At 68.0% G+C, this 52670-nt stretch carries 44 protein-coding genes and 1 pseudogene; 16 read left to right on the plus strand and 29 right to left on the minus strand.

What is annotated here, in order from left to right; all coding sequences use genetic code 11:
• Positions 1-189 precede the first annotated feature (189 nt).
• Positions 190-1572 (plus strand): PP2C family protein-serine/threonine phosphatase, encoded by a 1383-nt coding sequence (locus CRP29_RS21840; protein ID WP_245853181.1) that lies wholly within the window; start codon positions 190-192, stop codon positions 1570-1572.
• Between the two features lie 95 nt (positions 1573-1667).
• Here the strand turns inward: CRP29_RS21840 and glgX are convergent, their stop codons facing one another.
• Both glgX and CRP29_RS21850 read right to left on the minus strand, forming a co-directional pair.
• Positions 1668-3794, minus strand: a complete 2127-nt coding sequence (gene glgX / locus CRP29_RS21845) for a glycogen debranching protein GlgX (protein WP_097197191.1) — start codon at positions 3792-3794, stop codon at positions 1668-1670.
• Between the two features lie 152 nt (positions 3795-3946).
• Positions 3947-4531, minus strand: coding sequence for a DoxX family protein (locus CRP29_RS21850; RefSeq protein WP_097197192.1), 585 nt, complete (start codon positions 4529-4531; stop codon positions 3947-3949).
• Positions 4532-4817: 286 nt separating this feature from the next.
• Here CRP29_RS21850 and CRP29_RS21855 point away from each other — a divergent pair, with 286 nt between their 5' ends.
• Complete coding sequence (locus tag CRP29_RS21855) at positions 4818-5528, plus strand: HAD family hydrolase (RefSeq protein WP_281256832.1); 711 nt, start codon at positions 4818-4820, stop codon at positions 5526-5528.
• A gap of 301 nt (positions 5529-5829) precedes the next feature.
• On the opposite strand, the gene CRP29_RS21860 is transcribed toward CRP29_RS21855, so the two are convergent.
• The 7 genes from CRP29_RS21860 to ftsH form a co-directional block, all read right to left on the minus strand.
• The gene (locus tag CRP29_RS21860; protein WP_097197194.1) at positions 5830-6303 is read right to left on the minus strand and encodes a Dps family protein; all 474 of its coding nucleotides are present in this window, start codon (positions 6301-6303) and stop codon (positions 5830-5832) included.
• A 142-nt stretch (positions 6304-6445) separates the two neighbouring features.
• A complete protein-coding gene (locus tag CRP29_RS21865) occupies positions 6446-6829 on the minus strand; it encodes a DUF2267 domain-containing protein (RefSeq protein ID WP_097197195.1) in 384 nt (127 codons plus the stop codon).
• Between the two features lie 83 nt (positions 6830-6912).
• On the minus strand, positions 6913-7197 hold the full coding sequence (locus CRP29_RS21870; RefSeq protein ID WP_097197196.1) for a glutaredoxin family protein: 285 nt from the start codon (positions 7195-7197) through the stop codon (positions 6913-6915).
• A gap of 44 nt (positions 7198-7241) precedes the next feature.
• On the minus strand, positions 7242-7976 hold the full coding sequence (locus tag CRP29_RS21875; RefSeq protein WP_217991712.1) for a peroxiredoxin: 735 nt from the start codon (positions 7974-7976) through the stop codon (positions 7242-7244).
• Positions 7977-8124: 148 nt separating this feature from the next.
• Positions 8125-8568, minus strand: coding sequence for an Hsp20/alpha crystallin family protein (locus tag CRP29_RS21880; protein WP_097197197.1), 444 nt, complete (start codon positions 8566-8568; stop codon positions 8125-8127).
• Between the two features lie 191 nt (positions 8569-8759).
• Positions 8760-10136 carry an NAD(P)/FAD-dependent oxidoreductase gene (locus tag CRP29_RS21885; protein ID WP_097197198.1) on the minus strand — a complete coding sequence of 459 codons (1377 nt, stop codon included), beginning with the start codon at positions 10134-10136 and terminating at the stop codon, positions 8760-8762.
• A gap of 187 nt (positions 10137-10323) precedes the next feature.
• A complete protein-coding gene (gene ftsH, locus CRP29_RS21890; RefSeq protein ID WP_217991713.1) occupies positions 10324-12354 on the minus strand; it encodes an ATP-dependent zinc metalloprotease FtsH in 2031 nt (676 codons plus the stop codon).
• A 1185-nt stretch (positions 12355-13539) separates the two neighbouring features.
• Between ftsH and CRP29_RS21900 the strand changes: the two genes are divergently transcribed.
• On the plus strand, positions 13540-14445 hold the full coding sequence (locus CRP29_RS21900) for an ABC transporter substrate-binding protein (protein ID WP_176523088.1): 906 nt from the start codon (positions 13540-13542) through the stop codon (positions 14443-14445).
• 339 nt (positions 14446-14784) lie between these two features.
• On the opposite strand, the gene CRP29_RS21905 is transcribed toward CRP29_RS21900, so the two are convergent.
• Positions 14785-15234, minus strand: a complete 450-nt coding sequence (locus CRP29_RS21905; RefSeq protein ID WP_097197202.1) for a TetR/AcrR family transcriptional regulator — start codon at positions 15232-15234, stop codon at positions 14785-14787.
• Positions 15234-15734 carry a DMT family transporter gene (locus tag CRP29_RS23455; protein WP_245853183.1) on the minus strand — a complete coding sequence of 167 codons (501 nt, stop codon included), beginning with the start codon at positions 15732-15734 and terminating at the stop codon, positions 15234-15236. Before CRP29_RS23455 ends, CRP29_RS21905 begins: the two co-directional genes overlap by 1 nt.
• Positions 15735-16117: 383 nt before the next feature.
• Here CRP29_RS23455 and CRP29_RS21915 point away from each other — a divergent pair, with 383 nt between their 5' ends.
• Both CRP29_RS21915 and CRP29_RS21920 read left to right on the plus strand, forming a co-directional pair.
• Positions 16118-16714, plus strand: coding sequence for a biotin transporter BioY (locus CRP29_RS21915; RefSeq protein ID WP_217991714.1), 597 nt, complete (start codon positions 16118-16120; stop codon positions 16712-16714).
• A 147-nt stretch (positions 16715-16861) separates the two neighbouring features.
• The gene (locus CRP29_RS21920) at positions 16862-17236 is read left to right on the plus strand and encodes an EAL domain-containing protein (RefSeq protein WP_245853184.1); all 375 of its coding nucleotides are present in this window, start codon (positions 16862-16864) and stop codon (positions 17234-17236) included.
• Positions 17237-17312: 76 nt separating this feature from the next.
• On the opposite strand, the gene CRP29_RS21925 is transcribed toward CRP29_RS21920, so the two are convergent.
• The 3 genes from CRP29_RS21925 to CRP29_RS21935 form a co-directional block, all read right to left on the minus strand.
• A complete protein-coding gene (locus CRP29_RS21925) occupies positions 17313-17810 on the minus strand; it encodes a DDE-type integrase/transposase/recombinase (protein WP_281256830.1) in 498 nt (165 codons plus the stop codon).
• The gene (locus CRP29_RS23860) at positions 17726-18106 is read right to left on the minus strand and encodes an IS3 family transposase (RefSeq protein WP_097197205.1); all 381 of its coding nucleotides are present in this window, start codon (positions 18104-18106) and stop codon (positions 17726-17728) included. Before CRP29_RS23860 ends, CRP29_RS21925 begins: the two co-directional genes overlap by 85 nt.
• Positions 18107-18196: 90 nt before the next feature.
• Positions 18197-18544, minus strand: a complete 348-nt coding sequence (locus tag CRP29_RS21935; protein ID WP_097197206.1) for a transposase — start codon at positions 18542-18544, stop codon at positions 18197-18199.
• A gap of 380 nt (positions 18545-18924) precedes the next feature.
• Between CRP29_RS21935 and CRP29_RS21940 the strand changes: the two genes are divergently transcribed.
• Positions 18925-20682 (plus strand): S8 family serine peptidase, encoded by a 1758-nt coding sequence (locus CRP29_RS21940; protein WP_176523089.1) that lies wholly within the window; start codon positions 18925-18927, stop codon positions 20680-20682.
• 16 nt (positions 20683-20698) lie between these two features.
• Positions 20699-23314: a putative bifunctional diguanylate cyclase/phosphodiesterase gene (locus tag CRP29_RS21945; RefSeq protein ID WP_176523090.1), complete on the plus strand. Its 2616-nt coding sequence runs from the start codon at positions 20699-20701 to the stop codon at positions 23312-23314.
• Positions 23315-23383: 69 nt separating this feature from the next.
• On the opposite strand, the gene CRP29_RS21950 is transcribed toward CRP29_RS21945, so the two are convergent.
• From CRP29_RS21950 to CRP29_RS21960, 3 genes are all read right to left on the minus strand, one after another.
• Positions 23384-24658: a two-component system sensor histidine kinase NtrB gene (locus tag CRP29_RS21950; RefSeq protein ID WP_097197209.1), complete on the minus strand. Its 1275-nt coding sequence runs from the start codon at positions 24656-24658 to the stop codon at positions 23384-23386.
• A gap of 136 nt (positions 24659-24794) precedes the next feature.
• On the minus strand, positions 24795-25907 hold the full coding sequence (locus CRP29_RS21955; RefSeq protein WP_141437198.1) for an HD domain-containing phosphohydrolase: 1113 nt from the start codon (positions 25905-25907) through the stop codon (positions 24795-24797).
• Positions 25908-26676: 769 nt separating this feature from the next.
• Positions 26677-29517 carry an EAL domain-containing protein gene (locus tag CRP29_RS21960; RefSeq protein WP_245853187.1) on the minus strand — a complete coding sequence of 947 codons (2841 nt, stop codon included), beginning with the start codon at positions 29515-29517 and terminating at the stop codon, positions 26677-26679.
• Here CRP29_RS21960 and CRP29_RS23460 point away from each other — a divergent pair.
• The gene (locus tag CRP29_RS23460; protein WP_245853188.1) at positions 29419-29622 is read left to right on the plus strand and encodes a hypothetical protein; all 204 of its coding nucleotides are present in this window, start codon (positions 29419-29421) and stop codon (positions 29620-29622) included. The two genes, CRP29_RS21960 and CRP29_RS23460, sit on opposite strands and share 99 nt — an antisense overlap.
• Positions 29623-30107: 485 nt before the next feature.
• Positions 30108-30491, plus strand: a complete 384-nt coding sequence (locus CRP29_RS21965; protein ID WP_281256833.1) for a TetR/AcrR family transcriptional regulator — start codon at positions 30108-30110, stop codon at positions 30489-30491.
• 279 nt (positions 30492-30770) lie between these two features.
• Here the strand turns inward: CRP29_RS21965 and CRP29_RS23865 are convergent.
• Positions 30771-31007, minus strand: a pseudogene (locus CRP29_RS23865) (SDR family NAD(P)-dependent oxidoreductase); the annotation flags it as partial.
• Between the two features lies 1 nt (position 31008).
• Complete coding sequence (locus tag CRP29_RS23685) at positions 31009-31287, minus strand: SDR family NAD(P)-dependent oxidoreductase (protein WP_217991716.1); 279 nt, start codon at positions 31285-31287, stop codon at positions 31009-31011.
• Between the two features lie 957 nt (positions 31288-32244).
• On the opposite strand from CRP29_RS23685, the gene CRP29_RS21975 reads away from it, so the two are divergent.
• The 3 genes from CRP29_RS21975 to CRP29_RS23690 all read left to right on the plus strand — a co-directional run bounded on the left by CRP29_RS21975 (position 32245) and on the right by CRP29_RS23690 (position 34194).
• Complete coding sequence (locus CRP29_RS21975) at positions 32245-33201, plus strand: hypothetical protein (RefSeq protein ID WP_097197213.1); 957 nt, start codon at positions 32245-32247, stop codon at positions 33199-33201.
• A 3-nt stretch (positions 33202-33204) separates the two neighbouring features.
• Complete coding sequence (locus CRP29_RS21980) at positions 33205-33726, plus strand: hypothetical protein (protein ID WP_097197214.1); 522 nt, start codon at positions 33205-33207, stop codon at positions 33724-33726.
• Between the two features lie 336 nt (positions 33727-34062).
• Complete coding sequence (locus tag CRP29_RS23690; RefSeq protein ID WP_281256831.1) at positions 34063-34194, plus strand: hypothetical protein; 132 nt, start codon at positions 34063-34065, stop codon at positions 34192-34194.
• A 610-nt stretch (positions 34195-34804) separates the two neighbouring features.
• On the opposite strand, the gene CRP29_RS22480 is transcribed toward CRP29_RS23690, so the two are convergent.
• From CRP29_RS22480 to CRP29_RS22000, 4 genes are all read right to left on the minus strand, one after another.
• Positions 34805-35110, minus strand: coding sequence for a hypothetical protein (locus tag CRP29_RS22480; RefSeq protein WP_141437199.1), 306 nt, complete (start codon positions 35108-35110; stop codon positions 34805-34807).
• A gap of 32 nt (positions 35111-35142) precedes the next feature.
• Positions 35143-41538 carry a DNRLRE domain-containing protein gene (locus tag CRP29_RS21985; RefSeq protein WP_141437200.1) on the minus strand — a complete coding sequence of 2132 codons (6396 nt, stop codon included), beginning with the start codon at positions 41536-41538 and terminating at the stop codon, positions 35143-35145.
• 570 nt (positions 41539-42108) lie between these two features.
• On the minus strand, positions 42109-43404 hold the full coding sequence (locus tag CRP29_RS22485; protein ID WP_176523092.1) for a lytic transglycosylase domain-containing protein: 1296 nt from the start codon (positions 43402-43404) through the stop codon (positions 42109-42111).
• A gap of 788 nt (positions 43405-44192) precedes the next feature.
• Positions 44193-45352 (minus strand): IS3 family transposase gene (locus tag CRP29_RS22000; RefSeq protein ID WP_245853186.1). Its coding sequence is split into 2 segments (ribosomal slippage): positions 44193-45082 and positions 45082-45352, totalling 1161 coding nucleotides; the frame shifts between segments, so codons are not numbered across the junction.
• Between the two features lie 589 nt (positions 45353-45941).
• Between CRP29_RS22000 and CRP29_RS22005 the strand changes: the two genes are divergently transcribed.
• Positions 45942-47087: a DUF4062 domain-containing protein gene (locus CRP29_RS22005; RefSeq protein ID WP_097197218.1), complete on the plus strand. Its 1146-nt coding sequence runs from the start codon at positions 45942-45944 to the stop codon at positions 47085-47087.
• 108 nt (positions 47088-47195) lie between these two features.
• Here CRP29_RS22005 and CRP29_RS22010 read toward each other — a convergent pair whose 3' ends face one another.
• Complete coding sequence (locus CRP29_RS22010) at positions 47196-47417, minus strand: hypothetical protein (protein ID WP_097197219.1); 222 nt, start codon at positions 47415-47417, stop codon at positions 47196-47198.
• Positions 47418-48034: 617 nt separating this feature from the next.
• On the opposite strand from CRP29_RS22010, the gene CRP29_RS22015 reads away from it, so the two are divergent.
• Positions 48035-49288, plus strand: coding sequence for a hypothetical protein (locus tag CRP29_RS22015; RefSeq protein WP_141437202.1), 1254 nt, complete (start codon positions 48035-48037; stop codon positions 49286-49288).
• Positions 49289-49490: 202 nt separating this feature from the next.
• Here CRP29_RS22015 and CRP29_RS22020 read toward each other — a convergent pair whose 3' ends face one another.
• From CRP29_RS22020 to CRP29_RS22950, 3 genes are read right to left on the minus strand one after another with little or no spacing between them, the layout of a single operon-like run.
• Positions 49491-49709: a hypothetical protein gene (locus CRP29_RS22020; RefSeq protein WP_097197221.1), complete on the minus strand. Its 219-nt coding sequence runs from the start codon at positions 49707-49709 to the stop codon at positions 49491-49493.
• A 40-nt stretch (positions 49710-49749) separates the two neighbouring features.
• Complete coding sequence (locus CRP29_RS22025) at positions 49750-50064, minus strand: hypothetical protein (protein WP_097197222.1); 315 nt, start codon at positions 50062-50064, stop codon at positions 49750-49752.
• Positions 50065-50080: 16 nt separating this feature from the next.
• Positions 50081-50251: a hypothetical protein gene (locus CRP29_RS22950; protein ID WP_176523093.1), complete on the minus strand. Its 171-nt coding sequence runs from the start codon at positions 50249-50251 to the stop codon at positions 50081-50083.
• Positions 50252-50491: 240 nt separating this feature from the next.
• Between CRP29_RS22950 and CRP29_RS22490 the strand changes: the two genes are divergently transcribed.
• Entirely contained in the window at positions 50492-50707 is a 216-nt protein-coding gene (locus tag CRP29_RS22490) for a hypothetical protein (protein WP_141437203.1), read from the plus strand.
• Between the two features lie 20 nt (positions 50708-50727).
• Here CRP29_RS22490 and CRP29_RS22030 read toward each other — a convergent pair whose 3' ends face one another.
• Positions 50728-50988, minus strand: coding sequence for a hypothetical protein (locus tag CRP29_RS22030; protein WP_097197223.1), 261 nt, complete (start codon positions 50986-50988; stop codon positions 50728-50730).
• Between the two features lie 140 nt (positions 50989-51128).
• A complete protein-coding gene (locus CRP29_RS22035; protein ID WP_097197224.1) occupies positions 51129-51386 on the minus strand; it encodes a hypothetical protein in 258 nt (85 codons plus the stop codon).
• Positions 51387-51902: 516 nt separating this feature from the next.
• Between CRP29_RS22035 and CRP29_RS22040 the strand changes: the two genes are divergently transcribed.
• Entirely contained in the window at positions 51903-52259 is a 357-nt protein-coding gene (locus CRP29_RS22040; protein WP_097197225.1) for a hypothetical protein, read from the plus strand.
• Positions 52260-52670 lie beyond the last annotated feature (411 nt).

Genomic DNA, 52670 nt, shown 5'->3' on the forward strand with positions numbered 1-52670 from the left:
AACTCCTGGGGGTAGGGCTTGGGCACGGTGAACATCCTTCCAGCGGCACCCCTTGGCACCACAGATCAGATGTCACCTACTCGTGCAGCAGTCCCCCCTTCTGCACGTCGGCCGCGCGTCTCGGCCGTGTTTGCAGCCATTGACGTTCACCCATCGCGGCTCTGGTCAAACACGTCCAGGTCGGCTTTGGTGCTGGTCAGCGGATCGTCGGGCCCCCTGGCTGACTTGCTGGCGGAGAACTCCGTGCATGATCGTTTTATGCGACCTGTTTCTGTGAAGGATGAGGCCCTGCCAATCGGGTTTCACAGTGCCGTCGAGGGACAACCGACGGCAGAGAGCATGGGCGAGGCCCTGCTGGGTTCACTCCTCGACCGCGCCCACGTCATGCCGCCTCGACTGGTGGGCCCACTGGTAGCGCAGGAGATCCACGCCGTCGGCGGAAGCGAGATCGCGATCTTCCTACAGGACTATGACCAGGTACACCTGCAGCCGCTGAAGGGCGAAGGCTTGGTCGGCGAACGGGTCCTCATCGACGCCAGCCTGGCTGGGCGCGCCTTCGCTACCGACACCCCGGTCGAAGAGCAGGTCCCGGACGGCTCGGTGCGCATGTACCTGCCGATGCTCGATGGGTCGGACCGGATCGGGGTTCTGTCGCTGAGCCTTCCGGGCGTGAACGACGTTGATCGGCGCCTCGCGCAACGGCTGGCCGGCCTGGTCGCCGACCTGATCGTGACCAAGTCTGGATACACGGACACCTTCGCCCAGACCCGTACCGCGCAGCCGATGAGCGTCTCAGCGCAGTTATTGCGGCGGGCCCTGCCGCCGCTGACCATGACGAACCCGGACGTGGAACTGGCTGGCGCCCTCGAACCGGCCTACCAGGTCGGCGGCGACAGCTTCGACTACGCGATGAACGGTCACGTGCTGCACTTCGGGGTCTTCGATGCGATGGGCCACGGTCTCGGGGCAGCAGCAGTGGCAACCGTCGTCATCGCTGCCTACCGCCACGGGCGCCAAATCGGGTTGGAACTACCCGCGCTGTACGCGGCGATGGATCAGGTCGTAGCCGAGGCATTCCCAGACCGGTTCGCCACCGCCCAGATCGGCCGACTGGACACCGAGCGTGGCGAGTTGACGTGGATCAACGCCGGACATCCGGCGCCGCTGTGGGTGCGCGACGGCAAGGTGATCGGCGAGTTGACCGGGACCGTCACGCGCCCGGTCGGCTTCGGAGGCGCGGTCGCCGGGCCGATGTCCGTGCGGCTGGAGCCCGGCGACCGACTGCTCGTGTTCACCGACGGCGTCATCGAGGAACGGCTGAAGGGCGGCGAGCAGTTCGGCGAAGCCCGACTGCGCCAGATCCTGGAGCAGATCGGTGCCGAGCGGCTCCCCACCGCGGAGACCGTCCGGAGGCTGTCCCACGCGCTCAAAGCGGCCCGTTACGGGCGTACCAGCGATGACGCCTCCCTGCTATTGGTCGAGTACAAGGGGCCGCCGAAGGACGATGAGCTCGCCACCGACATCCCCGAGACTTCGACTGGACATTTCAACCGTCAACGGTCGGCCAGCTGACTGGAGGACGCCCCCGCCGAGCCGCTGCTGCCCAGATCCCCACAAAGCTCGATGTCTTCCCGCTCGCACTCGTAGCCGCCGACTGCTGCGGCCCATCATTCGGTCCGGCGCAGGAGCAGCAGGGAATGTGCGTCGAGCGCAACGACGTCACCGGCGGCATACGCCGCTACTGGCATGCGCTCGGCCGCATCTCCCGGTGCAGAGGATGGATCTGCGGTGTCCAGTTCGGTGACCCAGGTGAGGCCGTAGGCGGCGCCGGGCAGGGTGAACGACCGCTGTTGGAAGCCGGGGTTGACGAGCAACAGGAACGAGTCGTCCTCAATCCGGCGGCCGTAGCGGTCGGGTTCAGGGATGCCGCCGCCGTTGAAGAAGACCGTCAGGGCCCCGGCGTGCCCGGCGGTCCACTCCTGGTCGGTCATCGGATGGCCCTCCGGGTTCAACCAGGCGATGTCCTCCAGGTTGGTGCCGCGCACGGGGCGCCCCTGGAAGAAGCGGCGACGACGGAAAGCCGGATGCTCTCGGCGTAGCCGGGTCAACCGCGCGACGAAGTCGGTCAGGCCGGGGACCTGAACGGCCCTCCCCCAGTCGACCCAGGAGATCTCGTTGTCCTGGCAGTAGGCGTTGTTGTTCCCGCCCTGGGTGCGGTCCAACTCGTCGCCGGCCAGCAACATGGGTACCCCCTGGGAGAGCAGCAGGGTGGCGATCAGGTTGCGCTTCTGTCGCTCGCGGAGAGCGAGGATGGCGATGTCGTCGGTTGGGCCTTCGACGCCGCAGTTCCACGACCGGTTGTCGTCGGTGCCGTCCCGGTTGTCCTCGCCGTTGGCCTCGTTGTGCTTGCGTTCGTAGGAGACGAGGTCGTGCAACGTGAACCCGTCGTGGGCGGTGACGAAGTTGACCGACGCGTGCGGTCGCCGGCCGTTGGACTGGTATAGGTCGCTGGATCCGGTGAGCCGGGAGGCGAACTCCCCCATCGTGCCCGGGGTGCCTCGCCAGAAGTCGCGCATCGAGTCGCGGTAGCGGCCGTTCCACTCAGTCCACAGCGGCGGGAAGTTGCCTACCTGGTAGCCGCCGGCGCCTACGTCCCAGGGCTCGGCGATCAGCTTGAGCTGGGACACGACGGGGTCCTGCTGGACGAGGTCGAAGAAGGCCGCCAGGCGGTCCACGTCGTGGAACTCGCGGGCGAGGGCTGCCGCCAGGTCGAACCGGAAGCCGTCCACGTGCATCTCCACGGCCCAGTACCGCAGCGAGTCCATGATCAGCTGCAGGGCGTGGGGGTGCCGGACGTTGAGGGTGTTCCCCGTGCCGGTGTAGTCGGCGTAGTGCGCACGGTCTTCGGCCAGCCGGTAGTAGGCAGGGTTGTCGATGCCGCGGAAGGACAGCGTCGGACCCAGCTGGTTGCCCTCGGCCGTGTGGTTGTAGACGACGTCGAGGATCACCTCGATGCCCGCCTCGTGCAGGGTGCGGACCATGGCTTTGAACTCGGGGACCTGCTGGCCTCGGGTGCCTCGGGCCGCGTAGCGGTGATGGGGGGCGAAGAAGCCGATGGAGTTGTAGCCCCAGTAGTTGGACAAGCCGCGCTGCACGAGGTGGTGATCGTCGATGAACTGGTGCACTGGCATCAGCTCGACGGCGGTGACGCCGATCCGCTGCAGGTGTTCGATCACCGCGGGGTGCGCCAGACCGGCGTAAGTACCCCGTAGCTGGGGCGGTAGGTCGGGATGGCTGACGGTGAGACCGCGCACGTGGGCTTCGTAGATCACCGTGTCGCTGTAGGGAGTGCGCAGCGGGTGGTCATGACCCCAGTCGAAGTACGGGTTGACCACGACACAGCGGGTCTGGTGCGGCGCGGAGTCATTGTCGTTGCGCGCGTCATGGTCTCCAAAGCGGTAGCCGTACAGCGACTCGTTCCAGTCGACCGGTCCTTCGAACGCCTTGGCGTAGGGGTCGAGCAGCAGCTTGGCGGGGTTGCACCGGAGGCCGGCCACCGGGTCGTACGGTCCGTGCACGCGGTATGCGTACCGCTGTCCTGGGCCCACCGCGGGCAGGAAGCCGTGCCAGATGAACCCGTCCACCTCGGCGAGGTCGACGCGCGTCTCGACACCCGCGTCGTCGAACAGGCATAGCTGGACTCGTTCAGCAACCTCCGAGAACAACGAGAAGTTGGTGCCGGTGCCGTCATACGTGGCACCCAATGGATAGGGCTGCCCGGGCCAAGTTTCCACTGCCTCATCCTCGGGGATCGGCGGTTTGCGCTCGACGTCGCCCCACGAGTCGGGCGTGAGTTGACGGGCCGGCAGCGGGCCCCGCGTCCGGTAGGTCGTGGTTGGCGTGGAGCCCGCCGCGTAGCGTCACACAGAGCGGCTCTGCGTCTGGCTCACGAGGCTGCCTCGGGCGGCCCGGGGACAGCGGCAGAGTCTGGCTGTGACCCCGTGTTCGTCATCGCCTCGGTCCACTCTGCGCCCGTCGGCCTCGCAGGCATGCGAGGGCCCAGCCACATGGTCAAGAACGCGGTGGCGACTCCGGTGCCGAGGGCGCCCATAGCCCACCGCGTTCCGCTGCGCTCGGTGTTGAGCAGGTGATCCAGCGACAGTTCGCCCGGTCCGGTCTCGGCCAGGGCAGTCAACGCGGCGATCAGCACAGCGTTGTACTCCCAGCCGCCCTTGCTGGCCCAGGGGCCGTTGGGCAAGTGCACCTTCTTGATCGCCGTGGTCATAACCCCGGTCAGGGCAGCCGAGGCCAGCGGAGTGGCCAGTCCGGCCGCCAGCAGGCCTCCGGCGACGGTTTCGGTCACCCCGGCGAGTACTGCATGCACCTTGGCCGGCCGCATGTCGATGGACTCCATCATCTCCTCGGTGCGGACACGGCCTGGACCGTCGAACCAGCCGAACAGCTTCTGCGTGCCGTGCCCAACGAACAGGCCGCCGATCAGAGCACGGGCCCCCAATCTTGCAATGCTCATCTCGTCCTCCTCTCTTGCTGCTGAGGGCGCCACCTCCCTACCCCACACTGGTTGAACTCTCACCCAGCAGCTCGCCGTTTCATCCGCTGCCCCCGTTTCGTGCCCGCGATTGCCCTCGCCGCTGCAGCCCCTCCGTCCGACACTCACGGGCCCACGGAACGCCGGTGCCAGCGAAGCCACTGCTCGCCGTGCCTGCCCACGGTTGCCCGTCACGGGAGGACGGCCTTGGACGCAGGCTCGTCGGTGACGTCTCTAATGTCGGGGTGTGCTCGGCCTCCCCCAAGACGTGCGCGCTTGCCTTTTCGACATGGACGGTGTCCTGACGCAGACGGCCACCGTCCACGAGGCCGCTTGGAAACGCGTGTTCGACGACTTCCTGCAGGCGACTCAGCCCTGGCAACGCCTGTTTAGCCGAGAGGACTACCACCGCTATGTTGACGGGAAGCCGCGGGCAGACGGTGTCCGGGACTTCCTGGCCAGCCGCGGTATCCGCCTGCCTGAGGGCGGACCGGAAGACCCGCCCAGCGCGACAACCGTTCAGGGCCTGGCACGGCGCAAGGATGAGCTCTTCCTCCGCCAACTTCAGGACCATGGAGTCGCCGCCTACCCCGACGCGGCGAGCTACCTGGAGGCAGTCAGGGACGCCGGTTTACTCGTGGCGGTCGTCACGGCCTCGGTTCACGGTGCGGAGGTGCTGGCCTCGAGTGGGCTCTCCCGGCTAATCGACGTCCGGGTCGACGGCATCATCGCTGCCCGGGACGGTCTGCGCGGAAAGCCGTCGCCCGATACCTTCCTCGCTGCGGCGCGAGCTTTGGGTGTTGCGCCGACACACGGGGCCGTGTTCGAGGACGCGCTTGCGGGAGTGCTCGCCGGCCGAGCCGGGGGCTTCGGTTACGTCGTCGGGGTGGACCGAGTGGGGCAGGCAGCCGAGCTTCGAGCCCAAGGCGCCGATGTCGTCATCGCGAACCTGGAGCAGCTACTGCAGGGCTCGCCTTGATTCGTAGCCGCTCGCTGGACAGGCGAACCGGCGTGTGGTGAACGCCGCGCGTGCTGGTGTCAGACGAAACCGCCGACCACAGGTCCACGGCAGCAGCGGCCAGCCGCCCTCGGTGTCGGCTACGGCAACACCGGCTAAGTCCACTGTGGGCGATGTGCACGGTTTCCGGCACGGAAGCCGGCCGATCACCTGCCGGTTCGGGCGGACCAACCTCCTGAGCGACCAGATCGCCATCTGAGGAGCCGTATTCGGTCACGGCCGGTCCCCGCAAGGGGACCGGCCGTGGCGACAGCGTGAACTCTCAGCGGGACTGGTTCTCCGCCTGCCACATCCAGTAGTGCTTCTCCAGGGCCGCGGTGATCTCGATCAGCAGATCCTGGGTCACCGGGTCCTCCTCGGTGGCGTCGATGCGTTCGCGCATACGAGCGACCATCTGATCGAAGACGTCGACGAAGAACGCGATCGCATCCTCGGCCGGGATCCACTCGACCGGCGGCTGGGCCACCCGGCTCTGCGTCCGCAGAGCGTCGATGAGGCCGTCGGGCAGGACGCCGATCGCGGCCGCACGCTCGGCCGCGACATCGGTGAACTGCCGAGCCGTGTCCACCACGTCATCGAGCTGCAGGTGGATGCTGCGGAAGTTGCGTCCAACGATCGTCCAGTGGACCTGCTTGGCGATCAGGCTCAGCTCGCTGAGGTCCACCAGGGTGCCCTGCAGCGCCTCACCGGCGATCTTCTGAACGTTCTCGGGAAGGGGGCTCTTGATCAGTGCCATCTCCTGACTCCCTCCTGTTGATGGTGTTGGACATCATTGGTTGTTCGTTGTCCGCGGCTCGGCGGACAACGACGGGTTGACGCGCGCCTGCCCCGTGCTGCAGTGCGATCGCCGGCGGGGGAACACCGCGCGTGGCCCACGGTCAGGCGAGATCCGCCTTGCCGAACAACGGGGCGTAGCCGGCCGGGAGCTGGCTGAGGATCTGGTTGAGCTCTCCCCCGCTGACTGCCTCGGCCAGGGTAGTGAGGACGGCGCTGGCGTCCCACCGTGCGGTTTCCTCAGTGGCGGACAGGTCCCGGGCCACCCGGCGCAGGAAGTCCTCCACGCCGAACGCCTCCTGCGGTCCGGCAGTTAGCACAGCGTCCTGCAGCTCGCCTGGGAGCTGGGCAGCGAGGTCCTTGCGTTCGCCGTCCACCAGCCGCTGGCCGAGCAAGCCGAGCACGGCGCGCGTGGCGCGGTCGGCCTCGGATGTGTCTGCGTACTCACCGAGTTCGCGGACCTTGGCGAGGAACTCGTCGTACCGCATGACGCTCCTTCCTTGACTCTTGTGGCCTTGCACCAGGATCGCGAGCGGGGCTTTGCCAGCTCCTGAGCGGTTCGGCGGTCGAGTCAGATCAGCCCGTGCCGAGCGAGAACCCACTGCAGCTCTCGCGGAGTCGGCTGTTCCAGCCACTCGCCTGCGACGTTGATGACGGGGTTGCGCAGGTCACCGCCGGCCATCCAGCGCAGCCGCCGCTTCATCTCCGGATGCAGGTCGAGGTCGACGTACCGATAGGGCACACCGGCCCGATCCAAGATGCGGCGAGTCATCTGGGTGATGCCGCACCACCGGTTGCCGTAGACGGTGACCGGGGCGACAGCCTGGCGGACACCGGGCATGACGGGGGCCGTCATGTTGATACCTCTCCTTTCAGGCTTGGGTTGATGGAAGCTCGTACTCAGGCCGCCGACGTCTGGTCGGTCAGCCTGTCCAGCGCCGCGAAGACGTCGTAGATGTCGGGCAGGTGCTCCACTCGCGGCGACACATCGACATAGCGGATCACCCCGTCGGCATCGATCACGTACAGCGCACGATCACTGAAGCCGTCGGACTCGCGCCATACGCCGTATCGGCGGGCAACATCTCCCTTGGGATGGAAGTCCGCCAGCAGTGGGAAGGTGATCCCCCGAACGGCGGACCAGGCGCCGTGGCTGTAGATCGAATCGACCGAAACCCCGATCACCGCCGCACCGCGGGCCTCGAACTCCGCCAACTCCTGCTGGTAGAGCTCCAGCTGGCGACTGCATCCGGGGCTCCAGTCCAGCGGATAGAAGACCAACACGACGGGGCGTCCGCGGAAATCGGACAGGCTGACAAGCTGACCGTTGGCGTCGGGCAGGGCGAAGTCCGGCGCGAGAGTGCCCACGGGCAGGCCGGTCGACTCGGCCGCTCCGCTCATCGGCGGCGCGGTGAGGTACAGGTCGGCCACGTCCTGCAACGTGGTGCCGGCGGCCTCGGACGGGTTCTGCGCCGCCGAGGGGACCTGCCGGCCCACTTCCTGCACGATCGCGTGCAGGACCGAGAGCGCCTCGGTGACTGGCGAGTCGTCGAGCTGGTCTCCGAGTTCGGCGAAACGCTCCTCCAGCTGCTGGAGCCGACTGGGCGGTACAGGCATCGCAGCGAATGACGTCATGGCATCACACCTCTTCGTCAGTGAACGGCGGAAACGCCCGGCGTCCCGGGTCGGCGGGGTCGTGTGCGCCGACCCGGGATGAGGACCGGACGGCCGGGTGGACGACCACCCGTGGAACGGCCGGGTACGCGGTGCGACCACATCCGGGTCAGCCGCTGATCTGGATCCGACGCGGCTTGGCCTGCTCGGCCTTGGGCACGCGCACGGTCAGCACGCCGTCGTCGAGGTGAGCGCTGACCTTGTCCGCGTCGACGTCGGCGGGCAGGGTGACCGAGTAGTGGAACTCCCCGACCCGGCGGGTGCGGCGGCGGAGGATGCCGGTGCGCTCCTTCTCCTTGACCTCACCGGAGACGGTCAGCTGGCGGTCACTGAGCTGGATGTCGATGTCGTCGCGCTTGATCCCGGGCAAGTCGATCTCGACGACGTAGGCGTCGTCGGTCTCCTCGACGTCGGCCAGCGGAGCCCAGCCCTGGAGGCCGCCGTTGGCGTTGGCCTCCCACAGGGAGTTGACGCGCTGGGTGAGCTCGTCCAGCTCACGGAAGGGATCCCAGCCGGCGACTGCGCGCGAACGGGAACGGACAGGCAGTGTCATCTGAGTCAACCTCCTTTGCGAAACAGAAGGACGTGAACTGCGACTGTGAAGTACTCCAGTCGACGCTCACTTAAACCTGCAGTCATGACTATAGATTCCCGAGAAGAGTCGCGCCACCAGACATGCGCTTCAGGTCGCGGGAGTTGGCTGACCGCGCCGGGCTGTCGGGAGACGTCCGCCGTGCCCCCCGGTCAGTTTGCGCACTGACGGGGAGCGCGAGGTCCTTCGATCGGCGGAGAAGCGGGCACAGGAACGGGCGACCGACTGCTGTCGGTGTCGCGCGCGGCCAAGACAAACTCTCGCCGCGGATCAAGCACCTGGCCCAGTGCAATGACCTCGCGACGGAACAACGAGGCCAGCAGCCAGTCGGCGACGATCCGGACCTTGCGATCAAGGGTGGGCATGCGGCTGACGTGATAGGTGCGGTGCATCAACCAGGCCGGCAAACCCGTGAGCTTGGTCCCGTAGACCTGGGCCACCCCCCGGTGCAGCCCCAAGCTGGCGACCGACCCGACATAGCGATGCCGGTAGGGCAGCGGTTCCTGGCCGGTCAGCACTCTGATGATGTTGTCGGCCAGCCGCTTGGCCTGACGGACGGCGTGCTGGGCGTTGGGCGCGGTGGTCGCGCCTGGCTGGGTGAGGTCCGGGACGGCGGCGAGATCGCCGGCCGCCCACGCGTCGGGCAGGCCGGCCACCTGCAGCGTCGCCTCACACCGCACCCGGCCGCGGTCGTCGACCGGCAGGTCGGTGTGCGCCACGACCGGATTCGGTTTCGTTCCGGCCGTCCAGACCAGCGTCTCGCTGGCGAACTGCTCACCGTCGGAGAGCCGGACCACCCCGTCGTCGGACACCGACTCCAGCCGGGTGTCCAGTCGCACCTCGATGCCCCGGGACTTCAGCTGTCGCACCGTCCAGGCGGCCATGTCGAGGTCCACCTCGGGCAGGATCCGCCCGGTCGCCTCGACCAGCACCCAGCGCATGTCGGCCGGGGAGAGCCGCGGGTGGTAGTGCTCGGTGGCGTAGCGGGCCATGTCTTCCAGCTCGGCCAGCGCCTCGATGCCGGCGTAGCCGCCGCCGACGAAGGTGAAGGTGAGTGCCCGGCGGCGAACCGCGGGGTCGTCGGTGGAGCTGGCGGCGTCGAGCCGGGCCAGGACGTGGTTGCGCAGGTAGATGGCCTCGCCGACGGTCTTGAAGCCGATTCCTTGTTCGGCCAGGCCCGGGATGGGCAGGGTGCGGGCCACAGAGCCGGCGGCCATGACCAGCACGTCGTAGGAGAGCTCGAACGGCGCTCCTTCCAGTGGGGCGATGTGGGCGGTGCGCTCGGCGTGGCACAGGCCGGTCACCGCGCCGGTGATGATCCGGCAGCGGCGTAGCGGGACGACGACGTGCCGCGGTTCGATCGAGCCGGCGGCGGCCTCGGGCAGGAACGGCTGGTAGGTCATGTGCGGCTGTGGGTCGACCACCACGATCTCGGCCTGTCCGCGGGAGAGCCGCTTCTGCAGCCGCAGCGCGGTGTAGAGGCCGACGTAGCCACCGCCCACGATGAGGATCACGGGTCGCTGAGCCATGCCAAATGGCTAACCGCGACGGCCGGGGATGCAACATCACGATTGCGATCAGGACCTGTCTGTCCGGTCACACTGGCCGCACGGTCAGCCGGTGTGGGCCCGTCCGGGTGCGCCTCCTGGGCGGCACCCGGACGGGGCCCTGACGAGCCCGCTTATCGGCAGGGTCGGCCCCCTCGGCCGAGTCGGACTAACGCTCACCGACCGGCGCCGGATCGCCGGAGCCGCTGGCGTGTACCGCAAAGCTGGGGTGTCCTGCCGCGGACGGGAGCGTGGTGTCCGTGTTAGTCCGCTGGGGCAGCTCGGCGGCCTCATAAGCCTGCTCGGCGTCGAGGGTCTCGGCGGCGAGGAGAGCGTGCGCGAGGCGCTCGAGCCGGTCGCGATGGTCGGCCAGAGTATCGCGGGCCTGGCCGTAGCACTCGTCGAGAATGCGCCGCACCTCGGCGTCGACCAGTTCCCGCGTTGCAGGGGCGGGTCCGCTGCCGTCCAGGGCCATGGATTGCTCGGTGCGCGGGTCGGGCAGGACCGAAACGGGTCCGACGGCCTCGGACATGCCCCACCGGCCGACCATCTGCCGGGCGATCTTGGTGGCCTGTTCCAGATCGTTCTCCGCCCCGGTGGTGATGTCGCCGTAGATGAGCTCCTCGGCCGCACGACCGCCGAGCGCGCCGACGATCCGACCCCGCAGGTAGCGGCGGCTGTAGCCGTAGCGATCGGTCTCCGGGCTCTGCAGGGTGACCCCGAGAGCCATGCCGCGGGGAATGATCGAGATTTTGCGGACCGGGTCCGCGCCGGGGGTGAGCATGCCGAGCAGTGCATGCCCGGACTCGTGGTAGGCGGTGCGTTCGCGCTCCTCCGGCGTGAGCAGGATCTTGCGCTCTGCTCCGAGGACGATCTTCTCTAGCGCGTCGGTGAAGTCGCTCATCTGCACGCGGTCGTGGTTGCGGCGGGCAGCGAGCAGCGCGGCCTCGTTGACCAGGTTGCGTAGGTCGGCGCCGACCATGCCCGGGGTGGCGGAGGAGAGCACTGCCAGGTCGACGTCGTCGGCGATCGGCACCCCGCGGGTGTGTACGGCCAGGATCTGCTGTCGGCCGGTGGTGTCCGGCGGGTTGACCGTGACCCGGCGGTCGAACCGGCCGGCCCGCAGGAGCGCCGGATCGAGAATCTCAGGCCGGTTGGTCGCCGCCATCACCACGACGCCTTCGCTGCCGTCGAAGCCGTCCATCTCGGTCAGGATCTGGTTGAGCGTCTGCTCCCGCTCATCGTGCCCGCCGACGCTGACGCCGCCGCCGCGGGCGCGGCCGATGGCGTCGAGCTCGTCGATGAAGATGATCGCTGGGGCCTCCTTCGTGGCCTGCTCGAACAGGTCGCGCACCCGGCTGGCGCCGACGCCGACGATCATCTCGATGAACTCGGCCGCTGACACGGAGAAGAAGGGCACCCCGGCCTCGCCGGCCACGGCGCGGGCGAGCAGCGTCTTACCGGTGCCCGGTGGCCCGCTCAGCAGCACGCCCTTGGGCACGCGTGCGCCGAGGCGGCGGTAGCGGTCGGGGTTGCGCAGGAAGTCGACGATCTCCCGGACCTCCTCCTCCACGTCATCGATGCCCGCGACGTCGTCGAAGGTGGTGCGCGGTCCGGCTTCCGGGCTGTAGCGGCGGGCCTTGGACTTGCCCAGTCCGAGACCTGTGCCGAGGCCGGCGCCGGCGGCCGAGCGGCGGGCCAGCCACACCAGCAGCGCCACGAACAAAATGGTGGGACCGAAGCCGAACAGCAGCTGCTGCCAGACCGGGACCCGGTCCGGCGGCTCGGCGTTGACCGTCACGTTCTCCGTCAGCAGCAGGCTCATCAGCCCGTCGTCGGCGAACGAGGGCCGCTCGGTGGTGAACAGCGTCGAGCTCCGCGGTTCTCCGCCCAGCTGCGGCAGGACTCCCTGGCCGGAGGCTGAGCCCTGTTCGTCGGGCGGATAGGTCACTGCCTCTTCGAAGCGCCCTTCGATGGTGTCGCGGACCGTGGTGACCTCGGCGACGTTGCCCGCTTCCACTTGTTCACGGAAGACGGTGTACGGCACGTCGAGCCGTTGTGGCGGAGCCAGCAGCAGGCCGGACAGCAGCCAGTTCACCAGCAGCACGCCCGCCAGCACGAGCCAGAAGCGGCTGCCGCCGGGACGGCGCCAGCTGTCGGCCCACCGGTCGGACTCGGTCTCCGGGCGTGCTCCTTCCACGCGCCACGGGGGACGCCATCGCAGACCCTTTCTTGCGTCCTGCTCACGCCGGTTAATCCCGGCGCCACGGTCGACGACCTCTTCTTGCCGGCCGGTCACTCGTACGCCTCCTCTCGACACTCGCCGACCACTGGACGGCTGCGCCAGCCCGGAATTGCCTCCCGCCGGACATGCCATGTCCCGCAGGCGTCGACGGGGATGAGATTGCCCCGCACAGGGGGCCGATAACACCACTTCCGCGACCCCGCAACCGACCCTCGCTCACGCCTCTGCGTGAAAGCGCGCGGGGGGGCTTCCGATCACCTGACCGCTCATGCAGCCAGCCGACGTGGGCACGTGCGCCCAGATCCGACTGACCTCGATCACGCTGCCGACGGTGGCAACGAGCAAGATGACCACGATGGCGGCCAACGAGAGCCAGGTGGGGACCTCGGACACCCGGTCGACCACAGTGTGCCCAGTGCACGATCAGCTTGGCGCCGATGATGCTGATGATCACGGCTGGCCCGGTGGACAGGTAGACGAGCCGGGTCAGCAGACCTTTAAGGCACGCTGAAGGCACGCTCGAGGGTTAATACCTCTCTGACCTGCGGTTAGGGACGCCAGGAAGGCCAGCCTTCCAAGCTGATTACGCGGGTTCGATTCCCGTCACCCGCTCTGGATGCGATGTCACGGGACCCGTTCAGGCTGTCCCGGGACACCGCTTTCGCTCCGGCCAGTTCGCGATGCCACCATGACCGTCGGCCTTGCGGCGATTGAAAGCCTCCATCAAACCCGGGGCGAGACACTTGCCGAGACAAGGCGAAGGTCGAGGCCGAACTGGCGCGCACGAAGGCCGCGCTGGACGTCGCGGGAAAAGCACATACGCTCGTGGATCTGCTCTCCGAGAGTGCGGACACCGAGCAGCGGTCGAAGAAGTGATCGCCCCCGCGGTGGCCGGGCCACCCACACCTCCACCGCTGCCGCCGCGTGCGCGCTGCCTGGGCTGGCCGCAGGCCACCCACTACCGGGCCCAGCAGCCGCCCATCCAGCGTGTGGCGCCGGTGATGGTTGCAGTGGTGCAGCCCGGCCGCAGGGCCTTTCGGCGGGCTGGCGCGGCAGATAACCGCGGGGCGTAGGTGCACGGGGCGTGGGGGCAGGATCTGGTAGGCATCCTGGACGTAGCCCCTGAGCGAGGAGAACACAGTGTCTGGCAGAGCGACCGTCGGTCTCGCCCTGGAGTGGTTCGTCAACGTGGACCACGCCCCGATCGTCGTGGCCCTGGAGCGCGGCCTGTTCGACGAGCGCGGGCTCGACGTCCACGTCGTCGAGCCCGTGGACCACGAGGCGGGCATGGCGCTCGTCGCGGCCGGGAAGCTGGACCTCGCGATCACCGAGCCGATCCACATGCCCGGTGAGCGGCTGGAGGGCTATCCGATCGTTGCGATCGGCAAGTACTTCGAGACCGGCTTCGGACTGCTGCTGAAGAAGGGGGTCGGACTCGGCGACCTGGCGGGGACCACCATCGCCGCGCCGCTCGGTACCTACGCGCCGGCGATGGTCCAGGCGATGGCCGAGTACCGGGGCATCGCGCTGGAGCGCGACGCGGTTCACTACGCGGACGTGAGCTACTACCTCGTTGACGCGCTGCGCCGCAACGAGGCGGTCGGCGCGTTTGCGGCCTTCGAGAACGTCGAGGTGCTCGAGGCGCGCGCGGCCGGGATCGAGGTGGAACTCCTGCGCTTCCTCGACCACGATGTGCCATCGCCTGGGCACCTCGTCTTCTGCGCGCACGAAGACGCCGTTGATGATCCGGAGCGGCGCGACGTACTCGAGCGCTTCCTCGGCGGCGTGGTCGCCGGGGTCCACGCGGTCCGCGAGGACCCCGATGGGGCGCTGGAGACGTTCCTCCACGTCGCGCCGCATCTGCGCGGCGAGCTGACACAGCAGCAATGGGCGGACACTGTGGGCCGCTTCACCGACGATCTGTCGCTGGACCCAGAGCTGTGGGCGCGGCTCGCCCGATTCGTCCACGAGCGCGGGCTGGTCGAACGCGAAGTGTCCGTCAAGGAGCTGCTCCGGCCGCTCGGGGTGACCGAGCAGGGCGGGTGATCGTGGCGCGTGACGACCCTTGAGGGGATGGCGGCCGCCGCGATCTCGTTCGATCTCCCTGCTCCCGACAGCCTCCGACCTCTTGGCGGAGCTGGCCGGGGTAAATGCGTGCCGCAGGCCCACCCCCTTGCGAAACGTCGCAGACTGCCGCTCGGACGCGTTCAGCACTCGCCGTGCAACGTCCCCTTACCGGAAGACTGCTGAAAGTTTGCCTGACGCGAGCCGTCTGCCGCGGCGGTACCCGCGGGCATGAGCCGCTTGATGCCGAGCGCGAGAGCGTCGCGCTCGGGCAGGTTGCGGTCACGACGCTCTGCAGCGTCGTGACGTCAATGAGAGCCGTCACCGCTGCCGCGGTGACAGGATCCGCATGCGGCGCGAGTACCGCAGCGAATCAGTCGAGCCACTGCTTCGCGAGGGCCCCGAGGTCGGGATCGCGGCAGGCGCCGAGGTAGAGCTCGGTCTCAACCGTTGGGGGGTCTGGTCCTGTAGGTACTCGTGAATGAGGCCGGCAAGCGCGGACGGCACGTCGCCCGCGTCGCGCAGGACATCCGTCCACCGAGCAAGCTCCTCGCGCAACACCCGGGTCGCGCGCTCGAGAGCGGCGGCGACGAGGTCCCGGCGAGTCGGGAAGTAGTACGTCGTCGACCCCAGCGCGACCCCGGCGCGCTCGGCTATCAGCCGATGCGTCGCACGTTCGATGCCTACCTCGGCGATCACCACTTCAGCGGCGGCCAGGATCTCCTCGCGTCGACCCTCAGGATCCCGCGAGCGCTGCGCACGGCCAGCCATCAGTGCCCGCCGTCGAGGTTCAGCACAACCGCACCGGAAACCACGAGCTGCACGCCGAGGACCTTCACCGCGGTGATCTCCTTGCCGGAGAATGCGACCGCGATCGCCACGGTCCCGATGCCCGACCACAACGCGTAGGCCACACCAACGGGGATGTCCTCGACCGTGTTAGCGAAAGACGCGAGCGAGAGGGCGTGCGCGGCGAGTACCCCGAGGGTCGGCCCCAACCGGCTGAACCCGTCGGTGCTCTTCAGCAGGACGTGGCGAGGACCTCGAAGGCGATCGCGAATGCCAGCAACAAGTCGGGCACTCGGGGGCCGGTCGCGTGCGTCGGCTAGGACGGCGACCGCGACGAACTCGATCGCGGAGACGACCAGGGCGACGACTCCCACAACGGAGAAACCGACTTGCGCGATGCCTTTATCACGTTCGTCTCGGTACTCGATCGCGTTGACCCGGGTGATCTCGCGAGAGCTCGGATGCCGCGCGAAGATCGCCATGGCGAATACTGCGAGCCCCACCGCCGCGAGCAAGCCAGCCTCGTACCAGCTCCCGGCGATAGCCGTGACAACGGCTCCGGCCAGGAAGACACCCCAGCACACGGCGTTTGCGGTCGAGACGGCGGCTGACTCCTACTCGGTGTCGACATCGAACATCTCCTCAACTGTGCGGCCGAAGTGCCGCGCCAGGTGCACAGCGAGCCGCAGCGACTCCCCCTGCACGCTCGCGGTGGAACCCCGCAGGAGCACTCGGGAGAGCGGCGAACTGGCCGACGCCTGCCCGGCCGCCGCAGTCGCTGCTCCGGCGGTAGTGCAGACTCACCGGTGATCAGCGGCGCCTCTCGTCGACCGGGCGGGTGCCGATCAGCCGTTCAGGAGGTTCTGTGGCCACCGCTTCCATGCCCGCCTTGCCGTCGCGCGCGCTCCTCCTTGCCGACCTCGTCCCGGCCGTCCGTGCCCGCAACGTCGTCCTCGTGGCGCTCGGCGTGCTATTCACGGCGCTGCTCGCGCAGGTGGCGGTACCGGTGCCGGGCTCGCCCGTGCCGATCACCGGTCAGACACTGGCCGTGGTGCTCACTGCCTCCGCGCTCGGGCCAGTCCGGGGTGTCGCCGTGCAGGCGTTCTACATCCTGGCCGCGCTCGTCGGCCTGCCGTTCTACTCGGAAGCCAGCGGCGGCTTCGAGGTCGTTGTCGGGGCCACCGGCGGATACGTCGTGGGCTTCATTCCGGCCGCGTTCCTGATCGGCCTGGCCGCCAAGCACGGTGCCGACCGCAACCCCCTGAAGTCCGTGCCGCTGTTCGTCGGTGGCCAGGCGGTCATTTTCGCCGTGGGTGTGCCGTGGCTGGCCGTGAGCGCCGGACTGACGGCGAACCAGGCGCTGGACGCCGGCTTCTACCCGTTCATCCTGGGCGGCATCGTCAAGGCCGCCGTTGCGGCCGCGGTGCTGGGGACAGCCTGGAAGCTCACCCGCCGCGCCTGATCAGCTCAGCTCCTCGACCCCCTGGCGCTCCTGCGTCAGGGGGTCGTCGCGTTCCCGGGTCCCCGGGCGGCGCGGCCCTTCCCTCGGTCCATGCGCGGCCGGAGAAGGGGGCGGTTTCGGCGCGATCTTGGTTGTCGCGCGTGCCCGATGGAGCGTTTCAGGGTCGCGGTCAGGCATCCCTTACAGGGCTGCCGGCTCAGGCAACTTCCCGTCGACGTCATCAAGATCGATCGATCGTTCGTCAACGACGTCGAGACCACGCGAGGCGAAGCCGTGCTCGCCGGCATCGTCACGCTCGCCCACGCCATCGGAGCGCACGTCATCGCCGAGGGCGTCGAAACCAACGCGCAACTGGCCGCCCTCAGCGCCCTGGGAGTCGACTCAGCCAGCGGCTACCTACTTGCCAAGCCCGCGGCGCCCGAGCACTTCCCCCTGCCACGAACCACCGACCCGGCGCCCTCGGGTGGCGCCGGCCTGCACACGACCCTCCAGAACCTGCTGCGCCAACTGTCAACGGCCTGACGCGGACCGCGAGGGTGCGGCCAGTACCCTGGAGTTGACCCGCTTGCGTGGACACCTCGTTCCTGCGGTCTGAGGCTCAGGCCGCGGTGGTGAGAGTGTGCCGTGCCTCGAAGGTCGCCGGCGCGATCTGGCCGAGAGCTGAGTGCCGTCGGCGCGGGTTGTAGAACGTCTCGAGGTAGTCGAAGACGGCAAGCTTGGCCTCGCGTCGAGTGGCGAACCGGCCGCCGGGCTGCTGGTCGAACTGCTCGCACTCCAGCGTGGCGAACACGCTCTCGGCCAGGGCGTTATCGAAGCAGTCCGCGACGCTGCCCATGCAGGCCAGCGCGCCGTGACGGCGAAGCTCGCGCTCCAGGGCGTGCGAGCTGTGCTCCCCGCCGCGGTCGCTGTGGTGGATCACGCCGGGCACGTGGCCGCCGCGGCGGTGCACCGCCATGGTCACTGCGTCGACGACCAGATCGGTCTTGCGGTGGGAGGCCATCGACCAGCCGATCACCATCCGGCTAAACACGTCGGTGACGCAGGCCGGTGCAGCCAGCCCTGCACGGTCGGTACATAGGTCACGTCGGCCACCCACAGCTGGCTGGGCGCGGTCGCGACGAACTTGCGGTCCACCCGGTCTGGCGCCGCCTCCGCCCGCGGATCCTGCCGGGTAGTCGAGAACGGTCGCTTGCGCCGGCTACAGCCGACGATCTCCGCGGCGCGCATTAGCCGGGCGATCCGCCTGAGACCGACTCGCACGCCGGCGTCGGCGAGCTCGGCGTGGATCCGCGGTGCGCCGTAGACCTGACGGTTGTGGTCGCAGGCGGTGCGGATCTGGGTGGTAAGGACCTCGTCGGCGACCGCCCGGCCAAGGGCGGACGGGACCGCCAGGCGAAAAGCCCGACCGGCTGACCTTCACCAGCCGGCACAGCGCGGCGACATCGTGGTGGGCCTTCTCCCGGTCAATGAAGGCGAACCGCGTCATCTCGTCGACTCGGTTGCGAAGAAGGCCGCCGCTTTTTTCAGGATCTCCCGCTCGGTCTTGAGCTTGGCGTTCTCCCGACGCAGCCGGGTCAGCTCGGCCCGTTCCTCCGCGGTCAGCGGCAGCAGCCCGCTGGAGTCGGGCTCGCCGCGCTCGGCGCGATCGGCCTTGACCCAGTTGCCCAGCGTCGTGTCGTTGATCTGCAGGTCACGAGCCACTTCGGCGACCGTCTTGCCAGTCGCTTTCACCAGCTCCACGGCCTGCTCCCGGAACTCCGGGGAGAACTTGCTTGGTCGGCCCATCAGGACCCCTTTCTCGGGCGAGATGCCCAAGCTCAGGGTGTCCACCGAAGCGGGTCAACTCCACGGCGCCGTCTCGGCATGTCTCGCCACCGTCTGATCTTCTCGCTTCCTCCGGGCCAGGTCTGGGTTGAGCGTGTCAACGATCAGAGGGCAAGTCCCGGGGCGGACTGCGCCCAGATCCTCAGCCTTCCCACCCAAGGGTGAACCTCCGCATTTCTGGTTTGGCTGTCTACAGCTGCTCACGTTGCGTGCCGAACTAGTTCCTGAAGCCGTTGCAGTTGACAGATGGAGTGATCGATATGGGTAAGATCAACAGGGGCAGGGCGCCAACTGCGCCACTCGCGTTCATGGGGACAGGCGGTGCGCCTGCCCTGCAGGCGCGACGCATCGCCACTCTGGCGACTGCTGCGGCCTTGGCCGTGGGCATGGCGGGCCCCGCTGCGGCGCAGTCGCCGACCGACGGTTCCGCTCCGCCGGTGTCGGTCATCGTCCAGGAGTTCCCGGGCGCCGGGAACGCTCCCGAGCGTGCGGTGCTCGCCCTCGGCGGCACCGTCGAGGAGCCGCTGGACCTCATCGGCGGGTTCACCGCCACGCTGCCCGCTGACCTGCGGGGCGCGCTGCGTTCCGCGGCCGGCGTCGCTGCGGTCACCGAGAACGCGCCGATCGAGCTGCTGGGCGCGAAGGTCCCGACGGAGGTCCTGGACCAGGCCGGCTCGATGTTCCGGGTCACCCACGAGGTGACCGGCGCGACCGCCATGTGGGAGAAGGGCATCAACGGCAAGGGCGTGGATGTCGCCCTCATCGACTCCGGCGTCGTCCCCGTCGAGGGGCTGTCCGGCAGGGACAAGCTCGTGCACGGGCCGGACCTCTCCTTCGAGTCCCAGATCTGCGACGTCGACAGCTGCGAGGCCGGCCCGCAGACGAACCTCGACACCTACGGCCACGGCACCCACCTGGCCGGCATCATCGCCGGTCGCGACTCCAACGCGAACCCGCGGACCTTCCGTGACCCGGAGAGCTTCTCCGGCATGGCCCCCGGTTCGCGCATCGTCAGCCTGAAGCTCGCCGACGCCTACGGAGCGACCGACGTCTCGCAGGTGATCGCCGGGATCGACTGGGTCGTCCAGAACAAGAACCGCAACGGGCTGAACATCCGGGTGCTCAACCTGTCGTTCGGCACCGATGGCGTCCAGCAATACCAGCTGGACCCGCTGACCTACGCCGTCGAGCAGGCCTGGCACGCCGGCATCGTCGTGGTGGTCGCCGCCGGCAACGGCGGCTACGGCACGCCGCAGCTGAACAACCCCGCCTACGACCCGTACGTCATCGCCGTCGGCGGCGCGGACAGCCGCGGCACCTACGACGTGCAGGACGACGTCGTCCCGGCCTGGTCGAGCACCGGCGACGGCGCCCGCAACCCCGACGTGGTGGCGCCCGGCGCCTCGATCGTCAGCCTGCGCAGTCCGGGCTCGTACCTCGACGAGAGCTACTCGAACGCGCGGCAGGGCGAGCGGTTCTTCCGCGGCAGCGGTACCTCGCAGGCGGCCGCGGTCGTCTCGGGCGCAGCCGCCCTGCTGATCCAGCAGCGCCCCGAGGCGACGCCGGACCAGATCAAGGCGCTGCTCATGGGCACCGCCCAGCGGCTGCCGGTCGCCGACCCGATCGCCCAGGGCGACGGCATCATCGACCTGCGCGCCGCGCGGGACGCCGCCACCCCGCAGACCGTGCAGTCGTGGCCGCGAGCGACCGGTCTCGGCACGCTCGAAGGAGCCCGCGGTACGGCCAACCTCGAGTACGAGGGCACAACCCTCGAGGGAGAGATCGACGTCCGCGGTCAGGCGTGGGACCCGGCGAGCTGGGCCGACGCCTCCGCTGCTGGCACCACCTGGGCCGGGGGCGAGCTGCGCAAGGGCACGTGGACCGGCGGCGCCTGGAACGGCACCGACTGGTTCGTGTCCGACCCCGGCGCCGGGGTGACCTGGAACGGCCGCACGTGGGGCGGTCGCACGTGGGGAAGCCTCACGTGGGGCGGTCGCACGTGGGGCGGTCGCACCTGGGGCGGGGACACCTGGGTCGGACGTACCTGGGGAGGCGACGAGTGGGCCGGTCGCACCTGGGGCGGTCGCACCTGGGGCGGTCGCACCTGGGGCAGCGTCACCTGGTCCGGCGCGGACTGGTCCTGATCCCATGACGACGACGATGACGAACGCACGCCCCGAGGCTCGGCGAGGTCCCTGGTTCACCACGAGCCGGCGTATCGCGCTGCTCGTGGCAGTGATGTCGCTCTCCGCGGTGGCAGTGTTCGTCATCGTCGTCCGGGACCTGCCGGGGCTCGGCGGTCCGGTCGACCTCCCCTGGTGGGCCTGGATCGCCGCCTTCGCCGCCGGCGAGGTCATCAAGGTGTGGGTCCAGTTGAAGCGGGACTCGCATGGGTTCTCGCTGACCGACCTGGTGCTCGTCGCGGGGCTCTACCTGGCCGAGCCGACGACGGTCGTCGTGACCCAGCTGGTGGGCGTCGGCCTGGTGCTGGTCCTGCGCCAGCGCCAGACCGGGCTCAAGCTCGCCTTCAACCTGGCGCAGTACGCCCTCACCGGTTCGCTGGCCGTGGCCGTGTTCGCCGCGCTGGCTCCGAACACCGACTGGGACAGCCCGTGGCGCTGGGCGGCAGCCCTGGTCGCCGTCGCAGCCGTCACGCTCGCGGCGGACCTCTGCCTGTTCGCCGCGCTCAGCATCTCCGAAGGCGCGCTGCACCTGCGCGAGCTACCGCACATGCTCATGCTCTCCCTGCCGTTCGCCGTCGGGGTGGCAGCCATCGGCCTGCTCGCGGCGTACCTGGCCCTGCAGAACCCCACGGCGCTGATGCTGCTCGTGCTGCCCTCCGTGCTGCTCATCAGCTCCTACCGCGCCTACACCAAGGCCCGGGAACAGCAGAACAACCTCCGACTGCTGCACGAGATCACCTCGCTGCTCTACAACAGCGACGACGCCTCCACCGCGCTGACCAACTTCCTCACCTCGGTCCGCGGCGCCTTCCGCGCCGAGGTCGGTGAGCTCATCCTGCTCGGCGAGGACGGCGCCATCACGGTGAGCCGCAGCCGCGACGGGCAGGAACCGACGGCTCTGCTGCCTCTGACGCACAGCGCAGGCATCGAGCAGCTGATCGCATCGGCAACGGCAACCGGCGTGCTCACCGCGCGGACCGGCCAGGTCCGCGGGTCACGCCTGGACGAGTACGCCGCCCAGCGAGGCTTCAAGGACGCCATGGTGTCGGTGCTCCGGACGGAGAACCGGGTGCACGGCGTGCTGCTGATCGCCGACCGGCTCGGCGACGTCGCCACCTTCGCCAGCACTGACCTCGCCCTGCTCGAGCCCTTCGCTCGACACCTGGCCACGTCGCTGGAGCGCGGCCGACTGGAGACCGACCTGCGCCACGTGACCGAGCTCAAGGAGAAGCTCCGGCACCAGGCCATGCACGATGCCCTCACAGGACTGCCCAACCGCACCCTCTTCCTCGACCGCACGCAGCACGCCGTCCACCTCGCCGCCCGCAACGGCCTCTGGCCCGCCGTCCTCTACATCGACCTCGACGGCTTCAAGCCCGTGAACGACACCTACGGGCACGAGGCCGGCGACATCCTGCTCCAGGTCTTCTCCGAACGGCTCAGCAGATGCCTTCGATCGGCCGACACCGCCGCCCGCCTGGGAGGCGACGAGTTCGCCGTCCTCGTGCACGGTCCGATCGACGAGTCCGGTGTGCACCGCGTCCTCGACCGCATCCGGAAGCAGCTGGACCTCCCGATCGACCTCGGCGCCCGGCGGGAGGCCACCATCGGCGCGAGCATCGGCGTCGCCTTCGCCGACGCCGGGACCGACATCGCCACTCTCATCAATCACGCCGACGTCGCGATGTACACGGCCAAGCGCAACGGCCGCCAGCGCTCGGTCTTCTACGAGGCCGGTCTCGGCGACGCCACCCCCGAGAAACCGGATCCGGCCGCCGAACTGGCCGCCGCCCTCGACCGCGGCGAGTTCACCGTCGCCTACCAGCCGCTAGTGGACCTGCGCGCCGGCCGCACCATCGGGGCGGAGGCGCTGATCCGCTGGCAGCACCCCGTCGACGGCAACCGCCCCCCGGACACCTTCATCCCGCTGGCCGAGGAAACCGGTCTGATCATGGAGATCGGCGAGTTCGTGCTACGCGACGCCTGCCGGCAGGCCGTGCGCTGGGTGCAGTCCTCCAGCAGCCCGGCAGACCTCCTCGTCACGGTGAACCTGTCCGCGCGCCAGGTGACCGACCCGACCACCGTGGAGACCGTCCAGGCAGCCCTGGCCGACACGGGCCTGGAACCGCACCGGCTGACCCTGGAGATCACCGAAACCGTCCTCATGCAGGACCGCGACGCCGCCGCCGCCAACCTCGACCGGCTCAAGGCCGTCGGGGTCCGCATCGCCATCGACGACTTCGGCACCGGCTACTCGTCGCTGGCCTACCTGAGCCGGTTTCCCCTCGACATGCTCAAGGTCGCCCGTGAGTTCGTGGACGGCCTCGGCCGGGACGACAACGCCGACGTCGTCACCCGCGCCATCGTGGAACTGGCCCGAGCACTGGGACTGCGCACCGTCGCCGAGGGCGTGGAGACCGATGAGCAGCATCGGCAGTTGGCCGAACTGGGCTGCGACTTCGCCCAAGGCTACCTTTTCTCTCGCCCCGTAGATGCCGAAACGATCATGGCTCTCGTGGCCGGGGAGAGTGCCGAGACGCACGCCGCCACCCGCGTGGCAGGATCGCCGGTTGCGGAACGCGCCTCTGCCTGACTGCGCGCCCCGTGCGGCCCACACCCAACCGGGCTCAAGCTCACCCCGCGATCAACGCAGAAGACGAGCTCAGACGCCGAACCCCGCCGGCACAGTCGTCGGCCGTCCGTCGATCGGCAGCCGCACGGTGAAGGTGGTTCCCCGCCCGAGGACGGACTCCACCGTGAGCGTGCCGCCGTGCCCCTCCTGCACGACGCCGCGAGCAAGCGGCAAGCCCTGTCCGCTGCCGCGACCGACATCCTTCGTGGTGAAGAACGGGTCGAAGATCTTCGCCCGCACCTCGTCGGGGATCCCGCCGCCCGTGTCACTGATCCGGACAATCACCTCGTCACCGTCGACCGCCGTCGTGACGGTGATCGCACCGGGACGCCCGGTCTCCTCGATGGCGTCTGCCGCGTTGACGATCAGGTTGAGGAATACCTGATTCAGGTCGGCGATGTTGCACAGCACCGGAGGCAGGTCGGCCAGCTCCACGATCAACTCGGCGACGTCGCTCACCTGATGGCGCGTCACCGTGACCGTGGCCTCGAGCGCCTCGTTGAGGTCAGCCGGCACTTGCTCCTGATGCCCCGGGTGACTGAAGGTCTTCATCGCCCGCACGATGCGCGCCACCCGCTCGATCCCCTCCAGCGTCTGCTCCACCGCGCTGGGAATCTCCTTTTCGAGGTAGTCGAAGTCGATGCCGGCCTCGACCTCGCGCACCCGCTCCTGCCGCTCGAGCCAACCGATCGGGTTGGAGGTGTCCAACAGCCCGCGGTACACCTCCACCACCCGGATGAGTTCCGTGTAGGCCTCCTCCAGGAAACGGGCGTTGTCGCCGACGTACTGGATCGGTGTGTTGATTTCGTGCGCCAGCCCGGCGGACAACCGTCCCAGCGATTCGAGCTTGGACTCCTGGTGGAGCTCGGCTTCGCGCACCTTGTAGTCGGTGACGTCTCGGGCGACGCCCGCGATGCCGAAGATCTGGCCGTTGGCATCCGCGATGGGCGAGAGTCTCACCGATGTGTGCCTCATCGAGCCGTCGGAACCGACGTGCACCGTCTCGACGGTTGCCCTGTTTCCCGCCAGCACCATGGCCAGCGCCTCGCGCAGGCCCGGATTGCCGGTCGTGACCAGGACGTCGAGCTGCCGACCCAGCACCTCCTCCCGCAGGCACCCGTACAACTGCTCCGCCGCGACGTTCCAGTCAGTGACCCGGCCTTCCGGCGACATCATGATGATCGAGTCGTCGCCGGCCTCGAGCACCGCCGCGCAACGGGCCAGCTCAGTACCTTGCGCGACCAGCCGCGCCCGGAGCTTTTCGTCCTGGGAAGTGAGAGGCGTCTGGCGATCAGGTGCGTGCATGAGGTTTCCGCTCGTTCATGGTCGGCAGTCCCTAGCACGGGACTTCACGGTCGGCTGGTCGAGTCGGCCGAGGGATGGCTGTCGCTGCTGAGCCACCGCCGAATCAGCGCTCATTGCCCAGCGGCGGTGGAAGGGGCTATCCCTGGACGCGCATTCGGCGGCCGACGCGGTCTTGGCTGATGTAGTTCTCCAGGCGAAGGATCAGGGAATCGGTGACGACCGTGCCTCGGCTGACGAGCATTACGCCGTCGGTGGTGAAGATGTCGTCGAAGATCACCATGTCCGGTTCCAGCTCGTCGATGTCGACCTCCTGGGGCTCGTCATGGAGTTCCCCGTCGCCATGCAGGCCGATGAGGGCCTCAAGGACGCACGGGTCGTAGGCGCCCGCGTCGCCGCTCATCGCGGTCAGCGTGTCGTGCACGGAGGGGCGCTGGGACTTGCCAAGCTCGAAGTCGGTCGCCGCGCGCAGGATCCGCGCCGCCAGGGGGAGATCGGGACCCCGCGGAGCAGCCGGAGGTGCCATCCGCCCGTCGAAGCGAACCTGCTGCCACGCGATGGCTTCGGCCACGCCTTCCAGTCGCGGTATGGCGCTGACCAGCTTGCGGCTGACCTCGGGCACCCGGTCAGCCATCTCGGCTTCCTCCTCGTTCAGCGGCCTCCCGGTGTCGAGCTTCTGCAGGACGTTCGGCGGCAGGGTGACCGCGCCGAGATGGGATAGCATCGCCGTCACCTCCAGTTCCCAGGACTCCTCGATTCCGAGGGCCTCGGCGAGTTCGCTGACGGTGCGGGTGATGCGCACGGCCCGGCCGAAGGCGGCTGGCTGCGCGAGGGAGAGCGTGGCCGTGAGCGCTTCCACCGTCCGGCGCAGGGTCGTGCCCAGGAGTTCCTTCTCCGCGGTCACGAGCCGGTTGAGTTCGACAGCGCTGCCGATCTCCTCAAGCAGCACCTCGGGAGGGCACGGCTTGGTGAGGAAGCGGTAAATTTGCCCCTCGTTCACCGCGGCGATGGCGGCCTGGGTGTCGGCCTGCCCGGTCAGCAGAATCCGCACGACGTTCGGGTAGAGCGACCGCACGTGGGACAGGAAGGTTGCCCCGTTCATCTGCGGCATCCGCATGTCGGAGACGACGACGGAGACCGGCTCGGACTTCATCAGTTCGAGCGCTTCCGCGCCACCGTTGGCCGTGAGCACGTTGAAGCGCTTCCGCAGCTGGCGCCGCAGCCCGTCGAGGATAGCCATCTCGTCGTCCACCAACAGGATGGGCGGGGCATCAGCGACCGGCCGGGAAAGCAACTGCGCAGAAAAAGACAAGGGGACTCCTGGAGGACCGTGGCATTGCGGTCGGCGACGTAACGCCGTGAGTGCTTCTTCGGCACCGACGGCGCCTGACTCAAGGAGAAGGGCCCACTTTTCCGATGACAGCGACAGAACGCGTCAGGCGGTCCGCGGCGCTCGGGAAGCCTGCTCGAGGAACCGTGCGACCGGCCGGCCCTCGATCGCGGCGGGGGCTCTAGCTTGCTGATCAGGTGACCCGGCGCCTCATCCCAGCACAGCACACCGGAGAGCCATCGACGGGCCAGTATGGGACTGACAAGGCCGCTAGCGCACCGGGCCTGAAATTATCGCCCCGCTGACTCGCGGGGCGCAATTGCCGCCGGGCTGAGTATTTCAAGATCCGGTGGCCCGTGGCCGTGCCGTCTGGCGACAGCGCTAACCGCCCTCCAGCGTCGACCAGTAAGCGACCGCCGTGCACGTTCCGAGACCACCGGGTGCTTCCCCACCGCGGTAACAGCCGGGAGGCGCAAGGCGACAACCTTACCGTCACACCGCACGGATAGACGGGATATTAGACAACACGAATGGGCTAACCCATCAACGACGCCTGCGTGGTCGATGCGGCCCGACGCGGTGCCTCGGACGCACACGCCCGCGCACAAGTCTCCCCCGTATTCCGCCCTGGCCACCGCCCCCTTCAGGCGCCTGACAAGGACTTACCGTGACCAGCCTGGATATCGGACGATTACACGGGAACCGGAATCGGCACCAACGTCCCGGCGAGGAGGGTTTCGAGCACGGCAGCCGGATCAGCCGGCCGACCCAAGAAATAGCCCTGCACACGGTGGCATCCCATGCCTCGCAGCGCCTCCAGCTGGGCCGAGGTCTCGACCCCTTCGGCCACGACGCGGAGCCCGAGCCCCTGCCCGAGGCCCACAATGCCGGCCACGAAGGCAGCGGAGTCCTCATCTGTCAGCTGCGCCGTGAAAGCCTGATCGACCTTCACCTCGGTCACCGGCAAGCGACGCAGCTGCGCCAATGACGAGTATCCGGTTCCGAAGTCGTCCACGGAGATGCCCACACCCAGCTCCCGCAGCCGATGCAGGTTGCCGTTGCCAGCAGCAACCTGCGACATCACCTGACTCTCGGTGACCTCTACGACCAACCGGTCACACGGCAGCCCGGACTCCATCAGGACCTGATGCACCAGCTCGGCGAAGTCGGGCTTGTTCAGCTGGACGGCCGAGACGTTCACTGCCAGCTCCAGATCGATCCCTTGCTCACGCCAGCCCGCGACGACGCGGCAGGCCTCGCGAAGGATGTACTCCCCGATCTCCTCGATCATTCCGCTGTCCTCGGCGATGGGCACGAAGAGGCCCGGAGACACCAGTCCCATTTCCGGGTGGTACCAGCGCGCGAGGGCCTCCACCGCCACAACCCGGCCGCTGGCCAGATCGATCTGCGGCTGGAGATGGACCCGGAACTCACCGCGGCCGGCCGCGCCGCGCAGCTCCGTTTCCACCCGCAACCGATCCGGCGACGGTTCCAGGTGCACGAGTCCACGGGCCTCGGCCCTGGCCCGGTGCATGTCTTCGTACGCGCGCTCGATCAGTCGTTGGCTGAGCTGGCGGCGGTTCTGTGGTCCGGCGAGGGGCGCCGCGTCCGCGACGGCGAAGCCGATGGCGAGGTCGACGAACACTTCTTCGCCACCGACGCGCATCGGCGCGGTCAGGCTGCTCCGGACTCTGGCCGCGACGTCCTCAGCATCCGAATCTCCGACGCCGGGAAGAAGGACGACGAACTCGTCCCCGCTGCAGCGGGCCACGGTGTCCCCCTCCCGCACCACCGCGGCGCTCAAGCGACCTGCGACCTGCCGCAGCAGCTCATCCCCGGCCCCGTGCCCGAGGCTGTCGTTGATCCTCTTCAGCCGGCTGACATTGCAGAAGAGAACAGCGACCTGAGCGCCCTCCCGATCCACCTCTCCGAGAGCGGACTCCAGCCGGGCCTCGAACAGGGCGCGGTTGGGCAGGCCGGTGAGCGCGTCGTGCGAGCCCTGCCGTCGGATCTCGTCCAGGAGCCGACTGTTGTCCAGCGCCACCCCGGCCAGCCCAGCGAGTCCCCAGAGCCGCTCGGTGAGCGCCTCTCCGAGGACGGGCGGGGGCGCGCTCTCCACCCAGTGCGCGAGAATGATGCCCACAAGTTGGTCGTCGACCCTGATGGGAACCCACCCCATGGCCTCGACACCGAACTCATCGAGCACGTCGCGTGCCCACGCTGAGCCGCCGCGGTTGACGATCATCGGAAGCCCGGCGGCCATCAGCTCGCGCAGTTCGGGGCTCTCCTCGGGGGTGGTCACGTACTGCGCCACCCGCTCCACGAGGTCCGCCGGCCATCCGCTCGAGCCAGGTAACCAGACCTTTCCCACCCCTGGCTCCCACAGCGCGACAGCGGAACGGTCGGCGCCGGACAGCAACGGAACGGCTTCGGCCACCGACTGCGCGACGGCGCTTACCGTCTGGCGCCCGGCCAGCGACCGGGCGACCCTGAGCAGCAGCCGAGCGGTCTCTTCCTGTTCACGGGCCTCGCCGAGCAGCACGGACATCTCGATGCCGACCGCCGCGTGCTGCGCGTATGCGGCGAGGAGGTCCTCGTCCTCCGGGAAGAATGCCTGCCCGGGGCTGACCACCGCAGCCAGCATTCCGTACTTCCGGGTTGCCGAGGCAACGGTCACTGTCAGCACCTCCGCGCCTTCGACGCAGCGGATTCCTGGCTCCAACGACGTTTCCCTGAGGGTTTCCAACAACGATGGGTCGAGGCCGCGGGACCGCACATGGCGGACTCCGTTCGGCAAGCGGAGATCGAGCAGGTGCCCGCGGGCATGGACGGCCCCGTCGGCACGCTCGGCGACGCTGTTCAACGTCTCCTCCAGTGAGGCCCCGCTGACCAGGTCGCTCGCGGCCGAATGCAGCCCGCGCAGCCGCTCTTCGGCGTGCACGACAGCATCCTGGCGACTCGCGCCGGCCACTGCATGCCCCCGCCACCGACGCCACATCGCTCCGGCGCGATGCTCCCGCCAGGTCACCGTGTACTCGCACTCGGGCGCACCATCTACCTGGCAGGCCTTGTGCGCGACGCGCGCCGGCGGCAGACCGAAGAGCACAGGAGCCTGCTCGAGCATGCCGACGCTGTAGTCGCAGTCCACACGCGTAGGTCGACGCACTGGCAGGACATGCCATGCCAGCTCCGCCTCTCCGGCCTGTGCCGCGACACAGCGGAACACCGCCGTGCTGTCCAGACGCGTCGACACCCGCGATACGTGGCGAAGCGCGGCAGCAGGAGACCCGAGCGCCCGCGTCAACGCCCGGATGGGCGCCAGCGCAGGATCCACCAGGGCGGCTGCCCCCATCCTCAGTCCGATACGCGGGTCACCGAGCTCACGAGCGGCCGCTTCGAAGAGGGTGAGCTTGACGGAGTACGGCACCCGGCCGTGAGCACTCTGCAGATGCGTTTTCTGCGGAAGCAGCCCAGCCCGATCGAGTACGCGGTCAACCGCCTGCTCGCCGGCCTCATCGGCTACAACCCGCAGAAGCAGTCGAGTGATAAGCGTGGAGGTTCCACCCACAGCATTCTCAGCAACCATGTCAGCCCCCGTTGCTCGCGCATCACCCCAGCGACTCTGGAGCTCAATTGATCCACCCTGGTTATCGGCGGGGGCGGTTCTTCATGTAGGAGCCCGGGCCATTCGTCCCTCCATGGGGGGAGCCTCGAACACATTTGTCGTTTGCGTCAGCGATTCGCGTTCGTGCGCGCCAGAACGGGCTCGCCATGCCACTGATGTGTCACAACGTATGTGACAGACCGTTTCGCGAGTCACACCCAGACCGTCCGCCGGAGGACCTCGCCGCGGAGATCGAAATGCTCGGCCCGTCCGCACCAGCACCGTCGAGGAGGCCCAAGCCAAGATTGTCGCGACTCTCCGGACAATGGAGGAGCGCTGCGACCTCACGATCAATCGCTCCGGCGACGAAGACCTATCGCCTGACGCGGGCCGCCAGTTGAAGAGGAAGAGATGGAACATCCCCGGCAGGTAGCAGCGATGCTGTCTCCCGACGCGCCGACGCCCGACGGGATCGGCATAGGCGGCGCTGCGGGAAGGCGCGGCGACAATCGGACATCCTGCGCCGAGCGGAGCAGATGTTCGGCGAGCGAGGCTTCGAGGCGGGGAGCGTGGCAGACATCGTGACCGCCGCATCGGTCTCGGTCCAGACCAGCTTCAACCACTTCTCGAGCAAGGAGTCACTCTTCTTCGACGAGCACGTGAGCTGGTTAGGCGAGCTCGACGAGGCGGTACGGTGCGGGCCGCCGGACGTTTCGGCGCTGACCAGGCTGCAGGAACATCTGACGGCGACGACACAGGACGCCATGCGCTTCGAGGCCGCCCGGGAGGGCCGCCGTTTCGTCGCGATCCTCCTAGCTTGCCCCGCACTCCCTGGCTGGACGGGCCGGGCTTCGTCCGCCGGTCTGGGCGTCCCGGCCCGCGGCGCGTCCGTCAGCCTCTAACGGCGAGCCCGCCGTCCGGGTGCAGGAACGTGCCGGTCATGCCGTCGGCGCCTGAGGAGGCGAGGAAGACGTACGCGACCGCATGGTCCTGCAGGGCCATCGCGACACCCAGCGACGTGAGGGCCTTGAGGTCCTGCTCACGCCCCGGCCCTTCCTCGATCTTGGCGCTGTCGAGGCCGAGCGCGGAAAGGCCCGCGCATGTCGGTACGCACGGTGCCGCCAGGGGCCACTCCGTTGACCCGCACGTCCGGCGCGAGCTCGTGGGCCCAGCGCCGTGACGCAGCCTCGCACAGCGAACTTCGACGCGACGTACAGGGCTCCGCCCCGGCCGGAGTAGAAGTCCGAAGAGGAAGCCGCCAGGATCGCCGATCCGCGCGACTGGTGAAGCGGTTTCAACGCGGCCTGCACGACGACGAGGTGGGACAGGACGTTCACGGAAAAACATCTCGTGGAAAGAGTCGGGAAGGGTTCGCGGATCGAGGTCGCCCAGCCCCTTATAGAAGTCGAAGATCCCAACTCAGTTGACGACGGTATCCAGCCCGCCCCAGTCGGCCACGCATTGGTGGACCAATTTCTGGGCGTCCTGGGGCCGTGTCGCGTCCCCCCGCCAGACGATCACGTCTTCGGGTGTTCCAGCGGCCTGATCGCGCACGGCGCGGAGCTTCTCTCCGTCCCGCTCGAGCACGGCGACGCGGGCACCGGAGCCCCGGAAGGCATCGACGACGGCGCGGTCGATGCCGGAGCCGCCTCCTGCGATGAGCGTCCGCTTGCCGTGAAGCGGCCCGGGCTTCGTCACCCCTCGTCGCCCGGCCCATACGGGTCTTGAGAAAGCCGGAGAACAGGTCCGTCGTCTGCCAGGTCAGCGTCTCGACCTCGAGGGGCGGAGCAGGATTTCGGCCGAGCTTCGGCACCCAGATCCGCAGCCGGTGGCCGTTCCGGGTCTCCACGCGCGAGATCACGACGTTCGCGACTCGTTCGCGATCTCGAAGGACTGCTCCGCCGAGACAGCGGCTCCCTGACCCGCGCGGCAGGGCCATGGACCGGGCACTCGACTGGCGACGGCTCGGTTATAGCGACCATCTGCTCTTCCGGCGCCACGTGTAGCACGGAGGCACGCGGAAGGCACGACACCCGCCTGATATGGCGCTGACCTGCACAGATGACGCTTGGAGGCCCCAGCCTTCCAAGCTGGCCATGCCGGTTCGATCCCGGTCACCCGCTCCACGCACTGACCAGCTCGTATGCCCGTTTGCGCAGCTCAGCCCAGCCTCGGCGCCGCCCCCGTGCCTTAACGGTGCTGCCCCCTGCTGACCGCTGACCACCGGCTTTGGCCGGTGCTTAAGGCACGCGTAAGGCACGGCCTGAGCGCTCGCCGGCAGGGGACCCCGCGCGGCAGGCGGCATTAGCCTGCAGACGAGGACCGTCGAGCCGCCCTCCGACGATCGTGCTGCGGAAGGCGCGACGCCCTCCTACTGGGAACAGCTACTGCTGGGACGGGCTTCCACCTCGCCGGGCGGCAAAGTCCTACGAGCCGGGATGGCGAAAGAGGCCGGCTTTCCTCTGCACCTGTCGCTTCTCCCACACTGCCAGTCCGGCAAATGATCTCCGAGCACGTCCGGGGAGATTCGTCGCCGGGCCAGCGCGCGGACCGAAGCCTCCGGCAAGGACCGGGCACGACCGGGCCGGTGGATGTCACCTACGGTTCCGGGGACGGCGCTGCGGAACCGCCCGCTGCCGGACCGGGGAGAGCTAGATGCCGCGCAGAACCGTCACCGTCACCCGCATCTGGGCGACCACCCGACGGCGACCGAACGAGCTGCTGGACCTGTCTGCCATCGAAGGCAAGCACGACGTCCTGCACCTCGCGCGGGCCTTCTACACGGCGCTCCCGCCGTCGGAACTCGTTGACAACGCCAAGGAGCGGTACGTCTCCATCGAGAACGACCTCCCCTCCGGGCGAACGCTCGGGCTGGAGCTGTTCGCTGGCCACTTCGGAGACGAGGGCCCAACTCGACACGTGGTGACGGGGCAAACCACGCACACCCGGGGCACGCTCGAGTCGTCGGCCGCTGCTGTCCGGGCGATGCTGGCGCTGCCCGAGCGCTCAACAAGCCTGCTCGTCTTCCTGGAACACGCAGCCAACGACTCCGCTGCTTGGGCATTGATCGAGCCCCTGAGGAAGTGGCTGCGCAGCCGGTTCATGGACTACACATGGCATTCCGAGGGCCTCGTCGTGCCCGGCGCATGGCACGAGGGCGCCGAGCTGACCGAGGTCTCGGCGGTCGTGCATGGCCACAGCCCGAACATCGAAGACGTCGGCACGCCGAAGATCGTCGGCAAGCTGCAGCATGTGCTCACACCCGAACGAGGCCGACGGATCTTCCCGCGGTCGCTCTGGTCGGAGCTGCTCAACGGGAACGTCGACCGCGGCGCGCTCTTCGGCGTCGACGACGCCGACGTCGGCGAGGTCTTCGTCCAGATGATGAAGGACGGACGCAAGAAGCGCTTTGCCCTCGGCGACCCTGGCGCCCCGCTCGCACGCTGGGTCATCACGGCAACCGGAGAGCCCGAACCCAGCGCGGAGGAGGCGTTCGACTTCTTCCTGGACATGGCCCCGGAACTCTTCCTCGCTGTCGGTGCCGACTGGCAGTCTGGCGACCGCTACGGGGACTGGCCGGCCGATGTGCTGGACATGAGGGTGGAGGTCTGACCGGTGACCAAGTTCTCCGTCGGCCCGGTGATCAGCGATCATCTCGGGACCCTGGAGGACGAGCGCACTCACACGGCTCGGTGGCAGGACTGGGCCATGCTCTACGGGCTGCCGGCCGCCGCCGGGGCCCCGCTCGCCATCTGGAACGTCCAGCTGCAGGGCATCGGTGAGGTCGTCGGAGGCCTGGCGATCCTGGCTGGCTTCCTCTTCGGACTCGTCGTGTTCGTCTTCCAGCTACGGCTTCAGGTGACCGCGGATCCCAGGGTAGCCCCGCAGGGTCTGCTCCCCCGCCTTCTGGACCAGCTCTTCGCGAACGTCAGCTACGCGGTGCTCGTCGGCTTCATGACGGTGGGTGTCTCCATCGCGGCGAGCGCTACGCGCTCTCTGGACGCCAAGACTGGCGACCTGATGGCGGTCAACCGCTGGTGGTCCGCAGTCCTGGTACTGCTCTTCGCGCATCTCATGCTGCTGCTGGCGATGTCCTTGAAGCGACTCCGGCGGGCGTACCAGGAGCTCAAGCGCTAACTGCGCCTCTCGCTCTTAGAGGTTGCTAATCAGCACGAGCTCGACAGAGTGAATCCGCCTGCGCGTCGAGGGCCTAGGGTCGGCGGCATGGCAGCGCCCAAGCTCGAGTCCGACAAGACCTACCTCGCCGCGGCCGTCGACGTGCTGCCCAGCACCTCCCCCTAAATTGATGCAGCGACTTGGCGTCGCTCCAGGCCACCAACCATCGGCCACCAGGTGCATGCACTCGAAGGGCTTGCCGACCGACGACTTCCACCGGCGCATCGACGACGCGGTGCTCCCGTCGCTCGTCACACCGAGGCCACCGGACTGCTCGGCGTCTCCCGGCAGCGCGTGGTGCAGCGGGCTACCGCCGGCCAGCTGGCCGGCATCAAGGTCGGCGACACCTGGGCACTGCTGCGCTCCGAAGTGACCGCCCGGGCCGCGGGCATCGGGCTGCAGCCCGCCGAGGTGGGCAGCTACCCGTGAGCGATGGGGGCGCGGCCACGAACGTCTGTGGTGAGCCGCTCGTGCTCGTCGGCCTGCGGGAGTAGGCCGCTGGGAGACTGCGGACGAGCGTTGGCCACCCGCTCCCGCACCGGCTGGCGAGCTTCAATGAAGGCGGCGACGCGATCGTCATCGAGTGGGACGAGCACGCCGCGCGCCTGGTCGGCGGCCCTGGGGCGCCGTCGAGTCAGCCCTGAGACCACGATCCGTTCCTGTCGTACCCGCCCGACACACTCCTGGTCGCCTTCTTCACGGGAGGCCCGCACCGGCCGGCTGGTCGCCCGGCCACAGCAGAAGGCCCCATCCGCTTCGGCAGGTGGGGGCCTTCCTGTCATTCAGCACCGGGGCCTAGAACGGTCGGGCCGACAGGTGGATGCCAGAGTGGATGCCAGAGACGACCGGCATGGTCGGCCCTGCTAGCGCTGGCCAGAGATCCGCACCTGCCACCGTGAACAGCAGACTGCGGTGCGCCCGCGACAGCTAGTAGAAAACGATGTCCGGATGGGCCACCGCACGCAGCCGGATGACGTGGTCGCCGGAGCGGCTCGTGGGCTCACCCAGGGTCCGGATGATGGCCGTGCAGGCACGGCCGTCAGGCCTGCGGGTGCTCGTCGCTCTGATACTTGGCTTGGTGTCGGCGAATCCAAGCAAGATCATCCCGCCCGCCCGGGCGCGCGGTGAACGTCCCCGCGAGAACTAGGCCCACCGTCACCACGAATGTAATCCAGCCTTGGCGGGTGTTGTTGAAGAAAAACACACCACCACCTGCCATCGCGATGAACAACGCCAGGCAAACATATCCCCAGGGACCAGACCGCCACTCTCCCCAATACGGGTTCGACGACGTCCACCATCGCTTGGAGAAAAGGCGGGGTTCGGTCCCCGGCACCTCAGTCATGAATCGCCTCCTGGCCAGCAGATGACGAGCAGCTATCCACAGTACACCGGATAGAACGCGCCGCACCACATACGTCCGGACCCTACAGCGACAGCTAGGCCGCGGACGCCGGCGACCTTTTGGTACGTGAATTGAGTTCTCTTCGGAGCCGCAACGTGCCTATTGACCTTTCTCACCTGCATAAACTTCATGCCCCCAGCCACAAACGAGGTGGCGGTCGCTCCTAGCTGACGAAGGGCTGTCCCCTTTTGACCCGCAAGCAGATAGGCACCCGCAGAGGCCGCGCCGAGTCCAGCACTAAGAACTCTGCACTGGGGAAGAGGGCAGATCGACACGGCTGTTGAGGCGACCGACAGGCCCCGAGCAACCTTGATAGATACCGACTTGTAGTGCTTCTTTACTTGAGCCTTTGCCTGCTTCCACTTCTTCTTGAACCAGTTCTTACCGTCAAGATCCAGGCCATTAACTGGGTCAGTGGGGTATGCATATGCGTTTGCACCACCGCCTTCAACAGGATCAACACTCAGGAAGCGGCCCAAGCCAGGGGCATACAAGCGGACGCCCATGAGGGTAAGGCCGCCGAGTGTGCTCGCATCGCGCTGGTAACTGCCGAGCCAGCTGTAGCGCATCTGCGCAGCTCCGGCCGCCGGTGCCACCCGGGGAACGCCGTACTCGGTGACCTCTATGGTCTTGAGGTCATTGGCCGTCACAGCTGTCAACGGGACGGTAGCGGCAACGTCGCCGTGCAGGTTGGTCATCTGCAATGTCACGGCAGCTCCCGCGGTGCCGCTCTTCGTCACGGTGGCCACCAGTCCCCCGAAGGAGAGAACATTACGGGTGAAGCTGTTGTCGGGCTCCTTCACGACATCGGGATTGTCGTCCTCCGCCGTGTAAAAGCTGGTCGTGTTCCGGCTCACACTAGGGGTGGCGGCGTCGCTGTCGATACGCACTGTCCGCCGGGCGGCGGCATCCAGACTGAACGTCGAAGTCTTTCCGGCTTGGGTCATGGAGGTGACGAGGTCGTCGACGTAGTAGTCGATCGCCACGTCTCCACCGGCGCCGACGGTGTCCATCGACGCCAGCGTGCGGGTGCGGCCCAACGCGTCGTAACGAAGAGTCGGTCGAGCCGCATTGGGCTGCAACCGGTCGGCGGTGTCGTAGGCGTAGGAGTCTGTGGCCGGAATGGTCGTCGGGCAGGTGCCAGCCGGCGCGCCGGTGGCCGCAGCTTGGGCGAGCGAGATGCGGTTGGAGTTCACGTCGAACCCATAACTCCGGGTGCACGCGGCGCCGGTTGGCGCTCCGGACGCCCCAAGGGTTCGATCGACCGCGGTAGTCAATCGGCCGAGGTTGTCATAACTGAACTGCGTGGACCGTGGCGTGCCGGTAACGGCCACTGTCCGGTAGCTGTCGACCTGGTCGTACGGAGTCATCAGCGCCGAGGAACGGAGCCATTCGCTGGTAGAGCCGTCGGTGGCCTTCTTGGTGTACGTGACACTGACCGGGTCCCCACCCGCGTCGCGGATGGTGGTGGCTGCGAACCCGCCCGGCATGCCCTCCCGGACAAGTGTCCCGTCCGCGCCGTAAGTCGCCGTGAAGACGCCCACCCCTGAGACGTCGATACTCGTGGGCAGGCTGCCCCGCTCCCCGTTTTCGTCGTAGGCCACCGTTCGAGTCCCGTGGTCGTTACTGACGTTGGCCAATCGGCCGATTGCGTCGTAGCTATAGGCACTAACCAGGCCATTACCGTCGGTGTAGGTACGCAGGCGCCCATAGGCGTCATACGTGCGGACAATTGGAGCCGTGCCATCCGCAGCGCTGCCAAATGCCGTCCCGTCAGCGTTCAGCAATCTTGTCTGCACGGTAAGGCCAGCGTTGTTGTACGTGGCTTCGGTGACCGGCCGCTGCACGCCGACTTCCGGACCGACACCGGTGGTGATACTGCGGCGGACACGACCGGCAACGTCGTAGCTAACGTCGGTGGTTCGAGAGACGCCTGCCCCCGTTTCCACCGTACGGGTTGCATTCCCGTAGACGTCATAGCCAACGATCCAGCTGGTAGGAATCACAGCACCGGCGCTGGGCGCCCCGCCGGGTAGGGTCTTACACAACCAGCCCGCCCATTCGGCCTTGGCGCACTGCGCATCAATGTTGGTCGCAGCGTAGAAGATCTTGATGGTCGTCGCAGCGGTAGCGGTACTAGCGCCGCCAGCAGGCAACGTCGAAGAGCTTGTACGCCCTTGGTCGTCGATGACCTGTCGGGTGACGACCTCCGCGGCTCCCCCGCCAGGGTCAACCCGGGTAGCGGTGGCCACACCGAACCGCCATGCGTTCGGAGTGCCGTATTCCAGCACGGTCGTACGCGCCTTGCCATCCAACGCCGGGAGACCCGCTTCGGTGCCAGTGGACCCGGCGGGCAGTGCGGTCGTGATCTCCACGGCGTCGGTGACGGTGCGCATGGGCAGGTGCAAAACGCCGGCGATGTCAGGATGGTCGGCCTGCACGTCGTAGGTGGTTGTCGTACGGGTACGGGCGCTGGCGCTCCGGTCACCCGCCGCAACCACGACCGGGCGCGCAGGGCCATAGGCGCGTAGCAAGTCCATGCCGTCGTCGGTGTAGACGTTGACAGTGTCTAGGAGCCGAGCCTGCGCGGCGGTATCCGACGCCGCCAGGGCGCGATCGCGGTTGCCTGCGGTCAGTGAGCGAACCACGTTGCCCTTGCCGAGCGGGTCGTATTCGGTGGTGGCGATGCGCCATGCCGCGGCCTGATTGGCGCCGGTGTCCTGGTTTGCGGTGCCACCGAAATTGGCGGTGTTCACCGTACGACCGTTTACGTCCAGGGCGTAGAGGGTAGCGCCCCGCCACTGGGCGGTCGAGGGCGTGGCGTCAGGAACAGTCGCCGGGTCGAAGACGGCAGTGAGATCGGTCGGCGCAGACGTCTGGCCCCAGCGCTTCACTTCGGTGGCGGTGAGCAGCGGCAGGCCGTTGCTGCCGTCGCGCGGCACGTCATAGCGCACGCTGGTTTGCTGTGCGGCCAGGCCGGTGTCGGGCACGTCATCAAGAACCGCGGACGACAGGCGGGGTAGCGCACGAGTGTCGTAGCCCAGCGTCCAGCGGGCGGTCGCTCCAACCGGGGTAATCGTGCTTAGCCGCCCGTCGGTCCGGTAGCCGTAGGAGACGGTGCCTGCAGTTCGGGGATCGGTCACCGCGGTCAGCCGGTCGGCGCCGTCGTAAGAGTAGGCAGCCAGCACAACTTGCTGCGCCTGCACCGGCGAGTTGCCGGTGACCAGACCATCAGCTCCGGCGGCCGCGCCGGTGGCCCACAGCTTGATCTGCTGCAGTCGCTCGTTGGCACCGGTGCCGGTGTAGACAAACTCGAGCGCTCGGCAGCCGGCCGGCTGCGGCGTCACAACCTGTGGGTTCTGGCAAACGACGCCGGCGTCGGTGGGGGCCAGCAGCCAGCGGGGGTTGCCAGCGGCCGTGTACTCCACGTTGGTGACGGCGGGGGGCTGCTCCGTGGCGCCGAGCTTGCCGCGGATCGCCTCGATCGTCTCGACGCGGAAGGTGCCCTCGTTAAGATGGCCGTTGCCGCCGTCGGCACGGCGAAATGTGACCTTGTCGCCGTCGAGGTCCTTCAGTACGTAACTGCTGGCGCCGGACGTCTCGCCAGTCCAGGTGAGGGTGGCGCCCTCGGTGCTCGTTTCCCCATCGGCGACATAGATGTTCGGCTCGGCTGCAGACCGTCGCACGAAGGGCATCTGGGTGCCGTCAGCGCGGTTAATTAGGACCGTCTCGGTGCGATCGATGAGTGATTCATAATCCGCGCCGGCCTCGTCCACAGCCAGCGAGAGCCGCCAGCCGGGGCCGAAGGGCGCAGGCTTGCCGGAGGCGAGACCGGCCGCATTACTGGTGAAGGTCCGGGTGGCGGCCAGGCCGCCGTGCGGAGCGGTGACCTCGGCGTCGCGGCCGGTAACCAGATAGGCGCCGGTCAGCAGGCTGACGGTGCCAGGGCCGACTTCATCGGTCGAGTTTGCTCCGGTCAGACCAGCGCGGTCGACGGTGATCTGCGTGACGCTGCTGCAGCGCTCACCACCGCCGACGAGTCGGAAGCAGCTGCGCAGCTGCATGAGCCCGTCGACCGGAATGTTGGCTGTGGCGTTCCAGGTGTAGAGCGCGGAGGCCTTATCCCCGTTCTCGGCCACCAGCGGCAGCCAACCGTCGGGGCTCGTCACGCCGCTTTCGTCAGACAGGCGCAGCGTTGAGATATCGACATCTGCCCACCCGTCGCTGATGGTCAGGCTGTACGGCCGCCACTGGAAACGAACCGCGTCGTAGTCACCACTGCCGGTGCGGAGCTTGGCCACACCCTTGAGCTGGGTGCGCGCTTGGGTAACCCGCTGGTACTGGGTGGGGTGAGTGAGCGTGCCAGCACCTGCGACCGTGGTATTCGACCGCGCGTCATGGACGATGTTCCCGCCCTGGAAGTTCTGCCGCATCCCGCCGGCCACAGGCACGGTGTCCCCAGTCGGGTAGCCGAGCCAAGAGTTCTCCCACCCCATCTGAGCCCACAGGCTGCGCGGCGGACCGGTGACCGAGTGTGCGCCGGTTGACCCGGTCCAGTAGATCGAACCGTTCTGGAAGTGGCTGTAGCAGCCGCCGTCACGCGCACCACAGCCTTCGTCGCTCACCGGAAAGCCGAGCGACGAGTTCTCCCAGCCCATGGCCGCCCACTTGTCCCTGATGGCGCCCTTGACCGACCACGCTCCGCTGGCGCTGCTCCAGTAGATCGAGCCGCCTTCGAAGTGGCTGTAGCAGCCGTTGTCACGGATGCCGCATCCCTCACTGGTGACTGGCCAGCCCAGGAAGGAGTTGGGTCCGCCCAAGGCCCACCACTTGTCGCGGATCGCGCCACAAATGGTCTGACCGCCGTACTGGTCGCAGTTGCCGTCATAGGTGAACCAGATGGTCGGCACCGCCCAGGCGTTGCCGGAGCCGAACTTCTTCCAGCCGCGAGGGTCGCTCTCATGCGTCAGCACCGCCATCGCCATGATCCACGGCGGGTTGTTGGCGAGGTTGGAGAACTTCTGCATGTGCGGGGTGATGTTGAAGTCGACCCAGTCGGCGGGGCAGCCGGTGTTGCCCTTGGCGACAGTGTTGTTGGCCAGGGAAGGCCCGATCCAGGGCTGACCGTTCCACGTCAGGGTGTTCGGGTCGAAGTCGCCGGCTTCGTGGACGTCCACCCGGAACGGCGTGCAGGAGTACGTGTGGGTCTCCCACAGGTACAGCGTCGCGGCCTGAATAACCCGGTTGAAGACGGGCTCGACGTCGAACTTGATGTAGGACCGCGCCACCTGTCCCGGGTAGTACCCGGTGCGCAGCTCGGGCGACCCGCCCTGCGGCGTGTTGATGATGTTGCTCTGCACGAACGTGGTGCCGATCGGCCCCAACGACTGAGTCGGGTCGATCACGACCGGATAAACCGTGGCCGGGTCGTTGAGGAACGAGCGATCGGGGCTCAGCACCATGGTGGCGTCGGTGCCGTTCACCGTGGGGTCAGTCAGCTCGAGCCCCACCTTGCGGATGGCGACGGGTTCGTCGGTGGTCGGGTCGACCCGGGCATCCCACATCAGCGGGGCCGCGCCGGTGCCGACCACCTCGCCACCGTCTTCGACGACGAGCGCGTCCTTGTCGGTCGCCCGCACGGTGGCGCCGCGCGCGTCGAGCGGGAACTCCAGCTCGGTCAACGCGTTCAGGGTGGCCCCTGACGGGCGCTCGTTCACCACGACGTGCTGCTCGAACCCCAGTCGGTTGGCGGTGAGCACCAGGTCGACGTTGGGCAGCACGTCGCGGTATGTGGCGACGTTGCCGGCAAGCTCCGGCTTGGGAAGCTCGCCGTCCCACCCCAGGCGCAACGTCGTGCCCTCACCGTCGCCCAGGACGGCCATCGCCTCGCTGCCGCCGTCGGAGAAGCGGATATCGCCAGTTACTGCGACCGGCCGCACGCCGTCGTCGGTGAACTCCAGCGTGGTGTCAACATCAACCCAGTCCCCGTCAACCTCAGTGCGCACCGGGCCCGCCGCGGTCTTGACCTCCACCGTGCCATCGGGCTGGGCATGGGCGATGGTCGACTCCGTGGTCAGCGAGTCAATGACCACCGGTTGCCCGCTCGCCGCAGCTTCAGCCAGCGCCGCCATCTGCCCCTCCGGCACCGGGTGGGCAGCCATTTCCTCCGGATAGTCCGGCAGCTCCGGGAAGTCGACCTCCCCGCCGACCTCGGGAACCTCCGCAGAGGGCACCGGGACTGGATCGTCCGAGGCCCCCTCGAGCGCACCGCGCGACAACGGCGGCGTTGCGTCAGCGGGCTCCGCAGAGGCCGGCACTCCGTGCAGCATTCCGGTCGTCAAGGCTGCTGTCAGCGCAACGACCACCACGCCGCGGGCCTGCCAACGGATACGAGAGACAACGTGCCGAGTGCCCACGAGGACCGCTTTCGGAAGTGAGGCCGCTGGTCCGCGAGGTCGGAACCGGCCCGGCTAGAAAGCCGCGCACACAGTGGCACCACGTAACTACGCAGCGCAACACTATCTGTGAACGAACTGTGGCGCCGCCCCACTCGCACCATGCGTCCCACCCGACTCATCACGGCGGCGCCTAGGGAAACGGCTACCCGCTCGTTGCACCAAGCGAGCGGGGAGCTAGCACCGGCCGGTCTTGACGCCGGCCCTGGCAGTCAGTTCCGCTTCGCTGGCAGCAGTCAGAGGCGGGAAGACCGGCGCGACCACATCTGCAGGCAACGCCGCTACTGCAGACCCGACCGTCCGGCCCCGGAGGCGGCGGTCACGGGAGCCCCCGAACGATGATCGGCTTGCGGGGCCCGCGCTGGCGGGCCAATCCTCTCGCAGCCACCCTGCTGCCGCCGGGCCTGGAACTACGTCGCCGTGGCGCTATCAGGAGGCACGGCAGGCCCTATAAGGACCGCACACTGACTTCCCGTTGGCCAGTTACTGGCAGGACGCCGTCCGACTGAGCGCTGCAAGCATCTCGGCGGTGTCGGCTTGGGCCAGCGTGATGGCAACTTCCTGCGATGCCGCGGCCTCGCTCACGTACACCGGATCGATATGCAGCAGCTCTGCCAGCGCAATGGCTTGTGACTGCCCACCCACTGGATAGAAGACGCCAGAGCGAGTCGGCACCTCACCCTCAAGACGATGAAACTGGATGGCAGCTACCTGAAGTCGCTCGACCAAGGCGGCCATCAGCCCCTCGTCATCACTAGCGCCACGGAGACCAATGGCGACTGGCAGATTGGCGGAGAGCTCAGTAAGGCATGGCAACGCTGGCGTCGGATTCGATGGCTCCGGCGTCCCCGGCGTCGGAGTCGGCGCAGGTGTCGGTGTCGGTGTCGGCGTCGATGGCACTTGCAACGTGGGCATCGGACTCGAGGGGGTCGTCGGGGTCGGGGTCGACGGCTCAGGTGGCGTCGGAGTCGACGGCTCGGGTGCAGCGGGCCGAGGAGTAGCAGGCGGCGTCGGCGCGGGCGGTTCCGGGTTGCCGGTAGGTGGCGATACCGAACTGCTCGGCTGCGTCGACGAACCGGGAATGACCAGCAGGGACGCGGGTCCGACTGGCGCGACCAGTGGCGCGGCCGCGAGCGGCAACGGCGCATCGACAACAGGACCTGTCGGGCCAATCGGAAGAACGGGCGCGGGCTGAACCTCCGCCGAGACGACCGCTAGAACTTGCGAATTCTGGCCGGCATATCGCTCGGCGAGAGCAAGAACGTCCGCTACGTACTGGCTCGAATTGTTGTAGGCGAAGACGGCACGCTTGCGTCCCGCCTCACTCGACAGGTCTCCGCCAGCGGCACACAGGTAGGCCGCCGCAGCAGCAGCTGTGTCGTAGATGTTCTGCGGGTCGCTGCGGCCGTCGGCGTTCCCGTCTCGACCGTAGACGGCCCACGTGGCGGGGATGAATTGCATTGGGCCAACGGCTCGGTCGAACTCGGTGTCCCCGTCGAGTCGTCCGGCGTCGGTGTCGGCGATGCGGGCGGTCGCGCGGCCGTCCAACCTGAGACCCAGGATCGGCCTGGTCGTGTGCCCTTCCGGGTCGAGGGACGAGCCGCCGAAGCGGCCGTGGTTCGACTCGATGCGGCCGATGGCAGCCAGTAGTTCCCAGTCCAGGCCGCAGCCGGTCGGAGCGGATTCAGCCGCCCGCCGATAGGCATCGAGCGCGACGGCGGGAATTCCATCGACTGAACGGTAGGTACCGCTTTCCTGCGAGCGGATGCTCTGCACCACGTCCGTCGGCGTGGCCAGAGCCGCTGAGGGGGTGGTCAGACTGAAACTTGGAACGCCGTCGCCGATTGGGCCAAAGATGGGTGCTAACGGACCACCAGTCCAGGCGTATCGCTCGGACATCTCGTCGTCGGGAATGCGCGTCGACCCCGTCGCCGCAGCCTCAGCACCTAGGGCCGCAGGGGCCGGGGCTGGCGATTCTGGTGCGACTCCGACTGCGAAAGCTCCGATCACGGCCGCGAGCACCGCCCTCTTCGATCGCTGCAGCGGGCGCCCGAGGGGCGCCTGCTGACCGCCGCGGGGAACCGAGGCTTCTCGTCGGGCCAGCTTCGACGCGGCGGAGGTTGTGACGCGACCGTGTCGCCCGCCGGCCCCCATAAGCCCACGGTGACGCTCAGGGCTCAGTGCGTCCTCTGTGGACGTGCGACTCGCGGCGCGGTTGTTCGAACGCGCCGGTATGGCCTGCCCCGGTGTCGTAGCAGACGCCGGGTCTTCCTTCGACGCTTCGCGGCTCATGCCAACTCAGGGCTCTTCGTGGGCGGTGAGTGAAAGATCTTCCGCACGTGTACCGCCTTCACGAGGTGAGGGGCCGCCCACAGCTGTCGGAACCAATTCGGCCAGTAACCCGGTTGCACAGTGCCACTGAGCGCAGACACAGCGCAACCGCTAACCAGGGGCAGCAGGTCCTGCGACTCACAGGCCCCTCCAGTACCGCGCCCGACTTGCGGGTCGATATGAGGCTTCGGAGGACCGGGACTGCTGCAGCTTCGGTTGACGGCGGTTGGGACTGATCATGCCGCGACTGCGGCCTGAGTGGTGAGGGCGAGTTCGAACTCGACCGGAGTCAGCTTGCCGAGGGCTCGCTGGCGCCGGCGGCGGTTGTAGGTGTGCTCGGTCCAGAACACGATGGCCTGGTGCAGTTCGTCTCGGGTGCGCCAGCGGCGGCGATCGAGGACGTTCTTCTGCAGCAGGGCGTGCCAGGACTCCATGGCGGCGTTGTCACCCGCGGAAGCGACCCGGCCCATCAATCCCTGCAGGCCGGCAGCGGTCAGCACGGCCCGGAATGATCTTGCTCGGGACTGCGAGCCGCGGTCGCTGTGAACCACCACCACACCGTTCGGCCGCCGCCGCGCAACGGCGGTGCGCAGGGCGGTGACGGCCAACTGGGCAGTCATCCGCTCATCGAGGGCATAGCCGACGATGCGGTTGCTGAACAGGTCCTTGATCGCGCAGCAGTACAGCTTTCCCTCCGCGGTCGGGTGCTCGGTGATGTCGGTCAGCCAGACCCGGTCAGGGGCCGGCGCGGTGAAGTTCCGCTGCACGTGGTCGTCGTGCACCGCCGGGCCAGGGCTCTTGCCCGCGCCTCGCCGGCCCTTGCGCACCGTGGTCGACCACAGCTTCTGCGCCGAGCACAGCCGCCAGATGCGCCGCTCACCGGCGACCAGCCCGGCGCCGGCGACCTCGTCGGCGAGGAACCGGTAGCCGAACTCCGGGTCATCGCCGTGGGCGTCGATGAGCGCGTTGGTGAGGTAGGCGTCGGCGAGGTCGCGCTGGCTGACCGGGCAGGCCTGCCACTTGTAGAAGGCCTGCGTGGAGAAGCCGAGCACCCGGCAGGTCACCGCGACGGGGATCTTCTCGGCGGCGAGCTCTTGGACCAGCGGGTACGTCATTTTGGGAGGCTGCCGGCGGCGAAGTAAGCCGCCGCTCGGCGCAGGATCTCGTTCTCCATCTCCAGCCGCCGCTTCTCCCGGCGGAACTGGACGAGCTCGCTCTGCTCGGCGCTGGTCTGGCCATCGACGACCCCGTCATCAATGTCGGCCTGGTGCACCCAGCGGCGCACCGACTCGACCGAGATGTCGAAGTCGGCAGCAACCTCGGCCTGGCTCAGATCACCGCGGCGAGCGACCCGAACGACGTCACGCTTGAACTCCGGGGGGAACTTCTTGGGCACAGCGACATCCTTCCCGCGGGACAAGATCCCGCAGAACGAGCGTCAACTGAAGGCGCAGCAATCCCCTAGACCGCTCGCCGGCATGGGACTCCGAGCGGCCGGGGGGATCCGCCGACAAACGAGGGCCCGTCGAGTCGACCTCCGCTGCTCGTCCGGCGAAAGCCCACGCCTCCCCACGGGCAACACTCGGCTGGGATGGGGCTGTCACCTTGCGCAGTGCCCGCGTCCTGCGCGCTCGGCATCGGAAGACGGCAGAACTTCTGCGCGCCTGTCGCTCCTCCCACACTGCCAGGCCGACCTGACGGCGTTCGCCGATGTCCGCCGATATCCGAAAAGGCTTGCTGAGCAGGGGGTTCACCGCTTCGCCGGACAACGGCGAACGACCCTGAACCAAGATCGAAGTGGACCAACTGCAACCAAGACTGCAACCGGAAACGCCAATCGTTAGCGCGGCTCACGGCCCGAAACGGTGGCCGATGGAGCTTTGCCGGATGCAGGAATACCGGCAGCGGGCTGGCGCGCTCGCCCCTAGACCCTGCGGTTGACGTGTGCGCTCGGCGTCTGGCCATGTCCGTGATGGACTGCGGTCATGGATGACGCGTCACTGCTGCTCGACCAGCGCTCGGCGTCCCAGGCCGCCTCCGACAAGGATGTCAGGGCCTGGGCGAGCGGCCGGCGGGTGTTCGTTTCCAGCCTCATCACCGACATGCCCGACGAGCGCGCCGCCGTGCGGGCAGCGATCGAGGCGGTCGGGGCCACTGCGGTGATGTTCGAAGATCTCGGAGCGCAGGACATATCGGCGGAGCAGGCCTACCTCTCGGGTGTTCGCAGCTCCGAGGTCTACGTGGGGATGTGGGGCTCGCGCTACGGCGTGCGGATGCCCGACGGGTACTCGGCGACCCATGCTGAGTTCTTGGAGGCGGAGCGGAGCGGGTTGCGGTTGTGCCTCTTCGTACACGGTGAGACCGCGGGCGAGATGGACGGTTCTCAGCGCGATCTGATTCAGAGCGCCCGCAACCTGTACACGACAAGCCCTTGGAGTAACCCGGCGGACCTCGGTCGACGGGTGCGGCGACGTCTGGAGGAGCTTGCGGCTGAGGAGTTGGCACCGTGGGTGCGCGTGGGCAGGACGCTGTTCCGTGCCCGCGAGATCATCAACGACGGGAGGACAATCTCGCTCGCGGCCGCAGTGCGTAGCGACGCGCTCCATGCGGAGCTGGTGCGCCTGCGGGACAACCGCGCCGGCAGTGTCCCGTTCGCCTCGGCTCACACCGCACTGCCCGTGCAGATCGCGGAGTTGTCGACGAGGACCGTCTCGACTATCGGACACGAGGAGCGCTTGACAATGGTCGCGCAGCAGCAGCGGGCGTCTAACATGCGCGCGTCCATCAACGGCGTTTCGGCCGACGAGGTGGTCCGTCGGGCGCTGTCCGATGGGCTTTTCGGCACCTCGATGCTCAGCCAACAAATGGGTTGGCTCGCGCGGCCGATCGATCCGCTGGCACAGCTGCGGGGATTGGGCCTGGACGACAGCGTTCTGCGGCCCGTGGCGCGAGTGCTGTTCTCCGAGCGCCTGCTCACCGAGCAGGCCGCATCGAGAATCGACTCTTTCGCCCTCGGCCCTTCACGCCAGGGCGCGCGCCGCCTGCGGGCAATCTGGACGCCGCCGCAGGTCTACGTGAACAAGCCTGACCCAGCATCCGTGTCGATCGACGGCACCGTACTGGGGCTGTGATGCACCGGCCCGAGCCCGCTCAAGCCGCCCAGGAGGGCGATAAGAGCCTGAAGACGGCAATCAACGCCGCCGCCAATTTGGGCAACAACAGCTCGACCGCTTCGACGCCTACCGGGAGAGCACCGCGCGGCGGGATGTCGCAATGTACTTAATGAGCCGCCGACCGTGCAGGCGGTCGAGGATGCGGCGGTAGTTGCCGATGCGTTTCTGCTCAAAGGCAAGTCGCTGGGCGGGATTCCCGTACGGTTTAAGCTTGAGGTCCTCCATGGCTACCAGCAGCACTACGGCTCTAAGACGCAGAGGGAGGACGCCGCTGCAGTTCTTGGGCATGGACCTAGTGACCTTCCGACGAGTTCTCGGTGCCGCAGGCCTGCACGGACTCGATGTCGGGGCTGCACCGAAACGGCTCAACCCAGAGCCGCGCTTGCGCGAGGGAGCCTGCGATTTGATATTCGATAGCTGATCATGCCTGACAGTTGACGAAAGATGCTTCTGACCAGCGGGGATGACGTTGGCCCACGTTGGGTGCAACCGCCCGTCTCAGTACGTTCTTGATGAGTAAACGATGCCTGACCGGGATGATTAATCGCTTGATCGGGTGTCCGTCTACCCCGGGAGCGCCGTTCGCTTCCACGCCGACCGCGAAACGGCAGCGGCTCGGGTTCCGCGCCGAGTCAAGTTAGCCCGCGACTCGAGCTCGTCTGACTCGCGCACACGGACGAGTCGTGGCGACCGCCGGTTCGCCATCGAACCTGACCTGAGGCTACGAGACAGACCAGGGCCATGCGACGCCCTGCCCGTGGGTGCGGCCCGGTCAAGCCCAACTGCGTCCTGGCGGCTCTGGCTACCGGGACGCTCCCGGCCAGCGGTCGCGCGCCCTGGCTAGGCGCACTGGCCGGCGCGTGGCGCTGGCTACCTGCGTCGGTGGCGACGGGGACACTTCTCTCATGCCTAGCGGTGGAAGACGCAAGCGACAGCCGAACCGGACGGCTACTCGGAAGCCTTACCAACCGCCGCCAGCCAAGCTGCGGCTCGCCATCGCAACGGCACCTCAATCGAGCGACGCGTCGGTCACGCTCGCCAACGACCTTCGGCTTGTCCGGTCAGCTGTCCTTTACGCCGACGAGGTAGAACTCATCAGCCCCGGCGTCGAGATGATCGGCAACGTAGTCGCGCTCGGCAACGGCTCCAAGCAAGACGTCGTCGCACTGCTGTCCTCGCTCGACGATTTGACTCTAACGCGACTTGGCGTAGAGCCGATCTCATTGCCACAGTGGCGGCAGGCACTGCAGCTTTTCGGCAATATGACGCCCGAGGCCCTCGACGCCGTATCGAGCTTGACGGGTCAGTCGATACCGGACGAAGTACGGGACGCGACCAACCAGGCTCAGAACGCATTAGCGACGGCCCTGGAGCAGTTTCGCGGAGTCGCGGACCAGATGACTCTCGACTCAGGCGCCGACGAGTTGACGCTAGCCATGGAGGCTGGCTTACTGCGCCTGTCGACACCGATTGTTGGGGATGGCGATACCGACGCCTTCGTGGCGCGATATATGGAGAAGCTTCGTGAGCTGATCCAAAACCCTAGAGTGCACCTCCTACTTGACGAGCTCACTGGATCCCTCGTTCGGTCCATGATTAACGGAGGGCGGGTTGAGCCCAATCGTCTAACCATAGCCAATGCCGGGGAAGCGGCGGTAGGGAGTGGACTGATAGCGCGCCTGCCCGCCTTCGACGAAGCGCCGCTAGGGGAAGTGCTGGACCTTCGAAGGGACCTCCAGGACCCGCTTTCCCGGTATCGAAGATCGGTCGCTGACATGGCGACGAGGCTGCGCGTTGGGCCGTTCGATAGCGACCTGCCAGCCGATATCGACCATCTCTATGTCACCGAGGTGCAACCCGCCATCGCGGATCTAAGAGAACAACTTGCCGATCACGGACTCGTGCGGGAGGTCGGGCGGCACCTTGGCGTCTCCGTTGAGCCGTTGATCAAGGGGCTGGCGGGGTCAGCACTCGCCCTGGGAGCTACATCTCTTGCAGATCTGAGCGCTTGGGTCACGGCGGCTGCCAGCGCGGCACCAGCGGGGATCGCAGCAGCACAAGCTGCAGTGTCCGGAGTGGTCAGCAGTCGAGAGGAGAGCGAATCACTGAAGCGCCACGACCTCTTCTACCTCTACGAGATCGACAGGCGACTTTCGTAGCCACTTTTCGGGGAGCCACCACCTATAACGTGGAGGGAGTCTCCCTAGAGCTCGTTGCCGCCCGGCACCACTGCAACGAGCCCTAGCTTCCGATCCCGCCTAGAGAGCCAGGTCGTTAGCGCCTTCTTCGCCAGCTCCCGCTGACGCGGCCCCCGACAGGCGTAGCGAGCTGACTCTCAACGGCAAGGGGGGATGAGGGGGCCTAGAGAGCCAACGCGCTCAGGGAGGCACCCACGAGGACTAGCGCTGGGCCTGCCGTCCAAGCCAGTGCGCGCCGCTTCGCCCTGAGCTCCTCCGCAGCGAAATCCGTGTCCGGCCGGCCACCGTCGATCGTCACGGTCGTCGTCCGCCACCGGATCACGTACTCCGCCATGACGACCGCCGCCCCGAACACGGAGAGAATCACGCCGACCAGAGCCACCCGACCAGCCTAGCGAGAGTCGGATGGCGCTGAAGGGGCGCTAGGCCGTCCAGGTCGAGTTGTGGTCAGGGTGCTGACGGAAGTCGGCCAGCGCCTTCTGGGCCACCTCGCACGGATCAGCAGAGCGGCAGCGCCGGCAGCGGGGCGGCACCTCGGCGCGCTCGTCCCCTGCGACGATCATGACGAGGTCGCTGTGGTCTGCCACCACCCCGCGGAGCCGGTGCGCGCGAGTCGCCAGCTCCTGGGCCTCGGCCCCAGCCGCACTGTTGCCGGGCACCAGCGACTGCAGCCCTAGCGCGTTGGCGCGCGCTATCAACTCGTCAGCTCGTTGCTCGAGGAAGTCCGCCCACTTCACGCGCGCTCTTTAGGGCTCAGACGGGGAGGGGGCGTAGCGGGCGCGGCGGTCCGTGCTCCTTCTCCCACTTGGCCTTGGCCTTCCGCCACTCCTTCGCGTCGTCGGAGTCCATCGGCCCGAAGCCAGTCGACTGCGGGTAGGGCTCGGGAAACGGCTCACCGTCGAGCTCCGGTGTGGGATTGGCCATGAGCAGCAGCCTAGGCAGCAAGCGCTGTTGCGGCCTACTGCACAGAGGTGGCGCGGTCAGCCGGGCCAGCCATCCCGTCGCGCCGCCTTGAGTGGAAGCCCGCTCAGCTCCCCATCGACCGGACACGCGAGCCTCAGAACGTCGCCCTCTCTTTGGTTGAAAGCGGCGTTCACGGTCGAGCGTTCGAGCACCACAGCGTCAGCTAGGCAATGGGGGCACTGAACGGTGTCCTGACCAGTCATGAGCTCAGCTTGCCCTTCGCCGCGTGAGACTGAGGGGACGCTGGCCGCCACGACATTCAGCTTCCAGAGCACCCCGGCGGCATTGCAGGCGTTCGACGTGATGCTGGGCCGACTAGTGGCGCTCGCGCTGGCCGATCAGTGGCCGGCGCTGATGCGGGACGTCGTCGTCGGTGAGCTGCGCGCGCTGGCGTCCGGCGAGGGGACCGTGGCATAACCACGGCCCCCTCGCCGTCGTCAGGCCGCCAGGGCGGCGGCCACCTGAGCGGCGCACACCGGGCACAGTTCCGCCGTTCCGGTGGTGAAATGCCGCGCCGGCCAGACGGTGCCGTCCGGCCCCCGATAGGCGCGGCGACCGCACAGGGTCCGGTCATCATCACCGGCCTGGGCGTGCGTGACGTCCCGCATGGAGCCCTCGAGGTACGTGCCGCGGGGGTGTTCCTTGTGAGCGCTGCTATCGGTGGCGGTGAACAGCTCATGCGCCAGGATGGTGGCCATCAGTGGCTCCTCGATCGGTGAATGGGTGGGGGCACCGTAGGGAGCGGGTGATGCTTGTGTCGCGTCGTCGGACGACGTTCCGTTCGGCGGGTGCGGTACCTCCTCCTGGGTGGTGGGGCGCGGGCCAGCTACGCCCGACGTCAGCGCGGCTGGCTGCGCTCCTGACGGGCCCGCTCGCGCTCGTTGCCCAGCTGGTCGAGTGGGCGCAGCGCAGCCCGCACGGCCTCACCGAGGTCGTAGCCGGCGACCAGGTTGCCGCCCCCGTGGCCAACCATGTAGCCGACGGTCCACCCCTCGTCGTCGGGAGTGAAGGTGACCCCGATCCCGTGGGTGGCCCCCAGGGTCAACAGCTCCGAGATGGCGCGCTGGGTGTCCGGCTCGAAGAGGTCATCGCTCATGAGCCCGAGCCTGCCACCCAGGCGTCATTCTCGTAGCGCGTCGGCGCTCTGTGAGGCCCTACGGGGCGTTGAGCAATCGCCTCGGCCGAGGCGTCGGAACACCTATGGACGCTGTCGCGGGGCCGCGCATCGTTGGGCACTAGCCCTGCCCCGCGAGGTCGCTCAATCCTGCCGTCGTCACCGCATGGACCCCGAAGCCCGATGAGGCGCTGCGGTCGGAGATCCAGGCAGCGCTGGCTCCGCCAGCGCCACTTGGATTGACCCACCGCGGCCCGTCGCGCACACGCAGCGCCCGCGGCTGACCGGGTGGTTATGGGCCCGGCAGCACTCGCAGAACGACAGCTGGCTCGAGCTGGCCACCCTGTACGAGGGAACCGTCTTCGACGGCGCGGAGCGGCACTGGTATCCGGCCGATGATCTGCGCACCCTGGACTGAACTCCGTTCTACGGCGGGCGAGGTAAGGACAGCGCCGCGGCCTTCACCCGCCGATACCTCGTCACCGCCAGGATGTGCGCATGACCGCCACCGATTGCGACCTCCTCCTCGCCCGCATCGTCGAGCGTGAGGAGCGCGCCACGGTCAAGGACGACTACGCGAACCCGAGGGTCTTCCCGTTCTTCACGTGGCTGGACAGCGATACCCCGGACCGGTCATACGGAAGGAACGCCGGCCATCTGGGCGACCACGAGCTAGAGCTGATCCAGGCCGCGGGCCCCAAGGCTGTTCTTGCGGATTGTGCTCGCGACCGGCAGATCGTGCGGGACTGCACCGCCGCTCTGACCTACCGCTCCGCGCCCGGCATGGAAGGAGCTGCAGTCCTCGCTGAGCGAGTGCTGCAGCAGCTCGACGCGAAGTACTCGGCCACCCCGTAAGCGGCTCCTCGGCGCCTGCCTCCGGAGGACTGCCGTCATGCAGGAGCAGCCGGACGCCGGGCATGTCCTACCTCGGAGGCGTGGCCACCGTGAGGGCCCGAACGTGACTCCGCAGAGCCCAACCACGGGAGGTGACAGCTGGACCGCGTACCTCCAGCCGAGCGTCGTTCTGACTGTCGGCATCCTGGCGCTGCTCGGCGGCATCTGCCTAGGGTTTTTCAGGCGCCGCGCCGGGGACCGGCGGCTGCTCGAGCAATAGGGCCCTCGTCGCGATCGACCCACGGCGATGTACAAGATCACGAGGCCACACACGTCTTGCATCTGCGGTAATAGTTGCGCTCCGTCGCCGACGGCGGAGCGCTCGCGGGCGTCACCGGCGAGGCTCGACGTCTTGCTGCCCGTCGCGATCCT

It is taken from the genome of Blastococcus aggregatus, assembly GCF_900221005.1.
In the GTDB taxonomy this organism is placed as follows: Bacteria; Actinomycetota; Actinomycetes; order Mycobacteriales; family Geodermatophilaceae; genus Blastococcus; species Blastococcus aggregatus.

What these genes read in the sequence shown, in the direction of transcription:
- CRP29_RS21850 (WP_097197192.1), bottom strand. Translation starts at nt 4,531, where the DNA reads ATGAGCATTGCAAGATTGGGGGCCCGTGCTCTGATCGGCGGCCTGTTC.
- CRP29_RS21860 (WP_097197194.1), bottom strand. Translation starts at nt 6,303, where the DNA reads ATGGCACTGATCAAGAGCCCCCTTCCCGAGAACGTTCAGAAGATCGCC.
- CRP29_RS21865 (WP_097197195.1), bottom strand. Translation starts at nt 6,829, where the DNA reads ATGCGGTACGACGAGTTCCTCGCCAAGGTCCGCGAACTCGGTGAGTAC.
- CRP29_RS21870 (WP_097197196.1), bottom strand. Translation starts at nt 7,197, where the DNA reads ATGACGGCCCCCGTCATGCCCGGTGTCCGCCAGGCTGTCGCCCCGGTC.
- CRP29_RS21875 (WP_217991712.1), bottom strand. Translation starts at nt 7,976, where the DNA reads ATGACGTCATTCGCTGCGATGCCTGTACCGCCCAGTCGGCTCCAGCAG.
- CRP29_RS21880 (WP_097197197.1), bottom strand. Translation starts at nt 8,568, where the DNA reads ATGACACTGCCTGTCCGTTCCCGTTCGCGCGCAGTCGCCGGCTGGGAT.
- CRP29_RS21885 (WP_097197198.1), bottom strand. Translation starts at nt 10,136, where the DNA reads ATGGCTCAGCGACCCGTGATCCTCATCGTGGGCGGTGGCTACGTCGGC.
- CRP29_RS21905 (WP_097197202.1), bottom strand. Translation starts at nt 15,234, where the DNA reads ATGGCTGGCCGTGCGCAGCGCTCGCGGGATCCTGAGGGTCGACGCGAG.
- CRP29_RS23455 (WP_245853183.1), bottom strand. Translation starts at nt 15,734, where the DNA reads ATGGCGATCTTCGCGCGGCATCCGAGCTCTCGCGAGATCACCCGGGTC.
- CRP29_RS21920 (WP_245853184.1), top strand. Translation starts at nt 16,862, where the DNA reads ATGGAGCGTTTCAGGGTCGCGGTCAGGCATCCCTTACAGGGCTGCCGG.
- CRP29_RS21940 (WP_176523089.1), top strand. Translation starts at nt 18,925, where the DNA reads ATGGCGGGCCCCGCTGCGGCGCAGTCGCCGACCGACGGTTCCGCTCCG.
- CRP29_RS21945 (WP_176523090.1), top strand. Translation starts at nt 20,699, where the DNA reads ATGACGAACGCACGCCCCGAGGCTCGGCGAGGTCCCTGGTTCACCACG.
- CRP29_RS21950 (WP_097197209.1), bottom strand. Translation starts at nt 24,658, where the DNA reads ATGCACGCACCTGATCGCCAGACGCCTCTCACTTCCCAGGACGAAAAG.
- CRP29_RS21975 (WP_097197213.1), top strand. Translation starts at nt 32,245, where the DNA reads ATGCCGCGCAGAACCGTCACCGTCACCCGCATCTGGGCGACCACCCGA.
- CRP29_RS22480 (WP_141437199.1), bottom strand. Translation starts at nt 35,110, where the DNA reads ATGACTGAGGTGCCGGGGACCGAACCCCGCCTTTTCTCCAAGCGATGG.
- CRP29_RS22005 (WP_097197218.1), top strand. Translation starts at nt 45,942, where the DNA reads ATGGATGACGCGTCACTGCTGCTCGACCAGCGCTCGGCGTCCCAGGCC.
- CRP29_RS22010 (WP_097197219.1), bottom strand. Translation starts at nt 47,417, where the DNA reads ATGCCCAAGAACTGCAGCGGCGTCCTCCCTCTGCGTCTTAGAGCCGTA.
- CRP29_RS22015 (WP_141437202.1), top strand. Translation starts at nt 48,035, where the DNA reads ATGCCTAGCGGTGGAAGACGCAAGCGACAGCCGAACCGGACGGCTACT.
- CRP29_RS22950 (WP_176523093.1), bottom strand. Translation starts at nt 50,251, where the DNA reads ATGGCCAATCCCACACCGGAGCTCGACGGTGAGCCGTTTCCCGAGCCC.
- CRP29_RS22490 (WP_141437203.1), top strand. Translation starts at nt 50,492, where the DNA reads ATGAGCTCAGCTTGCCCTTCGCCGCGTGAGACTGAGGGGACGCTGGCC.
- CRP29_RS22030 (WP_097197223.1), bottom strand. Translation starts at nt 50,988, where the DNA reads ATGGCCACCATCCTGGCGCATGAGCTGTTCACCGCCACCGATAGCAGC.
- CRP29_RS22035 (WP_097197224.1), bottom strand. Translation starts at nt 51,386, where the DNA reads ATGAGCGATGACCTCTTCGAGCCGGACACCCAGCGCGCCATCTCGGAG.
- CRP29_RS22040 (WP_097197225.1), top strand. Translation starts at nt 51,903, where the DNA reads ATGACCGCCACCGATTGCGACCTCCTCCTCGCCCGCATCGTCGAGCGT.